Genomic DNA, 41,085 nt, shown 5'->3' on the forward strand with positions numbered 1-41,085 from the left:
CATAGATACTTCTGCCTCCTTAGAACTTTAAGTAGCATTAGTATATTATTTTTTAACGAATGAGGGCAATTAATTTGCTCTAAAATCCTTAGCTTGATGGCTATGTGACGCTACCCCTATATAGTTATGAATACATTTCAGTGCATACAGGAAAAGAGAAAAATAAAAATCATCTTTTTATTTTTCTCTTTAAATTATTAGTTAGTTTCATCCAATGCAACTAAATTGTACTTTTATTGCGTTCATTTTAATCGAAGTTTTATTTGGAAAATACTCAATAGATGATCTATATTAGTTTATTTATTTCATTAGCATACTTATCATATATTTTTTCTTGTTCTTTTACATATTTAAAACTTGTATCAATATATTTAGATTTAAACATATTCTTATACGTATAATCATAAATAAATGTCATATTAAACTTTTCTTTTATACCATAATTTTTTTGTGAAAAATTCTTAAAATCTATAGAAAAATTTTTAATTAATTGATTATAGTCCATAAAATCCTTCTCGAACTGTTGTTGATCGAAGTAACTTACTTCTGAATAAAATCCTATCGTTCCAGGCTCTCTAAAAGTAATATTTGTTTGATTTACACTCATAAAACTAACTGCTTTATCAATTTCATCTCTAAACGAGGGTAATTGATTCAAATACTTCATATCATTTGGTGCTAATGTACCTATTATATCTATGATAGTATCTAGTGATTTATCATACAATAAATTATATGTACCTTCAGCAAACAGAGGTATCTTAAAATCATTTCCTAGTTTAATTTTAGCATCTTCTATAATTTTTACATCTGTGTCTTCATTAAGTAATGATATACATATAATATCATTATCAAACTTTAATGGTCTGTAGATGTTAGATAATCCAATATCTTCTTTTGGATCAACTAAATCTTTTAAATAATTATTGACTAATTCAGGACCCCTAATAATTTTTGCTTTTTTAATATAAAGATATTTATTTACGATATAAGGATAAGTATGATTATCATAAATCACTAATATCGGATTACAAAATTCATCTTTAACTAGTACATTCCCAGTCTTTTCAATATTATCAGGCATATTATTCCTTATAAACCCTGTGAATCGCTCATCGTATAAAAATCCATAACTGATATTATTTATTTCTGGAATTCTTTGAGCAGGAACAATAATTGGATTTCTTTCAAATAGTATCTCTTTTTCTCTAAGTTGGTGTCTAGTGCTTTTATGTTTTAAGTTGAAGTGATCCATTGTTTTCTGATCGCTTGGTCTCCAAACACTGTTTATATAGGTATAAGGTTTGTTAATTTGACCATAGTTAAGGAAAAATCCTTCTACGGATACAGTATCTCCTAAATTTAACTCTTTTTTTAGTACTGAGTCAAAAAAGTCAAACACGTCTATTTCGTTAACTTTATATGATTTTATACTTTTTTTTGCTTCGCGTATTGCGATATCTGCAATAGTAAATATTGATCCCCAAAATCCAATATAGGATGAAATATTATTGTAATCGAACTTAAAGTTCATAAGTTCATTTCCCCCTTTTTTTATTAAATCATCTTCAAATTTCTATAAGATAAAATTTAATATATTAAAAATAAACCTCTATTTATTAATAGTTCCAAATTTAACTTTGATATAAATCACCTAATACTACTTCGTGTGTTTTAATCTAATTTCATGTTCATGTTTATTCCATCCTTTATTCCAATCTTTCTGAATTTGAATGGGACTAATATCAGTTCGAACCATTCCGTTAGTACTATCAGCAATTCCAATTCCCCATGTAACATCAATTAAATTAGGTATATGACAGTTATAAGCATGAGTACACCTTTCAAGCAATACTTTATCATCATCTGAACTTAATAGTTTATATGGATATGATAACGAAAGAATTTGTTCATTTTGTTTTTGAATTTCTTCATTTTCCCAAAAAAGTATTACAAATAATCCCGAATTGAATTTATAAAAATAGGATAATTTTAAACCTTTAATTTCCATTTGTTTTAAATTATCTCTTAACATAACTTGTCCTGTATCATAATTATAATTTAATATAATTGAATTTTCTAAAAAAGTAGGATTTTTAGACCACTGTATTTTTTTATTTCCAAAAACAAATTCGGGTACAGGTGAGGTATTTACACATAACCCCCCAAAAATACTAATACACTTATTTAATTTTTTTTGACTTTTATCAAGTAAAAAATTTATTGATTCTTTATCAAAAATTGATACATCATCATTATGTGATCTTAAATCATTGTATGTATATTTCATAAGAACTTTTAGAAATTCATCGTATTTATATTCAAATTCTAAAGAATCACTAGCATCATATTCATCAATGAAGTATTTACTAATAATATTTTTTGCATATTCGTCTATGTAACTTAATTTAGTATTATTACAATCAGAACAAACATCTTTAATTATAGGATCAGCTTTATAATGTTTTTTTCGAATTTCGTCATAAGTTAAATCACATTCTGGAAATAATTGTAGTACTGAATCTGAGATAATATGTTCTTTTGTTTTATCTTTTTCTTTTTTACAATATGCACAAATTATAATAATCATCTCCCCAAATTAATTATAAAAATAAAATTAATATAAACTACCGTATAACTAAGATTTTTCAATTTACCATTAATAGATATTATAGGGGTTTATAGTTTTAATTCTTAATCCAAATTATACCATAATACTTGTCTAGAATATTTTCTAAACACAAAAAAAACTTCGCATAATACTACATTATCACATAAAATATCAACTATATAACACCTTTATTTGAAAAACTTAATTTACTACCTCTAAAGAACTTCTATAAATATCTCCTTAAGATAAGATTGACTATTCATAATAGAGTTACATTCCACTTAAAGCTTTCTATAAAAATATTAGTGAATGCTTTTAGATATTTTGACTAATATAACTTAGCTTTTATCGTTTAATAATCCGTTAAGAAATTTGCGTATTTGACCTTAGGGAGTTCGTAAATTTTAGGAGTATTAATAAGATAAAAGCTTAGTTATATTCAAAATATCGTTGTATTCGCGGTATTTTTATAGACAGTTTTTTGATTACCTACAAAACAAAAAAACTAAATCTCATTTACACAAAATCTAGGTTCTTATAAGTATTTTAATGCAGTTTATTTTAATAACGTAATATTCTAAAAAGATTAAGAATATTACATAGAAACTAAGTTTTAACAAATAAGGAACTGAAATGGAGGATTAAAATGGATAAAAATATTAACTTTGTTATCGAGAAAAAAGTTGAGAGAACTATTCAAAATTTAGAAAAGAATAATATTAGTGGTTATTTTGTGCAAACTGAAGAAGAAGCTTTGAATAAAATAAAAGAATTAATAAACAAGGGAGACACTGTATCTGTAGGTGGCTCTATGACACTCTTTGAAATCAAAGCTATAGATTTATTAAGAAATGGAAAGTATAATTTCTTTGATAGATATAAAGAAAATCTAACTTCAGAAGAAATTAAAGATATAAATAGAAAAAGCTTTTTTTCTAATGCATTCTTAACAAGCAGTAATGCTATTATAGAAAATGGAGAACTTTATAATGTTGACGGTAGAGGAAGTAGAGTTGCACCTATGATTTATGGTCCTGATAAAGTTATTGTAGTAGTTGGAATTAATAAAATAGTTAGAGATTTAGATGAAGCTATTGTGAGAAATAAAGTATTAGCAGCTCCTGCTAATGCTAAAAGATTAAATAAAAATACAGCTTGTGTTAACGTAGGTCATTGTGTGGATTGTAATAATAAAAGCAGAATCTGCAATAAATATGTAGTTATAAAAAGAGAAATGGTCTTAGGAAGAACTCATGTAATTATAGTAAATAAACAATTAGGATATTAGATTAATAAAAACCTAGATCCCGTATGTACGAAATCTAGGTTTTTTTATATTTTGATTAATATATATTATAATAATTCTTGTCTTATAATAGTTTGAGTTCTCTTAGGTCCAACAGATATTATGCTAGCCTTTACTCCTGTTAAATCTTCTATTCTTTGAATATATTTCTGAGCATTAACAGGAAGTTCTTCAAATGTTGTAGCTGCAGTTATATCTTCATTCCATCCGTCTAACTCTTCGTATATAGGTTCACATTTGTCTATAAGCTCTAATGATGCTGGGAATTCTGTTATAACTCTATCTCCTAATTTATAGCCTGTACATATCTTAACTTTTTCAAACCCAGTTAATACATCTAAAAGCATTAAAGACATAGATGTAAGTCCATTAACTCTAGCTGCGTATCTAACTATTACTGAATCAAACCATCCACATCTTCTAGGTCTTCCAGTAGTCGTTCCAAATTCATTTCCATTCTTTCTTATTTGATCTCCAGTTTCATCAAATAATTCTGTTACAAATGGTCCTTTTCCAACTCTAGTAGTATAAGCTTTTACTATTCCAAGTACATCCTTTACCATGTTTGGTCCTATTCCTGAACCAACGCAGAATCCTCCTGATGTTGGATGAGAAGAAGTTACATACGGGTACGTTCCTAAGTCTAAGTCAAGTAATGTTCCTTGAGCTCCTTCAAATAATACTTTTTTTCCTTCTTTTAAAGCATTGTATAATATTACTGATGTATCATCTACATACTCTTTTATTTTTTCCATATATGATAAATTCTCTTCATATAACTTTTCAAAATCAAATTTTTCGCCACCATATATCTTTTCTATTATTTCATTCTTTTTTTCTACTTGAGCTTTTAATTTTTCTTTAAATATTTCTTTATCTAAAAGATCGCATATTCTTATACCAGATCTTTCTGTTTTATCCATATAACAAGGACCTATTCCTTTTTTAGTAGTTCCTATTTTATTATCTCCTCTTGAGTTTTCTGCTAACTCATCTATTTTTTTGTGATATTCAAATATAACGTGTGCTCTATCACTTATCTTTATATTTTTAGTATCTATATTATCTTTTTTAAGCATTTCTATTTCATCTAAGAATCCCTTAGGATCAAATACTACGCCATTTCCTATTATGTTGATAGTTTTAGGATTTAATATTCCTGAAGGAATTAAATGAAGTGCATATTTTTTGTCTTTAACTACTAATGTATGTCCTGCATTGTTTCCTCCTTGTCCTCTTACTACAACATCTGCTTTTCTTGCTAAATAATCTATTATTTTACCTTTTCCTTCATCTCCCCATTGAGATCCTACTATTGCTACACTTGACATTAAAGACCACCTCTTTATATATAATAACGAACACTTTATTATTTATTTTATCAAATATACGTATTTAAATCAATCTTTTTGATTTTTTTGATTTATATTTAATCCACAACTATTAACAACTTTTCTGTGGATAATGTGGATATGTTTGTTTATATTTTTATTTTCTTTTTTATTAACAACTATATACAGAATTATCCACGTATATTCATATTGATTGATTTTATTTACATTTATCCACAGTATAATAACTTATTATTTCTCAAATAAATATAAATTATTATATTTGTTGATAATTTATACGAAAATTAATGCAAAGCTAAAGCCAATATCTATTGTGGATTAATTCCATAAATATTGGCTTTAAGTTTCGCTTTATATAGCTTTATATATATTTATTAAGTTCTCTAAATGTCCATTTTCTTCTTCAATCAGCTGCTTTAAGTATTTTTTAGTTTGCTCATATTTCGCAACTTTTAATAGATTGCTATAGAAAAGTATTGCATCTTTTTCTGCTTGCATTCCGATTATTAAAGCATCTTTAGAGTCCTTAACATCATTTATTTTATCATTAGTTAATCCTTCAGTGTTAAATATAGCAGTATCACTTATAGCTTTTAGATAAGACGCTGTTTGTTCATCAAATATATAATCATCATCATTTAGATTTTCTTCTTTAGCATATGAATATATTTTTGAGAATAAATTAGCGTGAGATCTTTCTTCTTCTGCTAATAATCTAAATATTTTTTTTATGTCTTCATTTTGTGCATTTTCCATGGCTTGTGTATAGAATCTAAATCCCTCTTCTTCAATATTTCTAGCTACCTTCAATAATTCAAGTTCATTTAAGTATAAGTTCATAATATTACCCCCTATATTTATTATATTAAGTTTATACCCAATTTAAATTATTTTTAAACATATATGTTATGTGTTCCTAGCTAAATTATGAAATTTCTGAAACTCTCCTAGCCAAGCAAGTTCAACTGTTCCAGTTTCACCATGTCTATGCTTTGCAATTATTACTTCACCAATACTTTTCTTTTCAGAATCAGGATGATAGTATTCGTCTCTATAAAGAAACATTACTATATCTGCATCCTGCTCTATTGCTCCAGATTCTCTAAGATCGGAAAGTATAGGTCTATGATCTGCTCTTAATTCAGGTGCACGAGAAAGCTGAGATAAAGCTATTACAGGACAATTTAGCTCTTTAGCGAGAATCTTTAAAGATCTAGATATCTTAGATATCTCCTGTTGTCTACTTTCTCCTTTAGTATCACCTTCCATAAGCTGAAGATAATCTATCATGATAAAATCAAGGTTTTTTTCCATTTTAAGTCTTCTACACTTTGATCTCATCTCCATTACAGTTATGCCAGGGGTATCATCTATATATATATCTGCTTTTGACAAGGCTGCCATGGCTTCTATAAGCTTTGGCCAATCATCTTCATCTAAATTACCAGTCTTTAGCTTATTAAGCTCTACATGAGATTGAGCTGATAACATACGCTGAATCAATTGCTCCTTTGACATCTCAAGGCTAAATACAGCCGCAGATATATTATCCTTCATAGCTGCATTTTGAACTAAATTAAGAGAAAAAGCCGTCTTTCCCATAGCAGGACGGGCAGCTATTAAAACTAAATCAGTTCTTTGCAATCCATTAGTTTTTCTATCAAGATCTATAAATCCAGTTGTAATTCCAGTTATCTTTCCCTTATTTTTATAAAGATCCTCTAAGTTATCATATGCAGTCATAAGAACTTCACTTATAGATTTGAAATTATCGCCTGTTTTTTCTTGGGATATATCAAATATCTTCTTCTGAGCTATTTCAAGAGTGTTATTAACACCCTCTGAATTGTTATATCCTATATCAAGAATATCAGAAGAAGCCTTTATAAGCTTCCTAAGTATAGACTTTTCTTTAACTATATTTGCATAATTTCTAACATTTGATGTAGTTGGTACAACAGTTGATAATTGAGTTAAATAAGTTATTCCACCTGCAATATCAAGAGTATTTCTCTTTTTCATTTCCTCTGTCAATGTTATTATATCTATAGGTTCACTGTTTCTATAAAGGTTCAACACAGCTTCATAAATTTCTTTATGAGCTTCTTTATAAAAATCATCTGGTTTTATAACCTCAGAAACTGATACAACAGCATCTTTATCGAGCAATATAGACCCCAAAATAGACTGTTCAGCATCTATGCTATGAGGAGGAATCCTTCCTGCTTGATCCATTTTGACCCCTCCTAAAAATTAATTTTTTTCTTTTACATCTACTCTAATCTTAGTAACTACCTTAGGGTGTATTTTCATTTCAACAAATCTAGATCCTAAACACTTTATAGGTTCTTCTAATAATACTTTTCTCTTATCTACTTCTATTTTATGCTTTTTCTTTAATTCAGTAGCTATATCCTTTGAAGTTATAGATCCAAATAATCTGCCACCTTCTCCAGACTTAGAATATAAAGTTAAAACAAGCTCTTCCATCTTTTCTCCTAATTGCTTAGCCTCTTCGTATTCTTTGTCAGCCTTTATCTGTTTAGCTGTGTTTTGTTCATTTAGGACCTTCATATTTCCTGTAGTTGCTTCTTTAGCTAATTTTCTTGGGAATAAGTAATTTCTTGCATATCCATCACTAGCATTAATTACTTCTCCTTTTTTACCTGTACCTTTTATATCCTTTAATAAAATAACCTTCATATTTACTCCTCCTTTAAATATTCTAATATTAATTCTTTTAATATTTTAACTGTATCTTCAATAGAAATATCCTTAAGCTGAGCTCCTGCAACATCTATATGTCCGCCTCCACCTAATTTTTCCATGAATATATGTACATTTATATCACCTAATGATCTTGCACTTATGAATACTGTATCATCCTTACCTTTTCCCAATACGAAAGAAGCTCTTATTCCTTTTATATTCAAAAGTTCATCTGCACCCTGAGCTGATACTAATTTAGAATTTTCAATACCATCTTCACAAACAGAAATAGCTATAATATCATCTATTATATAAGCATTTTTTATTATTTGAGCCTTAGCTACGAAATTATCCAAATCTCCTTGAAACAATTTCTTTACAGATATTGTATCTGCTCCTAGCTTTCTAAGCATAGCAGCCGCTTCAAATGTTCTAACTCCAGTCTTAAAAGTAAAATTCTTAGTATCTAAAGTTATTCCAGCAAGCAAAGCATCTGCTCCTAGATTATCTATACTCATTTTACTATCTATATACTGTATAAGCTCTGTAACCATCTCGCATGTAGATGATGCATACGTTTCATGATACATTAAAACAGCATTATCTATAAACTCTACACCTCTTCTATGATGATCTACAACAGCTATTTTTTCAGATATCTTAAGTAGTTCTTCACATTCAGTAAAATTAGGTCTATGAGTATCAACAACTACAACCAAGCTATTTCTTTTACAGTTCTTTATAGCATCCTCTCTTGATATGAATACACCATTGTAATTATCATCTTCCTTAAGCCTTTCCATAAATAAATCTATAGAAGAATTAGATGATTGAATAACTATATTTGCATCTTTATTTAACAATTTACATATATTATATATACCAATACCAGCCCCTATAGCATCGAGATCCGGATATTTATGACCCATAATGTATATATCATCTGCTTCAAGTATCAATTCCTTTAAAGCATAAGCTATAAGTCTTGCTCTAACCTTATTCTTTTTTTCTACAGCCTTTGATTTTCCACCGTAGAATATAGACTTATCTTTTCTTTTTATAACAGCCTGATCTCCACCTCTCCCAAGTGCTAAATCAAGAGCACTAATGGCATACTTAAGATTTTGTTCATGAGTATCACCCATAGAACCTATACCTATACTAAGAGTTAGAGGTAGCGTGTTTCCATAATCTATATCCCTTATTTCATCTAATATAGTGAACTTATCTTGTTCTAACTCTCTAAGTTGCTTAGAATCTATTATCAAAGTATATTTATCTTTGCTGTTTCTTCTTAAAGCTCCATTTAAGCTTATAGCCCAAGTATTTAACTTTCTCTCTAATTCAGCATTAATAAGAGGTCTAACATCTAAATTTGCACTTTCTAAAACCTCATCATATCCATCTATTTGAACTAATGCTATAACTGATTTTTCATCTTCATATTTATTAAATAGTTTAACATATTCGGTTTTATCTAACCAATACATAACTATCACATATTTAATCTCTTTATTTTTTTTAATCTTCACTATATTATACACCACAGTGTATTTTTTATTATTAAAATCAACTTCAGTATAAAGTTCTTTTGTTTCATTTAATTTTTTTCTCAAGCTTAAATTAGGCATAATCTCTTTTATATTTTTATGAAATATATTTTCTTTATTTACTATATTATAAAATTTCTTATTATACCAACTTATACTTTCATCAAATTCCAGAACACATACAGGAATAGGTAATTTAAGTATAGTTTGCTTTATTGTATCATCAATTTCAAGAGATAATTCCTCCATAGTTTGAATCCATTCTCTCTTCTTTTTATATTTAAGAGTAAAATTGTAATATATTAAATAAATCAATAATATAAAAGAAATTCCTCCTAAGTAAAAATTATAATAAAGTATTATAAAGCTCATCAAAAATATACTTATTATGTTTATATTAAATTCTTGAGATTTAAATTTCAAATATAGCTTATCTTTCATAAGCCCCTCCCAATTACCTTCTTATCTTTCTAAAATTCATTACCGAATCCAACATACCTATTATAGTTATAATAAAAACTATAGGTCTTATAATAAAAGATATTATTAGCAAAAATCCTTTAGCTCCCTTTTTTATATTTATTTTATCTAAGAAATAGCTATAAACACAAGCTCCCTGAATCAAAAATAAAGTAAGTATAACCATTTCTAAATTCATAACTATAGACTCATAGTATATTCCGTCTATATATTTTATGAGCAAAGTAGCTACATATATGAAAACTATTCCAAGAGGTATATTTCCCGGCAAAGAAAAATCTTTTGTTTCAGGTAATAAATATTCATCTTTTTTTATTCTTCTCAATATACATATTGATACATAATAATTAATAAATGAAATAACTATAGATGGTATAACAACTAACATACTAGGAAGATATATAGAAAAATATTCTAATAAATTATTTACTTCTTTTTCATCCATTTTAATACCCAAAGTGTTTATCATATCTTTTTGAACATTCATAGATTTAATCAATATATCATTAAAATCCTTGACTATATCTATATTAAACATAATTATAGACACCTTAATATATAACATCATCATAAATATAAAAAATAAGCTTCCAAGGGCTATATTTTGAAAAGAATTCTCATTTTTATAAATGTTATATCCTATAACTATAGACGGAATAAATACCAAAGCAAATACAAGTGCAGATATAGGATTAGTAGTCATCATCAAAATTATTAACGATATGAACGAACTCATAATCGAATATCTTATTCCACACCTAGCTGCTATTATCGTATATGGTATTCCATTAAACATAAAAAACATACTAAAAAACGGAATATACGTAGATGCTAAAGCAAATATGATTCCTATACATGACAGTATAGAGGCTTCCGTCAATTTTTTACTATTATTAATTTGCATAAAAAACTATCACTCCCTAAGCTTTACATGTTCTTTAAGGTTGCTCAAATCGCCATACCACTTTTCAACCTTATGATCATCATTTATAGCTCTTACTATTTTTTCTTTTATTTTTTTATCTATATTCGAAAAGCTAAAGCCTAACCTTTTTCCAAGTAAATAAGTAACCATTATTATATTAGCTAGAATATCTTGAATAGTTTCATCTGTATAACTAGCTCCTTTTAGCATAATTTCATATAAAGCTGATACGCTACTTAAAATCTCTGTTTTTAACCATTCTATTATCTTTATATTTTTAGTTACGTCAAGATCTCTATCTATTTTCAAGTATATCCCCCCTTAATATACAATTATATCATATATATTAAAACTTAATTCATATATAAATTAAAAAAACGAGCCATAAGGCTCGTCTCTTATTAATCTATTGTGTATGGTAAAAGTGCTATATTTCTAGCTCTTTTAATAGCTACAGTTAATTCTCTTTGATGCTTAGCACAGATTCCAGAAATTCTTCTTGGTAATATTTTACCTCTTTCTGTAACGTACTTGCTTAATTTTCCTGTATTTTTGTAATCTATTTTAACGTTTTTGTCAGCGCAGAAAGAACAAACCTTTTTTCTACGACGTCTTTTTTTATTCATCATAATAGTTTCCCTCCTTCTCTCTAGAATGGAATATCATCATCATCTAATGCCTGGAATCCTCCTGTATCTAGACCTACAGGTTCAAAACTTTTTTCAAATCCAGTATTTGAAGGAGCTTGATTTTCAGATCTACCTTTAGATTCTAAAAACTCTACTCTTTCTGCGACAACTTCTGTCACATACCTTCTGTCTCCATTTTGAGTTTCATAAGATCTAGTTTGAAGTGAACCTTTAATTGAAACTAATCTTCCTTTAGCAAGATAGTTTGCACAGTTCTCTCCTGGTTTTCCCCAGACTACGATATTGAAGAAATCAGCTTCCCTTTTTCCTTCTTTATTTACATAAGATCTATTTACAGCTATCGAAAAGGTGGCAACAGGCTTACCTGTTCCTGCAATGTACCTAAGTTCGGGGTCTTTAGTCAACCTACCCACCAATACAACACAATTCATAAAAACACCACCTTATATTAATTACTAAGCTTCCATATTTACGATCATGTGTCTTATTGCATCTTCGCTAATCTTTAAGTTTCTTTCGATTTCCTTTGGAACATCAATTCCAGCAGTGAAGTTAACTAATACATAGTATCCTTCAGTAAGCTTTTGTATAGGGTATGCTAATTTCTTATTACCCCAAACATCTACCTTATCTACTTGTCCGTTCTCAGATTCAATTATGTTATTAATTTTATCTTGTATCTTTTGCTTAGCCTCATCTTCTATGTTAGACTTTAATACATAAATTAATTCATATTTTTTCATTACAATTCACCTCCCTTTGGACTTAGACGGCTCTAATTCTTATTAGAGCAGAGAAATGAGATTAATCTCACATCTTTCAAATTCTATCATCTTTTTTTATAAAAGTCAACTACCTGTACAAAAAAAGTCTTTATTTAACATGTTTAAATGTAGAATTTTTGAAATTCATAACGGTATCCCTTGCTCAAAAACAGTTGATCCTGTATTTTTAATTTCGACGTATATTAATACTAGTTTATGTCAATTATATTAGTAAATAACCCCACAATTTAATATTTTTCATCCCAATCTCCCCCCTTATGAAGTGCATTTATTGCACAAAAAAGAGTGGCTAATTAGCCACTCTTTTCAATATTATACGAATTCTCTTAATACTTTTCCAAGTCTCTTTATTCCATCAACTATTCTTTCATCTGTCATGTTAGAGTAGTTTAATCTAAATGTATTTTCTTTTCCTCCATTAGGGAAGAAAGATCCTCCTGGAACGAAAGCTACATTGTTCTCTAAACATTTAGCCATTACATCTTTAGCATCTATTTCTTTTGGAAGCTCTACCCAAGTAAATAATCCACCCTCTGGGTAAGTGAACTTTAATACTTCTGGGAATTCAGCTTTCATAGTATTTAACATTAAATCTCTACGAACTCTGTAAACATCTTTAATTTTTTCTACGTGAGCATCTAAATCATATAATTCCATAAATTTAGCAACTTCTCTTTGTCCTATTGTAGAAGTTTGTAAGTCTGCACTTTGTTTTATCATTATGTATTTTTCTAATATTTCCTTTTCAGCACATACCCAACCAATTCTGAATCCTGGACAGAATATCTTAGAGAAACTTCCAAGGAATATTATTAATCCTTTTTCATCCATAGACTTTAATGAAGGTAATATTTCTCCTTCAAATCTTAATTCTCCATATGGGTTATCTTCTAATACTGGTATTTCGAATTTATTTACTATTTCCATGAACTTTTTACGTCTTTCTAAAGGCCAAGTTCTACCTGTTGGGTTTTGGAAATCTGGAATTACATACATCATTTTAATATTTTCAGTTGTTTCAAGTATCTTTTCAAGCTCTTCCATTATCATTCCATTTTCATCAGTTGGAACTTCTATGAATTTAGGTCCATATGCTTTAAATGCATTTAATGCTCCTAAGTAAGAAGGACTTTCACATAAAACAACATCATCTTCATTTAAGAATATCTTTCCTGAGAAATCTAATCCTTGTTGAGAACCACTTGTTATTAATATTTCATCAGCACTAACTTTAGTATTGAATTTTTCATTCATTCTATTTGCAATTACTTCTCTTAATGGTCCGAATCCTTCTGTCGCAGCATATTGTAACGCTTGTTGTCCACCTTCTTCAAGAACTTTAACAGCAACATTTTTCATTTCTTCAACTGGGAATAATTCTGGTGCTGGAAGTCCTCCTGCAAAAGATATTATTTCTGGTTTTTCTGTTAACTTTAATAATTCACGAATTTCAGAAGCTTTAAGATTATCCATACGATCAGCAAATTTTACAGCCATTTAAAAAACACCTCCAAAGATTATAAATACAGAGGAAAACTTTTTCCTGTATTTACTTGAAATTAATTATATCATCTTTATAATTGTTTGCCTACTTATAAAGAAAATGGCAGAATATTCAAACCCATTATATTTGTTAATTTTTTTTCTATATTTCGTCAGATTCTTTTATCAATTTCTTTATTCTTCTTTCAAGTTCTGCTCGTTCTATCCACAATTGTTTATTGCATTTTTCGCACTTTATCCTAAAATCCATTCCGCATCTCATTATTTCAAATATATTTCCTCCACAAGGATGATTTTTTTTAAGTACTACTTTATCTCCTATTTCTATTTTTATAGGCATTAAAACTCCCCCCTAATATAACTTAGTTAATTCCTTGTTACCGCCTTCTATTTTTTTTATATTAAATACCCCGTAGTAGTCTATTCTCATATCATCTATGTTGTTTTTAATAATATCTATTTTATCTTTTGAAAACATTATAGATAGTCCACAGCTAGAAGTTATTTCTCTTGGCGTAGGTATTGTTTTTATATTTAATTCTAATTCTTTTAATCTTTTTTCAAATCTTATAGCATGATGAGTTGAATTAAAGCTTATTATATATATATCGTGCATTTTATTTCTCCTTTTGCTCTTTTATTATGTTTTATACTATATAGATATAGTATTACTAGACTTTCTAAGTCTCTCTACAATGTCATACATGTTAGAAATTTGTCCAACTTTTAACATGTTTTTTAGATTTAAATAATCTAAGCATGTCCCACAAGACAATATTTCTACCCCTTCTTCTTCTAATAATTTTAAATTATCTATAGTATTTTCATTTTGTGTAGTTAATTTAACCGCCGAATTAACAAATATTATCGATTTTGGATACGGAGTTGTCTGTGATAATGTATATATAAAACCATTAATAAGAATTTCTCCTAATTCATCCGATCCTCTTCCCATTACATTTGATGATATAAATACAACTGTACTATCATCCACTTCTTGCTTTTGAATAATTTCTTCTTGTATTGATTGTATTTCTTCAAGCTCACCCTTTGTAATTTCTATATAATAAATATTTTCTTTTTGATTTATTTTCGATTCACATTTCATCGAATTCACTAGTTTTAATACATTTTCTTTTGCTATTTCATTGTCTACTATAGTAACTACTATTCCGTCCTTAATATTATCTAATTCTTTTTTAGTTTTTATAACTGGAAGCGGACAATTAAGCCCTCTTGCATCTACTTCTATTCTCATAAATACCTCCTATATAAATCAGTTTTAGTAACTATTATAACATACTCCATCCCTTGTAATTATTGAATATTTCAATAAAATCATTGAAATATTTAAACAAAAAGTTATACATATACAAGTATTTAAGCAAGAATGAATTATTCAAATCTGCTATAACCTGTTGTTTTTCAAATATAATTAGAAATGGATGGATTAAAGTAAGTATTATTAATAAAATCAAGAATCCTTTTAATCCTCCAAATAGAAAACCTATGCTTTTATTTAAAATATTAAGTGCTGGGAATTTGAATATACTATCTATAAAACTTATTCCAATCTCTAGCACTGCATTAATTATAGCAAACATGATAATAATGACTATTACTTGTATTAATATCTTACTTGTTGATTGAACTAAAGCATCATTTTTCATTATATTAATTAGTATCTTATTTATAACTGTGCTTAAAGACCTATATATATTCTCATTATGAATTATATAATCCATTACAGTTGGGTACCACATTTTGCATATAAATATTGATATAAAATATTTCACTAGATTGAATAATGATTTTATAAATCCCAAATGAAATCCTTTCACAGCGAATAAACCTATAAATATTATTATTATAAAGTCTATGTAATTCAAATTCATGAACTCACCACCTTAATCTATATTTAAGAATTTAATATATCCTCTAAAAATGACTATAACACTGTTGTCATATATTGTAAACATATCGAGTATGTCTTTTGTAAAGTCCTTTTTTTCTTTATTTTCAGGAAGATATATACTTCTATCAGAATATAATATATTTTGATTTCCTATATTTTTAATTCCTTTTATATTTTTTATATCATACTGTTTGTTTTTTTCTTTTCCATACTTATCAATATATGTGATATTTTTATTAGAATCTATAACTACTATTTCATCATCTATAATATTTATGTATTGTATTTCTTCATCTAAATTTATTTTTTTAGCTTTTTCATCACTCAAGTTTTTAATTTCTATATACTTTGGATCAACTAAAATCAGTTTGTCGTCTAAGAACATAGTTTTTACAAACACTTTATTTTCTATATTATAAGAAAAAATCAATTCTCCTTTTTTATTATAGTAAAATATATTGTTATAAAGTCTATCATCTTTGATGCTAATTCCACTTATTACAAAGTTGCTAGTGTTTTTATCTACTTCTACTAAATTTATTGTTATTTGAGGTATCGATATATCTTGAATCTCTTCTCCTTTATAATTATAAAGTTTAGCACCTTCAACATCTACATCAGTTGTATAGTGAATTAAAAAATCGTTATTATATAGAGCTTTCACCATTAAAGCATTTTCTTTTAGATTTAATTTTTTGGTCAAAGATCCTTTTTTATCTATTATATACACTTCTTTCTTTATTTTATCCAATAAGTATATATTTGAATTATTAGTATCTATACTATAACTTTCTATTCTTATATTTAAATCGAATTCTTTTTGAGCTTCATTATCTATATATTTTAAAGATTTCCCATCATACATTAAAAATCCATCTCTATATTTTATAAATGAAGTATCACTTGAATATCCATATGGTATTTCTTTTATTTCCTCTATACTAACTTTAGAGTTATTTATTTTGTTTTCAATAATATTTATGGTTTTTGGATTTAAAAATATTATTATTAATATAATTGAAATTATTATAATCTTATTCTTCTTCATATAAATCATTCCTTCTAAGTTTCTTTTGTACCTAATATAATAATACAAAAAATAGACTCTTTGCAAAAGAGTCTATTTTTCTATTATATCTAATTCTTTATATATATTTATACCCTTTGTATAATATTCTAATTCTCTTTCTTTAGATATATTAGAATATGTTTGAGCAAGCTCTATATATAAATCAGCTAATTCTTTTTTGCTTCCTATTTCTTCTATTATATATGAACATTTCTTTAAATGTTCTATAGCTATATTTAAATCACCTTGTTTTTTATATATTTTTGCATAATATTTTAAAGCTCTATATTCTAATTTTTTATTTTTCATTTTTATAGCTATGGATAATGATTTTTTAGAATATTTTTTAGCATTTTCGAAATCATTAATTTCTATTAATACTTTTATATATTCAAACAATATTTTCATCAGTTCTTTATCTTCATACTCTCTTTTTGTTATGTAAGCTTTTTTTACACATTCAAGAGCATCTTCATATTTGCCTATTTTTCTATATATTCTAGACATAGTTATTTGTATTTTTGCATATTCATTCTTCTTGTCTTCTTCTTCATATATCTGTAATGCCTTATTTAAGTAAACTTTAGATTCATCCCATCTTCCCATATCTAAAAGATTACTTCCTATTAAAAATAGGCTATTTGCTTTTTGCTTTATATTTTTTTCTTTTTCTTCTATCTCATGTATCTTTTTAGCGTATAATAAAGATTTTTCATTGTTCTCAAGTCTTATATAGCAAAATGACTTATGTGTGTATATTTCCTTTTGTAGTTCATTATTATCTATATCATGCTCTAGAAAAAGGTTTTCCCCTTGTATGAATTTGTCTAATGCTACCTTTATAAATCCTTCCTCTAGATATATTTTTCCTAATTGTATATAACATTGTACAACTTTTTCATAATTAGCAGTTTTAACATTTAATACTAAACTTCTCTCAAAGTTGTCTATAGCTAATTCATATTGCTTTTCATCAAAATAAACTACACCTAATAAATATTTTGCCTTACCATAAGTATCATATAATTTATATTCCTTAGATATATCTATTACATTACATATTTCTTTTTTAGCAGTTTCTATATCCTGAGATTTTATATATATCTCACTCTTTGTCAATAAGTTGTTGCTTATTTTTTTAGCCTGCATATCTTTGCTTTCTAATAAATAATCTATACTCACGTCTAACTTCTCTACAAAATATTCTAAAAGATCTTGACTCGGGTATGACTTATCCCTCTCTATATGACTTATCTGAGCAGCAGTTATTCTATTTCCTGCTAATTCTTTAAGTGTTAAGTTCTTCTCTTTCCTAAGCTTTTTAATTTTTTCTCCTAAGCTAAGTATTTCCATATATATTCCTCCACAACAAATTATTATGATAACTTACAATTTTAATACTCCTTATTCTCTATAGGATAATACCAATTGTATAGTATTCCATTTTTGTGTAATCTTATCTCAATTCAATTATAACTTAATATTTGATTAAAATATAGTGTTTTATAATTATATTTAATAATATTTTAAAATTTACCTTATTTTATTATATACTTTATTTAAAAAACAATCTTAATAGTATATATTAAAAAAAATAAAGGTTATTAAAATACTTAACGCATACGTAGTATTTTAATAACCTTTATTTTGGATTAAATAAATGGATTTTACTGTTTTACTTTATTTCATCAACTATACTTTTTAAAGCCTTAACAGCCTTATCTATATCTTCTTTAGTATTGAAGTATCCTATGCTAAATCTAACTGTTCCTTGTTCTAATGTGTTCATTGTTTTATGAGCTAATGGAGCACAGTGAAGTCCTGATCTTGTAGCTATATCAAACACAGAATCTAATATAAAACTCACCTCAGATGAATCTTGATTGCCTATATTTATAGATATTACAGATGCTTGTTTCTTTGCATCTTTAGTTCCATATACTTTTATTATAGGTATTAAGCTAAGTTCATTTAAAAAATACTGAGTTAATTCTTCCTCATGCTTTCTTATATTATCAATTCCCTCTTCTAATATAAATTCTATTCCTGCATTAAGTCCAGCTATACCTGGAGTATTAGGAGTTCCTGATTCATACTTATCTGGAACTATATTAGGCTGAGTTAACTCCTCTGATTTACTTCCAGTTCCGCCCTCTTTTAACTGATTAAGATTTATTCCTTCTCTTATATATAACATACCTGTTCCTTGAGGTCCTAATAATCCTTTATGTCCAGGTAGTGCAAGCATATCTATATTCATATTTTTAACATCTATATTGTAAACTCCTGCTGTTTGAGAAGCATCTACAAGATATGCTATATTCATTTCCCTGGCAATTTTGCCTACTTCTTGTATGTCTATTAATGTTCCACATACATTAGATGCATGTGTTGTTACTATAAGCTTTGTATTTTCTTTTATAGCCTTTTTTATATCATTTACATCTAATTCTCCATACTCATTGCAATTTACAATAGTATTAGTAACTCCTATTTTTTCTAAAGTCTTTATAGGTCTTATTACGGAATTATGCTCCATACTTGTTGTTACTATATGATCTCCTTCATTTACTAATCCTTTTATTGCAAGATTTAGTGAATCTGTTGCATTATTTGTAAATACTATGTTCATAGGATTATCTATATTAAACAACTTACATATATTTTCTCTTGTCTCGTATATTGTTCTGCCCGCTTCTAAAGCTAGTTTATGTCCTGCTCTTCCAGGATTTGCTCCATAATTTTTCATACAGTTTAAAACTTCTTCATATACTTTATCTGGTTTTGGAAAAGTTGTTGCAGCATTATCTAAATATATCATATGAGACCTCCTAATGTTGGCTTTATCAGAAAGCTAAAAATTCAGTTGTAGTAAAAACTACATCTGAATTAAGTTTCGCTTTATAATATTTGTTCTAATATTGATTCAAGTTCTTCATCACTATAATACTCTATTTCTATTTTTCCTTTTTTCTTCCCTTTTAATATGTTAACCTTTGTTCCAAATATATTTCTCAATTTATCCTCTATATTTACTATAAAAGGATCTTTATTGATTTTTTTATTTCTTATTTCTTTTTTATCTGTCATATTCTTAGATAGATTTTCGACTTCTCTAACAGATAAGGTTTCCTTTATTATTCTAAGTGCTATTTCATATTGAATATTTTTATTTTCTATTCTAAGAAGAGCCTTTCCATGACCTGGAGTTATCTGCCCTTCTTCTATTAAATTGATAACTCTATCATCTAAGTTCAAAAGCCTTAAAGTATTAGTTATATGAGGTCTACTTTTACCTACTGCCTCTGATATTTCTTCTTGAGTTACCTTATAATTCTCTATAAGACTTTTATATGCTATAGCTTCTTCTATTGCATTTAAATCTTCTCTTTGCAAGTTTTCTATTAAAGCTATTTCCATTATATCTTTAATCGGCAAGTCCTTTACAACTGCTGGCATTTCTTTTAAATTTGCCATCTTCGCAGCTCTAAATCTTCTCTCACCTGCTATTATCATATATCCATCTTCTTCTTTTTTTACTACGATGGGCTGAAGTATTCCATAGTTTTTTATGGATTCAGATAATACACTTAGTTTTTCCTGATCGAATATCTTTCTAGGTTGTTCTTTATTAGGATAAATTTCATTTATCCTTAAATTTATTATTTCTTTGTCAGATGAAACTGTATTATTATTTGGTATCAATGCACTTAGTCCTTTTCCTAATCTATTTTTAGCCATCTATATCACATCCTCTTCTAAGTCTATAAATTCTTCAGCAAGTTCTATATATGCTAAAGAACCTTTACACTTTGAATCATAATATACAACTGGCTTTCCGTGGCTCGGTGCTTCAGCTAGTCTAACATTTCTTGGAACAATAGTTGTATAAACACTTCCCTTAAAGAATTTTTTAACTTCCTCAACTACTTGAATAGATAGATTAGCTCTTCCATCAAACATACTTAGAACTACTCCTTGAATTTCAAGATTTGGATTTAGATTTTCTTTAACCAAAGATATCGTCTGCATTAATTGGCTAACGCCCTCTAGTGCATAATATTCACATTGTATAGGTATTAATACACTATCTACTGCTACAAGAGAATTTATTGTCAACATTCCAAGAGAAGGCGGACAATCTACGAATATATAATCGTAATTATCTCTAACTGAATCTAGCACATTTTTTAATATAAACTCTCTGTTTTCTATTCCTGTAAGCTCTATTTCAGCTCCAGCAAGTTCTGTTGAAGATGATAATATACTTATATTATCAAATTCTGTATCTATTATAGTATCTTTTATATCTTTCTCTCCTAATAAAACATCATATATAGTAAAATCAAGCTCATTTTTATCTATTCCAAATCCACTAGTTGTATTTCCTTGAGGGTCTAAATCTATTACCAGTGTTTTTTTTCCTAACTTTCCTATACATGCGCTTAGATTTACATTTGTGGTTGTCTTACCCACTCCCCCTTTTTGATTAAACACAGCAATTATCTTCCCCACTGTAATTCCCCCTTTAATCCCTTGCAAGTTTGAAAAAAAAGATTACCGTATAACAGTAATCTTAAGCTTTAGGAATTTTAACTACAATTTCGATATGATCTCCCTTATCATTTTCTTTATACTTAGCCTTTATTCCTGTATCCACGATGGCATTATACGCATTCTTTAATGTATTTAAGTATATCTTAAAATTAAGAGCTGATTTTATAGTCTGTCTTTTTTCTGGTTCTTTAGGTGTAGCAAGATCCTCTAGTATATCTTTTATTAGTTTCTCTGCCTTCTTAACAGTTAACTCATTCTTAATTATTGTATCTAAAACTCGATTTTTATAATCATCATCTGGCAGTTTAAGAAGAGCTCTAGCATGTCTTTCAGTCAATCCATTTTCAATAAGCTTTGTCTTTATATCATCAGATAATCTAAGTATTCTAAGCTTATTAGCAATAGTTGATTGATTTTTTCCAACACTTTGTGCCAGCTCTTGCTGAGTAAAGTTATGATCTTTTATAAGGTTTTCATATCCCAAAGCTTCTTCTATGAAATTTAAATCTTCTCTTTGTAAATTTTCAATAAGTGCAAGTACTGCAGAAGATTGATCCGATAAATTATTTATTATAGCTGGCATATACTTAAGTCCTGCTTTTTTAGAAGCTCTAAGTCTTCTCTCTCCTGCTACTAATTCGTACATACTATCACTTATTTTTCTAACTGTAATAGGTTGAAGTATTCCAAAACTCTTTATAGATTCACTTAATTCATTCAATGCAGCCTCTGAAAAAACTCTTCTTGGCTGATATGGATTTGGAATTATAGTATCTATAGGTATTTCCATAACTTTTTTATCTTCCATAATATCCCTCTCTCTAGAAGAAATATGATAAAATTTGTTTAAAATTTTATTTATCCAAGTAATACTTTCTCCAAAAATATTCATATCCCTTCTATATTCTTAATATTTTTATATTACAACTTCCTTTATTTCTCGGGAAATATGAGTCTTTTTTGACACCCTTTTCGTTACTTTATTGGGCTTTTTGATGGTTTACCCGCTTTTCGTGGATATTTTGTTGGAGTATTTTTTATTTTTTTCAAAATCACTATATTGTGTTTTATGTCTGTAAAAGGAAGATCAACATCTATTTTCTCCACAAATTCAAGTCCCAAAACGTCGATTGCTTTTTCAGCTTCTTTTAATTCTTCATTAAGATAAGGTCCTTTTAAGCACACAAAATATCCTCCAACTTTTATAAAAGGTGTACAATACTCTAAAAGAACAGGTAAAGATGCAACTGCTCTTGCTGTTGCTATATCATATTGTTCTCTATAGTCTTCATCTTTTCCAAAGTCTTCTGCCCTTCCATGTACAAACTCTACATTATCAAGCTCTAAATTATTACAAACTTCTTTTAAAAAGTTGATTCTTTTATTAAGAGAATCAAGTAATGTCAAATTTAAGCTTTCCATGCATACTCTTAAAGGTATACCGGGAAATCCTGCTCCGGTTCCAACATCTATTATTTTATCATTTTCTTTTATATATCCTGAATTAATGCAAGCTAAAGAATCTATAAAATGTTTTATATAAATCTCTTTCTCATCTTCAATTGCTGTAAGATTTATATTTTGATTCCACTCAAGAAGTATATCTTTATATTTTTCAAATTTATCTATATTTGTTTCACTTATATCTATGTTAAGTTGATTAAGTCCATCTTTTATAATATTTCTATTACTCATTATTATCACCTCTACCTCTTCTAACTTGTTCAAGGTGTATTAATAAAACAGATATATCTGCAGGGGAAACTCCAGATATACGAGATGCCTGTCCTATTGATATAGGCTTTATATTATCTAGTTTTTGTCTAGCCTCAAGTCTTAATCCACTTATTTTAGAATAATCTATATCTTTATTTAATTTTTTATTTTCTAGTTTTTTAAATTGATCTATTTGTCTTAACTGTTTTCCTATATAACCTTCATACTTAGATTTTATTTGGCACTGCTCTTTTATAGCTTTAGATAATTCTTCATCAGATTTTTTTCCTAGTTTTTCTAATAGTTCATAGTCAAATTCCGGTCTTTTTAAGAACTCATATAAGCTCATCCCTGTATTTATACCAGGAAGGTTCATTTCTTCTAATTGTTTGTTTACTTGACTTGGAGTGATTCTTTCTTCATTTAATCTCTCTATTTCTTTTTCTAACTTAGCTTTTTTCTGTATGAATTTATCATATCTATCATCCTTAACAAGACCTATGTCACGACCTATTTCAGTAAGTCTTAAATCTGCATTATCTTGTCTTAGATAAAGTCTATATTCACATCTTGATGTCATCATTCTATAAGGTTCATTAGTTCCTTTAGTAACTAAATCATCTATTAAAACTCCTATATAAGCTTGAGATCTATCTAATATCAAAGGCTCTTTTCCTTGTATTTTTAAAACTGCATTTACTCCAGATATAAGTCCCTGTGCCGCAGCTTCTTCATATCCAGATGTTCCATTAAACTGTCCTGCACTAAATAAATTCTCAACGCCCTTTATCTCAAGAGAAGGATTAAGTTGTGTAGGATCTATACAATCATACTCTATTGCATAAGCTGGTCTCATTATTTTACAATTTTCAAGACCTGTTATTGTTCTATACATATCTATTTGAACCTCATAAGGAAGACTTGTAGATATACCTTGTATATACATCTCTTTAGTATTCATTCCCTCTGGCTCTATAAATGTTTGATGTGATAATTTATCGTGAAACCTTACAACTTTATCTTCTATAGAAGGACAGTATCTAGGTCCAACACTATCAATTTCTCCACTATACATTGCAGATCTTTTAATATTATCATTTATAACCTTATGAGTTTGCTCCGTAGTTCTAGTCAGATAACATGACTCTTGCTTTAATTCTAATTCATCGTTCATAAATGAGAAAGGAGTTACAATCTCATCTCCTTTTTGCTCGTCCATTTTACTAAAATCAACAGTATCTCTATGAACTCTAGCTGGTGTTCCTGTCTTAAATCTTCTCATTCTAAGGCCTAGTTTTTCAAGACTTTCAGTCAAATGCTTAGAATATCCAAGTCCATTAGGCCCTTCATAGAAATTAACCTCTCCTATATATATTTTAGAGTTTAAATATACTCCCGTTGATAAAATTACAGCTTTACAGTCGTAAATAGCTCCAAGCTTAGTAGCAATTCCTTTTATAACATTATCTTCGGCTATTACATCTACAACCTCATCCATTACAACTTCTAAATTTTCTTGGTCCTCTAGTTGTTTTTTCATTTCTTTATGATATTCATATTTATCAGCTTGAGCTCTTAAAGAGTGTACCGCTGGTCCTTTAGCAGTATTAAGCATTTTACTTTGTATATAAGTCTTATCTATATTTATACCCATTTGACCACCAAGGGCATCTATTTCTCTAACCAAATGTCCTTTTCCCGTTCCTCCAATAGATGGATTACAAGGCATTAAAGCTATAGAATCTAAAGACATTGTTATTATTAATGTCTTACATCCCATTCTAGAAGATGCTAAAGCAGCTTCACAACCAGCATGTCCAGCCCCAACTACTATAACATCGTATTTTCCTCCGTTAAACTTCATGTTCATCCTCCTAATGTTTCTCATATAATGTTTCACGTTAAACATTATACTACAAATATTATTTTATATATCTATATTTCGACTTATTAATATCTATTTTCCTATACAAAAATCTCTAAATATAGTATCTAATAAATCCTCAGATACGGTATCTCCGCTAACTTCGCCAAGGTAATCCCAAATATTTTTAAGATCTACCTCTATAAAATCAAGAGCCATATTATCTTCAATAGCATTTATAGCATCATTTATAGATTTTATAGCTCTTTCCAGTGAATCTTTATGTCTAACATTAGTTATCATAACACTATCACCTTGTGAAACATTGCCCTTGTATACCATATCGGCAATTTCATTTTCTAATTTATCTATTCCTTTTCTCTCTAAAGCAGATATCTTAATTATTCTTTTTTCGTCTACATATTCTTTTATCTTATCTTCATCTATTTTATTTTCAAGGTCAGTTTTATTTATCAAAACTATAGTATTCTTGTTTTTAACATTTTCAAGTATATCTATATCTTCTACTGATAAGCATCTTGATGCATCAAGAACTAGTATAGCAAGGTCAGCTGATTCAAATGATTCTCTTGATTTTTGAACTCCTATTTTTTCTACAATATCTTCTGTCTCTCTAATACCTGCTGTATCTATTATTCTAAGAGGTATTCCATTTATATTTACAAATTCCTCTATTACATCTCTAGTAGTTCCCGGTATATCTGTAACTATAGCACGAGATTCTTTAAGTATTGCATTTAATAAAGATGATTTACCGACATTTGGTTTACCTACTATAACAGTTTTAAGACCATCTCTTATTATTTTTCCAGTTTCAGATGTTTCATAAAGGTTTGTTATTTCTTTTCTCAACTCTTTTGATTTGTTGTATAAATTTTCATAAGTTATATGTTCTACATCTTCATCTGGAAAATCTATCGCAACTTCAACATGAGCAAGAAGTTCAGTTACTTTATTTCTAAGTTCTTTTATTTTAAATGAAAGACTTCCTTCTAATTGACTTTGAGCTACATTATAGCTAAGATCTGTCTTCGCATTTATTATATCCATAACAGCCTCTGCTTGAGATAGATCTATTCTTCCATTTAAAAACGCTCTTTTTGTAAATTCTCCACCTTCTGCTAATCTAGCTCCTTTTTTAAGAACTAATTCTAATATTTTTTTTACAGATATAAATCCGCCATGGCAGTTTATCTCTATAACATCTTCTTTAGTATAAGTATGAGGTCCTTTCATATAAGCAAGCAATACCTCATCTATAATCTTTCCATCTTCAATTATATTTCCATATATCAAAGTTCTTGGATTATAATCTTTTATACTTTTTTTATTAACCGACTCAAATACACTCTCAGCTATATCAAGAGCTTTTTCCCCACTTATTCTAACTATTCCTATTCCACCTTCTCCAGGAGCTGTAGCAATAGCTGCAATAGTATCATCTATATACAAATAAATCACCTCTTTATTCTTATTCTCTATATCAGAACTCTTAGCTTTAGGATAACCTTAATTTATTAATTATATAGAAAAAATAAGCAAAAATAAACCCCCTTAAATACTAGGAGGTTTTTTATTCTTACTTATTTTTAACCGATATAACAACTTTTCTGTTAGGATCTATTCCCTCGCTGTAAGTGTTAACATATCTATCATTTTGAAGTGCTGAATGTACAATCCTTCTTTCATAAGGATTCATAGACTCAAGCTTTATAGTCTTTCTAGTTTTAGCACATTGCTTTGCTAATTTTCTAGAATATCTTATCAAAGATTTTTCTCTTTTTTCTCTATAATTTTGGATGTCTATTAAAACTCTCATTCTAGTATTAGAGCTTTTATTTATAACTAGTCCAGTTAAAAATTGAAGCGAGTCTAGAGTATATCCTCTTTTTCCTATCAAAGAAGTAGCATCTTCTCCTGTTAGATTTATACTTATTTCGTTATTGTTCTGAGTTATTTCTATTTCACTATCTATATCCATACAATCTAATATATCTTGAATAAATTTTCTTGCTAAATCTTTAGGATTATCCTTTAAAGTTACTTTTATTTTAGCTAATTTATTTCCTATAAGTCCTAAGAATCCCCTACTTGGCTGATCTATAACCTCTATATCTACATCTTCTTTAGTAACATTTAACTCTCTCAAAGCTTTATCTAAAGCCTCTTCTATTGTTTTCCCTGTTACCTCTAAGAATCTCATCCTCTTACTCCTCCTTGGCTTTAGCAGGTTTAATAATAAACTGCTGTTGAATAATTTGGAATATATTACTTACTACCCAGTATAATGTAAGTCCACCTGGGAAACTTTTACCCCACCATAATATCATCAATGGGAAAAAATAAAGCATCATAGTTTGAGTTGAATCCTTTTTGCCTCCTTTTGGTGTCATCATAGCAGATGATATATAAGTAGTAAGAGCTGCTATAATCGGTAATATCCAAGGTACACCGAATCCACCTACCATTATTACATCTGGATTTGATAAATTAGGAAGCCATAAAAAACTTGTATCTATAGCATTATAAGCTGCTTGTGATCCAAATACATATTTAGCTGGATTTCTTAAAGCTGAAAAAAGTCCTATTAGTATAGGCATTTGAACTAATAAAGGAAGACATCCTGCTACAGGATTTACTTTATGTTCTTTATAAAGAGCCATCACTTTTTCGTTCATCTTTTGTTGATCTTCTTTATATTTTTCTTGTATTTCTTTTATCTTAGGTTGTATATCCTGCATTGCCTTCATCGATTTTGTTTGAGATAAAGTAAGTGGAAGCAATGCTCCTTTAATTAATATCGTAAATATAACTATAGACCATCCATAGTCTCCTACTATATTAAATACGATTTTTAATAGTGCACCTAGAGAGTTTGCAAACAAAATTAAAACCTCCTAAATTTACATGTATTAATTATTTGACAGGGTCATATCCTCCCTCATGAAAAGGATGACATTTTAAAATTCTCCTTATAGACAAATAAGACCCCTTTAAAAATCCATACTTTTCCAAAGCGTCTATAGCATATTGAGAGCAAGTAGGATAAAATCTACAGGTCTTACCTTTAATTGGAGATATACATTTCTGATAAAATCTTATAATTAACTTTAAAAGATAAATTATATATTTACTCATTATATTCCCCTTATCGTTTTACAATATTTCCTTTTTTAAATAAATTTATCATTGATTTTTGAATTGATATAAAATCAGATTCACTAATTTTCATTCTAGCTATAAATACAAAGTCATATCCTGATTTAAGCTTATCATCATTAGAACATAGTCTAAAGCTCTCTCTCATTCTTCTCTTAACTTTGTTTCTAACTACAGCTTTTCCAATTTTTTTAGAAACTGAAAAACCAACTCTATTTATATCTAAGTTGTTTTTTACAACATACATAACCAGTAACCTGTTTGCAAATGAATTTCCGCTTTTATAAACTTGTCTAAAATCAGAGTCCTTTTTTATTCCATTAGCATTCACAAAATCCATATTTTAATTTCCTCCAGCCTGTAAATTGCACAAAAGGACCACATCTAGCGGCCCCTAATAAACTAAGCTGTTAATCTTTTTCTTCCTCTGTCTCTTCTCTTCTTAAGAATTCTTCTTCCACTTGTAGTCTTCATTCTCTTTCTGAATCCATGTTCTTTCTTTCTTTGTCTCTTTTTTGGTTGATAAGTTCTTTTCATCCAAAACACCGCCTTCCATTGTATATTCTTCTATTTTAAATTTTTAAATTAGATCACCTTATTTGAAAGTGAGCATACTACCTATAAAATTATATAATTATTGCTTTTTATTGTCAACGAATTTTTGTATTAATCTTAATTTATATAATGGTAAAAAAACTAATTTTTGAAATAATAAAAAATACATATCAATTATTTATAATAACCAGCAAGATTTAAATTATTCATTTACTTACTTATAACATCAATTCTAACTACTATAATTTTAATTTTTTTACTATAGAACTATTAACTATTTTGTTAGTTAATAGTTTTCCACAAAATTAACTTATGCTCATGCATCCAGCGAATTTTTTATCTAATAATAGTTAGTTTAAAAGTTTTAAGTTATTTTAATAACCATAATTTTTTGATTAAATTCTAACATATTCTTATACAAATATCACTTTTCTATATAAAATTCCTGTTTTTAGATATATTTTATCTAATTTAAGTCAATATTTAAATTAGTATTAAGAATTAATATAAGAGAGTTCTTCTATTTTACGCTCTTTTTAACTGTGTATATATATAGTTTTACAAAATAGGTCAACAAAATAAAATAATTATCTGCATAATATTATCCACATAGGGTTAATAATGTGGATAAATTGTATTTATTGTATTGAAGTTTATAACAATATTTGATATTATAATTTTACCTGTTGATAATGTTAATAAATTAATAGAAATTATTATAGTTATACACATTCTGTGGATAAACCTGTGTATAATATTATATTCTAAACTTTATTCTCACTTATATACATAAAAAACAAATTGTTGATACTTGTAATAACTTTATCAACAATTTTTATTATTGCTCAAATTTATATATAAACATATTTCTTTATACATGTTTATCCACAAAAATAATTCAAATATCCTCAATAAGATATATTTTGTTTTATTATTTGACATATATTATTTTAAACTAAATTATTGTTAATAACTTTGTGGAAATTATTAAATAAACCTAGGAGGTAATTAATATGGATTTGCTTTCCTTATGGGAAAATTCTCTTAAATTAATAAAAACAGAATTAACTCCTGCGAGTTTTAATGCTTTTTTTAGCCCTATCGAACCTCTACAAATAACAGGCAATACTATATTATTATCTGTTCCTAATGATTTTACTAAAGGAATTTTAGAGGCTAGATATATGAATTTAATAGAAAGTTCTATAAACCAAATATCTTCTTCAAAATATAAAATAAAATTTATATTAGATGAAGAAGAATTAAGGAATTTTGAAAATGAAAATGCATCTAAAATAGAGATTCCAAGCTATTCAAATCTAAATCCAAAATATACTTTTGATACATTTGTTATAGGAAATAGTAATAGATTTGCACATGCTGCATGTGTTGCTGTTGCAGAAGCTCCAGCTAGAGCTTACAATCCTCTTTTCTTATATGGAGGTGTAGGACTTGGAAAAACCCACTTAATGCAAGCTATTGGACATCATATTTTATCTCATACAAAAAATGCAAAGGTAGTTTATGTATCATCTGAAAAGTTTACAAATGAGCTTATAAACTCTATAAAAGATGATAGAAACGAAGAATTTAGAAACAAATATAGAAATGTAGATGTTTTATTAGTTGATGATATTCAATTTATCGCTGGTAAAGAAAGAACTCAAGAAGAATTCTTCCATACATTTAATACTCTACACGAAGCTAATAAGCAAATTATAATATCTAGTGATAGACCTCCCAAAGAAATTCCTACTTTAGAAGATAGATTAAGATCTAGATTCGAGATGGGACTTATAACTGATATTCAAGCTCCTGACTTTGAAACAAGAATTGCGATTCTTAGAAAAAAAGCTCAAACTGAGAATATAACTGTACCAAATGAAGTTATGTCTTATATAGCTAAATATATAAAATCGAATATAAGAGAACTTGAAGGTGCATTAACTAGAGTTGTAGCTTATTCATCTCTTACAAATAAAGAAATTTCATTTGAACTTTCTATTGAAGCTTTAAAAGATATTATTTCTTCATCTAAACCACAGGAACTGAATGTAAATCTTATAAAAGAGAAGGTTTCTGAATATTTTAATATAAAAATGGATGATTTTAGTTCTAAAAAAAGAACTAGAGCTATTGCGTATCCAAGACAAATAGCGATGTATTTAACTAGAGAACTTACAGAGTTATCTTTACCTAAGATCGGAGAAGAATTTGGAGGTAGAGATCATACCACTGTAATTCATGCACATGATAAGATAGTTAATGATATAAAAAATAACTCAGATATAAAAGATAGAATAAATAAAATAATCAGCGATTTAAAAGAGTAGTTATTCACAAATGGCAGTTGATAATATCTTAATAGATTGTGAATAATTTTTTTGATGTGTAATAATGTTAATAAAATGTACAAAGTAATCAACATTCTATTAACACGTCAATAACACTTATTTAAATGCTTAAAGCGACTTATCCACAAATCAACAGCCCCTATTACTATTACTACTATCTTTTTTGTTATATTTAGATTCTATTTATTCAAAGGAGGTTATCCACATTGAAAATAATTTGTAACCAAAAAATCTTAGCTAATAAAGTGAGTACTGTTCAAAAAGGAGTTTCAAATAAAACAACGATGCCTATTTTAAAGGGAATTTTTATTGAAACTCTTGATAATAAAATAAAATTGATTGGTAATGATTTAGACCTGGGGATAGAAACTTTCTTAGATGCAGATATAATAGAAGACGGTTCTATAGTTATTGATTCTAGATTATTTGGAGATATTATTAGAAAATTACCAGATTCACTTGTTGAAATAACTACTGATTTAGACAATAATATATGCATTAAATGTGAAAGCTCTGAGTTCAAAATAAAAGGACATGACCCAAGTGAATATCCAAAACCTGAAGAAGTAGATGAAGATAGATTTTATGAACTTCCTGAGGAATTATTCAAAAATATGATAAAGCAAACTGTTTTTGCTATATCTCAAGATGAGAGTAAACCTATACTTATGGGAGAACTTTTAGAGGTACATGATAACGATATAAATTTAGTTGCATTAGATGGATATAGATTAGCTATTAGAAGTTCTAATATAGAAAATAACGTTGGAAATAGTAAAGTTATAATACCTGGAAAGGCTTTGAATGAAGTTAATAGAATTTTATCTGAAGAAGAAGGAACTTTTAAAATAGCTTTTACAGATAAGCATTGTGTTTTCTTAATTAAAGATACAAAGATAATAACTAGACTTTTAGAAGGTGAATTTATAAATTATAACCAACTAATACCAAGAGAATATAATCTGAGAGTAAAAGTTGATACTAAAAAATTGCTAAATAGTATAGAAAGAGCATCTCTTCTGGCTAAAGAAGGTAAAAATAATTTGGTTAAGTTGTCTATAAGAGATGATAATATGACTATAACTTCTAACTCTGAAATAGGGAATGTTCATGAAGAAATTCCTATTGTATTAGAAGGTGAAGATTTAGATATTGCTTTTAATTCAAGATATTTTATAGAGGCTTTAAAAATTTTAGATTGTGATGAATTATATTTAGAACTTACAACTAATGTAAGCCCATGTATTTTAAAACCTGTAAGTGGGGATAAATATATATATTTATTACTACCAGTAAGAATTTCTGCTAATTCATAAAGTTAAACTGAAATTTTAGTTTTTTGATAAACCCAACTATTGAGTTGGGTTTATTTTATTTGTAAATAAATTCTTTGATTTTATATAGCATTTTTTATAAGAATAGGGAATCATATTCCTATTTAAATTGTGGATAAGTATAATTTATGTTACGAATTTCAAAAAAATCTGCATCTAAAATATTTCAAAGAAAGACTTTTTTATTTTATATTATGATATAATAGAGAAATGCATTAAATATGTAGGAGGAGTTTTTTATGAAGCAAATTAAAATAGATTCAGAGTTTATAAAACTAGACCAGCTTATGAAATTAGCTGATATGGTGGGATCTGGTGGCCATGCTAAGAGCATGATACAAGATGGTGAAGTTAAAGTTAACGGAAAAGTTGAATATCAAAGAGGAAAAAAAATAAGATCAAATGATGTTGTAGAAGTTGAAGGAATGAAGATACAGGTACTATAGGATAGGAGTGCTTTTTGTGTACTTGAAAAGTATCAAGCTTATTAATTATAGAAACTACGATCAATTATATTTAGATTTCGATAAAAGAATAAACTTATTGTTAGGAAAAAACGGACAAGGCAAGACTAATATACTGGAAGCTATATACTTAATGAGTATAGGAAAATCCTTTAGAACTAACAAAGATAAAGAATTAATAAGATTTAATAGTGAAAATACTTACATTGGTGGAATATTTTCCAAAAGAAACGATGATAATATAATAGAGCTAGTTATTGGAAATAACATAAAAAAAGGTGTAAAGGTAAACAAAGTTTCAATAGATAAGATTATGCAATTATTAGGAAATTTAAATGTTGTTATATTTTCGCCAGAAGATTTAAAGCTTGTAAAAGATGGTCCAAAAGAAAGGCGCAAATTTATAGATAGAGAAATAAGTCAAATAATTCCCTTGTATTATAATTACATTTCTAATTATAACAAAATACTAATTCAACGAAATAAACTCTTAAAATCTAATTACTTAGATGAAAGTTTACTTGATATATATGACGAAAAATTAAGTGAGAATGCTAGATATATATATCTGTATAGAAGAGATTTTATAAAGAAAATAGAGTTGTTATCTAAAAAAATTCATAAAAACCTAACGAGCGATTTAGAAGAATTAAAAATAGAATATGTAAATCAAATTCAGGTAAGTGGTGATGATGATTTAGAGACTTTAAAAAATAAGTTTTTGAAAAAAATAAGATCTAGTCGAAATTTAGATAAACAATACAGGACTACCAAAATTGGACCTCATAGAGATGATATTAGTATTTTTATAAATTCATTAGATGTTAGATTATATGGATCTCAAGGACAGCAAAGAACAGCTTCTATATCGTTGAAATTATCAGAAATAGAACTTATAAAAGAAGAAACATCAGAATATCCAATACTTCTATTAGATGATATATTTAGTGAGTTAGATCAAAGACGGCAGAGATTATTGATTGAAGAATTTGAGGATATTCAAATTTTTATAACTAGTGCTGAGGAGAATCATAAACTGATTTTTGAAGATAAAAAAGATGTAAATATAATTTATATTGAAAAAGGAAGGGCTAGCCAGTAGGAGGATTTTATTATGTTTTTGCACTTAGGAGGAGATTGTAACATTTTGATTAGTGACATTATATTTATACTTGATTCAAAGTGTTCTTATGATTTTAAAAAATCAAGTGAAGGAATATATGAAATGATTAATTTAACAGACCAAAATCCTAAAACTATTATAGTTACGAATTGCGATAATAAGTTTTATGTATACTATTCACCTATTTCATCGATAACCCTTTTAAAAAGAGCTGGAACAAGTAATCCTGCTTTCTTGGAAACGGAGGTAATATAATGAACAAAGAATATGGAGCAAGTCAAATTCAAGTATTAGAAGGATTAGAACCTGTAAGAAAAAGACCAGGTATGTATATAGGGTCTACTGGTCCAAGAGGACTTCATCATTTAGTTTATGAAGTAGTTGATAACAGTATAGATGAGGCATTAGCTGGATACTGTAACCAAATATACGTTTCTCTAGAAAATGATGGAAGCGTATGTGTTATAGATAATGGTCGTGGAATACCTGTAGAAAAACATCCACAAACAGGAAAGTCTACTGTAGAAACAGTTCTAACTGTACTTCATGCAGGAGGAAAGTTTGGAGAAGGTGGATACAAGGTTTCAGGAGGTCTTCACGGAGTAGGAGTATCTGTAGTAAATGCACTATCTGAATGGATTGAAGTAAATGTTAGAAGAGACGGAAAAATTCATTCGCAAAGATATGAAAGAGGAAATCCAACGTCTGATTTAAGTGTAGTTGGAACTACAGATGAGACAGGTACTACTATAAAATTTAAACCAGATGATACAATATTTGAAGAAGTTATATTTAAATATGAAACATTAGAGCACAGACTTAGAGAGTTAGCTTTTTTAAATAAAGGCATTAAGATAGTATTAGAAGATAAAAGAGCGGATAAGGAAAAGAAAAAAGAATTCCACTATGACGGTGGAATCATTGAGTTTGTAAATCATTTAAACAAGACTAGAACAGTTCTTCATGAAGAAGTTATTTATTTTGAAAGAAAAGTAGAAGATTATATAGTTGAAATATCTATGCAATATACAGATACGTATACTGAAAATATACACGCTTTTGCTAATAATATAAATACCTATGAAGGTGGAAGTCATTTAAGTGGATTTAAGAGTGCATTAACTAGAATTGTAAATGACTATTCTAGAAGAAATAGTTTCTTAAAAGACAAAGATACAAATTTATTAGGTGAAGACATAAGAGAAGGTCTTACTGCTATTATTTCTATAAAGCTTCCTGAACCTCAGTTTGAGGGACAAACTAAGACTAAGCTTGGAAATCCTGAGATTAGAAGTATAGTAGAAGGGGTTACTGTTGAAGCTTTTGGAGCTTTCTTAGAAGAAAATCCAGCAAGTTCTAGAATTATAGTAGACAAATCACTAAGATCGCAAAGAGCTAGAGCAGCTGCTAAAAAAGCAAGAGAACTTACGAGAAGAAAGAGTATTCTTGGAAGTACATCTCTTCCAGGAAAGCTTGCTGATTGTTCAGAAAAGGATCCAGCTAAGAGTGAGATTTACTTAGTCGAAGGGGATTCAGCTGGAGGTTCTGCTAAGCAAGGTAGAGACAGAGAGACTCAAGCTATACTTCCTCTTAAGGGTAAGATATTGAATGTTGAGAAATCAAGATTGGATAAAATATTAAATTCAGAAGAAATAAGAAATATGATAACAGCATTTGGTTGTGGAATTTCAAATGAATTCGATAGTGAAAAGCTAAGATACCACAAAATTGTAATAATGACCGATGCCGACGTCGATGGAGCACATATAAGAACGCTTCTTCTTACGTTGTTATTTAGATATATGAGACCTTTATTAGATAATGGATATGTTTATATAGCTCAACCTCCGTTATATAAAATAAAGAAGGGTAAGACAGAAGTTTATGCTTATTCAGATAAAGAAATGAATTCTATTTTAGATGAAATAGGAAGAAAAGGTATAACTATTCAAAGATATAAGGGTCTTGGAGAGATGAATGCTGAACAATTATGGGATACTACTATGAATCCAGATACAAGAACATTGCTTCAAGTTTCTATTCAAGATGCTTCTATGGCAGATGAAGTATTCTCTACGTTAATGGGGGATAAGGTTGAGCCTAGAAGAAACTTTATACAAGAAAATGCAAAATATGTAGATAATTTAGATGTATAAGAAGGAGAGGGGATATTTAAATGAGTGAATATAAGGATAGGATAGTCCCTGTTGAAATAGAAGATGAAATGAAAAAATCGTATATTGATTATGCGATGAGTGTAATAGTTGGACGTGCACTTCCTGATGTAAGAGATGGATTGAAGCCAGTTCATAGAAGAATTCTTTATGCTATGAATGAACTTAATTTAACTCCTGATAAAGCATATAGAAAATCGGCCCGTATTGTCGGGGACGTATTAGGTAAGTATCACCCACATGGAGATAGTGCTGTATATCTTGCTATGGTTAGAATGGCTCAAGAATTCTCTACTAGATATACATTGGTTAACGGTCATGGTAACTTTGGATCAATAGATGGAGATTCACCTGCTGCAATGCGTTATACTGAAGCTAAAATGCAAAAGCTTACAATGGAACTTTTAAGAGATATAGATAAAGAGACTGTAGATTATACAGCTAACTTTGATGATACATTAAAGGAACCTTCAGTTCTTCCGTCTAGATTCCCTAATTTATTAGTTAATGGATCTAATGGTATAGCTGTTGGTATGGCAACGTCTATTCCTCCTCACAATTTAAGAGAGGTTATAGATGGTGTTATTCATTTAATTGATAACCCAGATTGTGATGTAGATGACCTTACTGAGTTTATAAAGGGTCCAGATTTCCCAACTGGATCTACAATAATGGGTAGAGAAAGTGTTATGAAGGCCTACAGAACTGGTAGAGGAAAAGCAAGAGTAAGAGCTAAGGCTCAAATAGAAGAAACAGCAAAAGGTAGAGAGCAAATAGTAATAACAGAGATTCCTTATCTTGTTAATAAAGCTAAGCTTGTTGAAAAAATAGCTGATCTTGTTAAAGAGAAGAAGGTAGAAGGAATATCAGACCTTAGAGATGAAAGTAATAGAAAAGGTATGAGAGTTGTTATAGAAATCAAAAGAGATGCTAATGCAAATATAGTTCTTAACAAGCTTTATAAGCATTCTCAACTTGAAGATACTTTCAGTATAATAATGTTATCTCTTGTACATGGAGAGCCTAAGGTTCTTAATTTAAAGCAGATGCTATACTATTATTTAGAGCATCAAAAAGAGGTTGTAACTAGAAGAACTCAATATGAGTTAAGAAAAGCAGAGGAAAGAGCTCATATATTAGAAGGATTAAAGATAGCTCTTGATAATATTGATGAAGTTATTAGTATTATAAAGGCTTCTAAAAATGGACAAGAAGCTAAACTAAGTCTTATTGATAGATTTGATTTTAGTGAAATTCAATCACAAGCTATATTAGATATGAGACTTCAAAAACTTACTGGTCTTGAAATAGAAAAGATTCAAGATGAGTACGAAGAATTACTAAAGACTGTAAATAGATTGAAAGAGATATTAGCAGATGAGAGAATACTTTTAAATCTTATAAAGGATGAAATTACGTTTATAAGAGATAAATATGGTGATGATAGAAAGACTGAGATACAAGCAGTTGCAGGAGAAATAGATATTAAGGATTTAATTGAGGATGAAGAAATAGCTGTAACTTTAACTCATTTTGGATACATAAAGAGACTTCCATCTGATACTTATAAGAGTCAAAAAAGAGGTGGAAAGGGAATATCAGCTTTAACTACTAGAGAAGAAGATTTTGTAGAGCATCTAATAACTACAACTACTCATAGTAAACTTATTTGTTTTACTAACAAAGGTAGAGTTTATAGAATAAATGCTTATGAAATACCTGAAGGTAAGAGACAAGCTAAGGGAACTGCTATGGTAAACTTAATACCTCTTGATAAGGAAGAAAAGATAACAGCTTTAATTCCAATGGTAGAGTCTCAAGATGAAAAGTATCTTGTTCTTTGTACTAAGAACGGTATAATCAAAAAGACTGCTTTAAGTGAATTTAGAAAGAGCAATAGAAATGGATTAATAGCTATTAGCTTAAGAGAAGATGATGAGCTTATAGGAGTTAAGATAACTAACGGAGATCAAGAGATTATGTTAGTTAGTAAAGATGGTATGGCTATTAAATTCAGTGAAAAAGATGTTAGAGAAATGGGAAGAAGTGCCATGGGAGTTAAAGGTATAAGTCTTAATAAAGACAATATAGTAGTTGCCATGGAACTTGTAGATGAAGGCAGTGAACTTCTAGTTGTAAGTGAAAATGGTTATGGAAAGAGAAGTTCTGTAGATGAATATAGAATACAAAACAGAGGTGGAAAAGGCCTTAAAACGTATAACATAAATGAAAAGACAGGAATTGTAATAGGAGCTAAGGTAGTAAATGAAGAAGATGAGCTTATGATGATTAACTCTGATGGTGTATTAATCAGAATTGATGTAGCACAAATATCTAAGCTTAGCAGAGTAACTAGTGGTGTTAAACTGATGAGAACAGATGAGGAATGCTATGTAGTATCTATGGCTAAAATAGTTGGAGAAGAATAGGGGTTAAATCCTATTCTTTTTTCATATAAAATCTGATAAAATAATTTTAAAATTAATAACTTGATTTGTGTAAAAGGGGGCTTTAATGTGAGCAAAAAGAGTGGATATTTTATATTTGGAGGTATGATAGGGGCTATAATAGCTTTGTTATTTGCACCGAAGAGTGGTAGAGAATGTAGAGAAGATGTAGTGAATGTAACTAAGGATATGGTAAATGAGCCTGAAGAGTTTAAAACAAAGTTTAAGAGTTACATGAAACATATATTAGATAAATTAAGTGAAGATGAAATTATTCAAACTCAAGATGAAATAGTCATAAGTAAGACTTTTGATGAGGAGGAAGAATAAAATATGGAAATTAGTGTATGGCAATTAGGTATATTGATAATGGCTATAGGATTTGTATTTGTTTGCATAAACTTAGGAAATGCAATAAAATCATCTAGTAAAATAATAGTAAATGTAAATAAAATGATAGAAGAAAATGAAAAAAAAGTAGGTAACATAGTTACAAATTTAGATAGTATAACTGGAGATGTTGAAAAGGTAATTTCACTTGGAAGTAATATATCAGGAGTTATAGAGAGTGTAAAATTTGTAAACAAAATATTTTTCAAAAAAAAGTAAGAAGGAGCGTTGAATATGTCAATTATAATAAATAAGAGTTTTGATGATAATAAGGATGCATGGAATATAGATATACATGGAGAAATTGATATATATACGGCTAATGAGCTAAAAGATATTTTAATAGAGTGTATATCTTCAAAACCAAAAGATTTAATTTTAAATGCTTCTAATTTAGAATATATAGATTCTACAGGATTAGGAGTATTAATTGGAATATTAAAAAGATTAAAAACAGATGAAAAGGATATATATATAATTAATGCAAAGCAAAGTGTAAAGAAGCTTTTCAATATAACTGGTTTAGATAAAATATTTAAATTGGAGGGATAGAGTTGACACCAGTAATTAATAAAGAAGATAAGGAAGATAATATAATAGATACAATAGAGATGAATATGCCAAGTAAACCTGAATATGTAGGGGTTATAAGGTTAACTGTTTCTGCAATAGCGAACAGAATGGGATTTGACATAGAGGAAATAGAAGATATAAAGGTTGCTGTAGCTGAAGGATGCACTAATGCTATAAAGCATGGATTAGATAAAAATTTCTATATTAATTTTTTAGTATCTCCTAATAGTTTATCTATATTAATAAAGGATGAGGGAAAAGGATGCAACCCATCTGAGATAGAAGTACCAGATTTATTAAATCCTAAAGAAGGTGGACTAGGTCTTTTTATTATTAAAAGCCTTATGGATGAAGTGGAATTTACATCTGAAGAAGGGTCTGGCTCAATAATAAAAATGACTAAGTATTTAGGAGCTGATATTTAATGAAGAATGTAGCAAAAGCTACAAATAACAATGATAGAGTAATAGATACTAAAGAATTATTCAGAGAATATAGAGAAACAAAAGATATAGATATAAGAAATAGATTAATTGAAAATTATATGTATATTGTAGATATATTATCTAGAAAATTTATTAATAAAGGAATTGAATATGAAGATATTTATCAAGTTGGATCATTAGGTCTTATATATGCTATTGATAGATTTGATATAGAAAAAGGGTACGAATTTTCGAGTTTTGCAACTCCCACAATAGTTGGAGAAATAAAGAAGTACTTTAGAGATAAAGGTTGGGCTGTAAGGGTTCCAAGAAGAATACAGGAATTATCAAAAAAAGTAAATAAAGCTAGAATTGAGCTTCAGCAGAAAAATCAGAAGCCACCTAAGGTTATAGATATAGCTACTTATTTAGGGTGCTCTGAGGAAGAAGTTTTAGAGGCCATGGAAGCATCTCAAGGATACAATACTACATCATTAGATATAACTTATGATAATGACGGAGATGATAAGCAGGTTAAATTAATAGATTTAATGGGAAATGAAGATAAAAACTTTTCTAAAATAGATAATGAAGATTTTTTTAATAAGTTTATGAAAACTCTTGATGAAGTCCAAATCAAAATCATGAAAGATAGATTCTTTGATAATAAAACACAAAGTGAATTAGCAAAAGAATTAAATGTATCTCAAATGACAATATCTAGGATAGAAAAAAAGATAGTTATGAAATTAAGGCAAGAATATGAAAAAATATAACTAATTACTTAGGTTGAACAATTTATTTTGTGCAACTTAAGTAATTATAGTTCTATATTTAATAAGATTATATTATTTACATAAAACATTATGAATTTGGATTTAAATATATATTTAAGAAAAATGTAGAAAACTGTTGACGTATGCAATAATAAGTGATATATTATTACTTGTAGGCGACACGGTCGCAAACAATAAATGAACTTTGAAAATTAAACAGTAGGTTATAAATAAATCACAAACAGTGATTTTCGGAAACAACACATAAAGTCAGTTACTGAGTACTGACAAACTTTTA

General features: G+C 28.1%; 44 protein-coding genes. 13 read left to right on the plus strand and 31 right to left on the minus strand.

The genetic code is table 11. The annotated features are described in order from the left end of the window. Nucleotides 1-286: 286 nt before the first annotated feature. Nucleotides 287-1,534: a hypothetical protein gene (locus WJW32_RS14020; protein WP_340259419.1), complete on the minus strand. Its 1,248-nt coding sequence runs from the start codon at nucleotides 1,532-1,534 to the stop codon at nucleotides 287-289. A 126-nt stretch (nucleotides 1,535-1,660) separates the two neighbouring features. Then, nucleotides 1,661-2,590, minus strand: a complete 930-nt coding sequence (locus WJW32_RS14025) for a hypothetical protein (protein ID WP_340259421.1) — start codon at nucleotides 2,588-2,590, stop codon at nucleotides 1,661-1,663. 667 nt (nucleotides 2,591-3,257) lie between these two features. Between WJW32_RS14025 and WJW32_RS14030 the strand changes: the two genes are divergently transcribed. Beyond that, nucleotides 3,258-3,899, plus strand: coding sequence for a lactate utilization protein (locus WJW32_RS14030; protein WP_340259423.1), 642 nt, complete (start codon nucleotides 3,258-3,260; stop codon nucleotides 3,897-3,899). Between the two features lie 65 nt (nucleotides 3,900-3,964). Here the strand turns inward: WJW32_RS14030 and WJW32_RS14035 are convergent, their stop codons facing one another. The 29 genes from WJW32_RS14035 to rpmH all read right to left on the minus strand — a co-directional run bounded on the left by WJW32_RS14035 (nucleotide 3,965) and on the right by rpmH (nucleotide 28,709). After that, nucleotides 3,965-5,248, minus strand: coding sequence for an adenylosuccinate synthase (locus tag WJW32_RS14035; protein ID WP_340259425.1), 1,284 nt, complete (start codon nucleotides 5,246-5,248; stop codon nucleotides 3,965-3,967). Nucleotides 5,249-5,620: 372 nt separating this feature from the next. Beyond that, a complete protein-coding gene (locus tag WJW32_RS14040) occupies nucleotides 5,621-6,109 on the minus strand; it encodes a ferritin-like domain-containing protein (RefSeq protein WP_340259427.1) in 489 nt (162 codons plus the stop codon). A gap of 66 nt (nucleotides 6,110-6,175) precedes the next feature. Next, a complete protein-coding gene (gene dnaB, locus WJW32_RS14045; RefSeq protein WP_340259429.1) occupies nucleotides 6,176-7,504 on the minus strand; it encodes a replicative DNA helicase in 1,329 nt (442 codons plus the stop codon). 18 nt (nucleotides 7,505-7,522) lie between these two features. Next, on the minus strand, nucleotides 7,523-7,972 hold the full coding sequence (gene rplI / locus WJW32_RS14050) for a 50S ribosomal protein L9 (protein WP_340259431.1): 450 nt from the start codon (nucleotides 7,970-7,972) through the stop codon (nucleotides 7,523-7,525). A gap of 2 nt (nucleotides 7,973-7,974) precedes the next feature. Beyond that, nucleotides 7,975-9,969, minus strand: coding sequence for a DHH family phosphoesterase (locus WJW32_RS14055; RefSeq protein ID WP_340259433.1), 1,995 nt, complete (start codon nucleotides 9,967-9,969; stop codon nucleotides 7,975-7,977). Nucleotides 9,970-9,982: 13 nt separating this feature from the next. Further along, the gene (locus WJW32_RS14060; RefSeq protein WP_340259435.1) at nucleotides 9,983-10,912 is read right to left on the minus strand and encodes a YybS family protein; all 930 of its coding nucleotides are present in this window, start codon (nucleotides 10,910-10,912) and stop codon (nucleotides 9,983-9,985) included. Between the two features lie 9 nt (nucleotides 10,913-10,921). After that, nucleotides 10,922-11,242 (minus strand): MazG-like family protein, encoded by a 321-nt coding sequence (locus WJW32_RS14065; RefSeq protein ID WP_340259437.1) that lies wholly within the window; start codon nucleotides 11,240-11,242, stop codon nucleotides 10,922-10,924. Between the two features lie 92 nt (nucleotides 11,243-11,334). Next, nucleotides 11,335-11,562, minus strand: a complete 228-nt coding sequence (rpsR, locus tag WJW32_RS14070) for a 30S ribosomal protein S18 (protein ID WP_277732244.1) — start codon at nucleotides 11,560-11,562, stop codon at nucleotides 11,335-11,337. A 20-nt stretch (nucleotides 11,563-11,582) separates the two neighbouring features. Next, a complete protein-coding gene (locus tag WJW32_RS14075) occupies nucleotides 11,583-12,014 on the minus strand; it encodes a single-stranded DNA-binding protein (RefSeq protein ID WP_340259440.1) in 432 nt (143 codons plus the stop codon). 24 nt (nucleotides 12,015-12,038) lie between these two features. Then, on the minus strand, nucleotides 12,039-12,326 hold the full coding sequence (gene rpsF, locus WJW32_RS14080; RefSeq protein ID WP_340259442.1) for a 30S ribosomal protein S6: 288 nt from the start codon (nucleotides 12,324-12,326) through the stop codon (nucleotides 12,039-12,041). Nucleotides 12,327-12,680: 354 nt separating this feature from the next. Next, complete coding sequence (locus WJW32_RS14085; protein ID WP_340259444.1) at nucleotides 12,681-13,865, minus strand: aminotransferase-like domain-containing protein; 1,185 nt, start codon at nucleotides 13,863-13,865, stop codon at nucleotides 12,681-12,683. Nucleotides 13,866-14,013: 148 nt separating this feature from the next. Continuing rightward, a complete protein-coding gene (locus WJW32_RS14090) occupies nucleotides 14,014-14,211 on the minus strand; it encodes a DUF951 domain-containing protein (protein ID WP_340259446.1) in 198 nt (65 codons plus the stop codon). A gap of 12 nt (nucleotides 14,212-14,223) precedes the next feature. Next, nucleotides 14,224-14,487: a DUF3343 domain-containing protein gene (locus tag WJW32_RS14095; RefSeq protein ID WP_340259448.1), complete on the minus strand. Its 264-nt coding sequence runs from the start codon at nucleotides 14,485-14,487 to the stop codon at nucleotides 14,224-14,226. 36 nt (nucleotides 14,488-14,523) lie between these two features. Next, complete coding sequence (gene yedF, locus WJW32_RS14100) at nucleotides 14,524-15,129, minus strand: sulfurtransferase-like selenium metabolism protein YedF (protein ID WP_340259450.1); 606 nt, start codon at nucleotides 15,127-15,129, stop codon at nucleotides 14,524-14,526. 34 nt (nucleotides 15,130-15,163) lie between these two features. Next, complete coding sequence (locus WJW32_RS14105; protein ID WP_340259452.1) at nucleotides 15,164-15,766, minus strand: CvpA family protein; 603 nt, start codon at nucleotides 15,764-15,766, stop codon at nucleotides 15,164-15,166. A gap of 12 nt (nucleotides 15,767-15,778) precedes the next feature. Then, nucleotides 15,779-16,834 carry a DUF5711 family protein gene (locus WJW32_RS14110; RefSeq protein ID WP_340259454.1) on the minus strand — a complete coding sequence of 352 codons (1,056 nt, stop codon included), beginning with the start codon at nucleotides 16,832-16,834 and terminating at the stop codon, nucleotides 15,779-15,781. Between the two features lie 72 nt (nucleotides 16,835-16,906). Further along, nucleotides 16,907-18,208: a helix-turn-helix domain-containing protein gene (locus tag WJW32_RS14115; protein ID WP_340259456.1), complete on the minus strand. Its 1,302-nt coding sequence runs from the start codon at nucleotides 18,206-18,208 to the stop codon at nucleotides 16,907-16,909. A 322-nt stretch (nucleotides 18,209-18,530) separates the two neighbouring features. Then, the gene (locus tag WJW32_RS14120) at nucleotides 18,531-19,676 is read right to left on the minus strand and encodes an aminotransferase class V-fold PLP-dependent enzyme (protein ID WP_340259458.1); all 1,146 of its coding nucleotides are present in this window, start codon (nucleotides 19,674-19,676) and stop codon (nucleotides 18,531-18,533) included. Between the two features lie 80 nt (nucleotides 19,677-19,756). After that, complete coding sequence (locus WJW32_RS14125) at nucleotides 19,757-20,596, minus strand: ParB/RepB/Spo0J family partition protein (RefSeq protein ID WP_340259460.1); 840 nt, start codon at nucleotides 20,594-20,596, stop codon at nucleotides 19,757-19,759. Next, on the minus strand, nucleotides 20,597-21,370 hold the full coding sequence (locus tag WJW32_RS14130) for a ParA family protein (protein ID WP_340259462.1): 774 nt from the start codon (nucleotides 21,368-21,370) through the stop codon (nucleotides 20,597-20,599). A 61-nt stretch (nucleotides 21,371-21,431) separates the two neighbouring features. Next, on the minus strand, nucleotides 21,432-22,220 hold the full coding sequence (noc, locus tag WJW32_RS14135; protein ID WP_340259464.1) for a nucleoid occlusion protein: 789 nt from the start codon (nucleotides 22,218-22,220) through the stop codon (nucleotides 21,432-21,434). Nucleotides 22,221-22,387: 167 nt separating this feature from the next. Continuing rightward, nucleotides 22,388-23,107 (minus strand): 16S rRNA (guanine(527)-N(7))-methyltransferase RsmG, encoded by a 720-nt coding sequence (gene rsmG, locus WJW32_RS14140; protein WP_340259466.1) that lies wholly within the window; start codon nucleotides 23,105-23,107, stop codon nucleotides 22,388-22,390. Continuing rightward, nucleotides 23,100-24,992: a tRNA uridine-5-carboxymethylaminomethyl(34) synthesis enzyme MnmG gene (mnmG, locus tag WJW32_RS14145; RefSeq protein WP_340259468.1), complete on the minus strand. Its 1,893-nt coding sequence runs from the start codon at nucleotides 24,990-24,992 to the stop codon at nucleotides 23,100-23,102. The genes rsmG and mnmG overlap by 8 nt, the downstream gene beginning before the upstream one ends. A 93-nt stretch (nucleotides 24,993-25,085) precedes the next feature. Further along, the gene (gene mnmE, locus WJW32_RS14150) at nucleotides 25,086-26,465 is read right to left on the minus strand and encodes a tRNA uridine-5-carboxymethylaminomethyl(34) synthesis GTPase MnmE (protein WP_340259470.1); all 1,380 of its coding nucleotides are present in this window, start codon (nucleotides 26,463-26,465) and stop codon (nucleotides 25,086-25,088) included. Between the two features lie 127 nt (nucleotides 26,466-26,592). Next, nucleotides 26,593-27,216, minus strand: coding sequence for an RNA-binding cell elongation regulator Jag/EloR (jag, locus tag WJW32_RS14155; RefSeq protein ID WP_340259472.1), 624 nt, complete (start codon nucleotides 27,214-27,216; stop codon nucleotides 26,593-26,595). 4 nt (nucleotides 27,217-27,220) lie between these two features. Beyond that, the gene (locus WJW32_RS14160) at nucleotides 27,221-27,898 is read right to left on the minus strand and encodes a YidC/Oxa1 family membrane protein insertase (RefSeq protein WP_340259474.1); all 678 of its coding nucleotides are present in this window, start codon (nucleotides 27,896-27,898) and stop codon (nucleotides 27,221-27,223) included. Between the two features lie 31 nt (nucleotides 27,899-27,929). Then, entirely contained in the window at nucleotides 27,930-28,151 is a 222-nt protein-coding gene (gene yidD, locus WJW32_RS14165; RefSeq protein WP_340259476.1) for a membrane protein insertion efficiency factor YidD, read from the minus strand. Nucleotides 28,152-28,161: 10 nt separating this feature from the next. Further along, nucleotides 28,162-28,512, minus strand: coding sequence for a ribonuclease P protein component (gene rnpA, locus WJW32_RS14170; RefSeq protein WP_340259478.1), 351 nt, complete (start codon nucleotides 28,510-28,512; stop codon nucleotides 28,162-28,164). A 62-nt stretch (nucleotides 28,513-28,574) separates the two neighbouring features. Continuing rightward, nucleotides 28,575-28,709 carry a 50S ribosomal protein L34 gene (gene rpmH, locus WJW32_RS14175; protein ID WP_099189744.1) on the minus strand — a complete coding sequence of 45 codons (135 nt, stop codon included), beginning with the start codon at nucleotides 28,707-28,709 and terminating at the stop codon, nucleotides 28,575-28,577. A gap of 1,031 nt (nucleotides 28,710-29,740) precedes the next feature. Between rpmH and dnaA the strand changes: the two genes are divergently transcribed. From dnaA to WJW32_RS14235, 12 genes are all read left to right on the plus strand, one after another. After that, the gene (gene dnaA, locus WJW32_RS14180; protein WP_340259507.1) at nucleotides 29,741-31,060 is read left to right on the plus strand and encodes a chromosomal replication initiator protein DnaA; all 1,320 of its coding nucleotides are present in this window, start codon (nucleotides 29,741-29,743) and stop codon (nucleotides 31,058-31,060) included. Nucleotides 31,061-31,287: 227 nt separating this feature from the next. Then, a complete protein-coding gene (gene dnaN, locus WJW32_RS14185; RefSeq protein WP_340259509.1) occupies nucleotides 31,288-32,397 on the plus strand; it encodes a DNA polymerase III subunit beta in 1,110 nt (369 codons plus the stop codon). A gap of 257 nt (nucleotides 32,398-32,654) precedes the next feature. Further along, complete coding sequence (yaaA, locus tag WJW32_RS14190; RefSeq protein ID WP_340259511.1) at nucleotides 32,655-32,861, plus strand: S4 domain-containing protein YaaA; 207 nt, start codon at nucleotides 32,655-32,657, stop codon at nucleotides 32,859-32,861. Between the two features lie 16 nt (nucleotides 32,862-32,877). Further along, complete coding sequence (recF, locus tag WJW32_RS14195) at nucleotides 32,878-33,981, plus strand: DNA replication/repair protein RecF (RefSeq protein ID WP_340259513.1); 1,104 nt, start codon at nucleotides 32,878-32,880, stop codon at nucleotides 33,979-33,981. A gap of 12 nt (nucleotides 33,982-33,993) precedes the next feature. Continuing rightward, complete coding sequence (gene remB / locus WJW32_RS14200; protein ID WP_340259515.1) at nucleotides 33,994-34,257, plus strand: extracellular matrix regulator RemB; 264 nt, start codon at nucleotides 33,994-33,996, stop codon at nucleotides 34,255-34,257. After that, nucleotides 34,257-36,158 carry a DNA topoisomerase (ATP-hydrolyzing) subunit B gene (gene gyrB / locus WJW32_RS14205; protein ID WP_340259517.1) on the plus strand — a complete coding sequence of 634 codons (1,902 nt, stop codon included), beginning with the start codon at nucleotides 34,257-34,259 and terminating at the stop codon, nucleotides 36,156-36,158. Before remB ends, gyrB begins: the two co-directional genes overlap by 1 nt. Nucleotides 36,159-36,178: 20 nt before the next feature. Beyond that, nucleotides 36,179-38,605 (plus strand): DNA gyrase subunit A, encoded by a 2,427-nt coding sequence (gene gyrA / locus WJW32_RS14210; protein WP_340259519.1) that lies wholly within the window; start codon nucleotides 36,179-36,181, stop codon nucleotides 38,603-38,605. Between the two features lie 87 nt (nucleotides 38,606-38,692). After that, nucleotides 38,693-38,953: a YtxH domain-containing protein gene (locus tag WJW32_RS14215; protein ID WP_340259521.1), complete on the plus strand. Its 261-nt coding sequence runs from the start codon at nucleotides 38,693-38,695 to the stop codon at nucleotides 38,951-38,953. 3 nt (nucleotides 38,954-38,956) lie between these two features. Further along, a complete protein-coding gene (locus WJW32_RS14220; RefSeq protein ID WP_277732273.1) occupies nucleotides 38,957-39,232 on the plus strand; it encodes a hypothetical protein in 276 nt (91 codons plus the stop codon). A 15-nt stretch (nucleotides 39,233-39,247) separates the two neighbouring features. Beyond that, entirely contained in the window at nucleotides 39,248-39,565 is a 318-nt protein-coding gene (locus WJW32_RS14225; RefSeq protein ID WP_340259525.1) for an STAS domain-containing protein, read from the plus strand. Between the two features lie 59 nt (nucleotides 39,566-39,624). Further along, complete coding sequence (locus WJW32_RS14230) at nucleotides 39,625-40,011, plus strand: ATP-binding protein (protein WP_340259529.1); 387 nt, start codon at nucleotides 39,625-39,627, stop codon at nucleotides 40,009-40,011. Beyond that, nucleotides 40,011-40,787 carry a SigB/SigF/SigG family RNA polymerase sigma factor gene (locus tag WJW32_RS14235; protein WP_340259527.1) on the plus strand — a complete coding sequence of 259 codons (777 nt, stop codon included), beginning with the start codon at nucleotides 40,011-40,013 and terminating at the stop codon, nucleotides 40,785-40,787. Before WJW32_RS14230 ends, WJW32_RS14235 begins: the two co-directional genes overlap by 1 nt. Nucleotides 40,788-41,085: the final 298 nt, after the last annotated feature.

The organism is Tepidibacter sp. Z1-5 (assembly GCF_037844525.1).
GTDB lineage: Bacteria > Bacillota > Clostridia > Peptostreptococcales > Peptostreptococcaceae > Tepidibacter_A.

What these genes read in the sequence shown, in the direction of transcription:
- rpsF (WP_340259442.1), bottom strand. Translation starts at nt 12,326, where the DNA reads ATGAAAAAATATGAATTAATTTATGTATTAAAGTCTAACATAGAAGAT.
- rplI (WP_340259431.1), bottom strand. Translation starts at nt 7,972, where the DNA reads ATGAAGGTTATTTTATTAAAGGATATAAAAGGTACAGGTAAAAAAGGA.
- WJW32_RS14060 (WP_340259435.1), bottom strand. Translation starts at nt 10,912, where the DNA reads ATGCAAATTAATAATAGTAAAAAATTGACGGAAGCCTCTATACTGTCA.
- dnaB (WP_340259429.1), bottom strand. Translation starts at nt 7,504, where the DNA reads ATGGATCAAGCAGGAAGGATTCCTCCTCATAGCATAGATGCTGAACAG.
- WJW32_RS14095 (WP_340259448.1), bottom strand. Translation starts at nt 14,487, where the DNA reads ATGCACGATATATATATAATAAGCTTTAATTCAACTCATCATGCTATA.
- rnpA (WP_340259478.1), bottom strand. Translation starts at nt 28,512, where the DNA reads ATGGATTTTGTGAATGCTAATGGAATAAAAAAGGACTCTGATTTTAGA.
- dnaA (WP_340259507.1), top strand. Translation starts at nt 29,741, where the DNA reads ATGGATTTGCTTTCCTTATGGGAAAATTCTCTTAAATTAATAAAAACA.
- WJW32_RS14105 (WP_340259452.1), bottom strand. Translation starts at nt 15,766, where the DNA reads ATGAATTTGAATTACATAGACTTTATAATAATAATATTTATAGGTTTA.
- WJW32_RS14225 (WP_340259525.1), top strand. Translation starts at nt 39,248, where the DNA reads ATGTCAATTATAATAAATAAGAGTTTTGATGATAATAAGGATGCATGG.
- WJW32_RS14125 (WP_340259460.1), bottom strand. Translation starts at nt 20,596, where the DNA reads ATGGCTAAAAATAGATTAGGAAAAGGACTAAGTGCATTGATACCAAAT.
- WJW32_RS14040 (WP_340259427.1), bottom strand. Translation starts at nt 6,109, where the DNA reads ATGAACTTATACTTAAATGAACTTGAATTATTGAAGGTAGCTAGAAAT.
- WJW32_RS14030 (WP_340259423.1), top strand. Translation starts at nt 3,258, where the DNA reads ATGGATAAAAATATTAACTTTGTTATCGAGAAAAAAGTTGAGAGAACT.
- noc (WP_340259464.1), bottom strand. Translation starts at nt 22,220, where the DNA reads ATGGAAGATAAAAAAGTTATGGAAATACCTATAGATACTATAATTCCA.
- yedF (WP_340259450.1), bottom strand. Translation starts at nt 15,129, where the DNA reads ATGAGAATAGAAGTAGATGCAAGAGGGCTTAATTGTCCGCTTCCAGTT.
- jag (WP_340259472.1), bottom strand. Translation starts at nt 27,216, where the DNA reads ATGAGATTCTTAGAGGTAACAGGGAAAACAATAGAAGAGGCTTTAGAT.
- WJW32_RS14085 (WP_340259444.1), bottom strand. Translation starts at nt 13,865, where the DNA reads ATGGCTGTAAAATTTGCTGATCGTATGGATAATCTTAAAGCTTCTGAA.
- WJW32_RS14090 (WP_340259446.1), bottom strand. Translation starts at nt 14,211, where the DNA reads ATGCCTATAAAAATAGAAATAGGAGATAAAGTAGTACTTAAAAAAAAT.
- WJW32_RS14115 (WP_340259456.1), bottom strand. Translation starts at nt 18,208, where the DNA reads ATGGAAATACTTAGCTTAGGAGAAAAAATTAAAAAGCTTAGGAAAGAG.
- WJW32_RS14055 (WP_340259433.1), bottom strand. Translation starts at nt 9,969, where the DNA reads ATGAAAGATAAGCTATATTTGAAATTTAAATCTCAAGAATTTAATATA.
- WJW32_RS14230 (WP_340259529.1), top strand. Translation starts at nt 39,625, where the DNA reads ATGAATATGCCAAGTAAACCTGAATATGTAGGGGTTATAAGGTTAACT.
- WJW32_RS14035 (WP_340259425.1), bottom strand. Translation starts at nt 5,248, where the DNA reads ATGTCAAGTGTAGCAATAGTAGGATCTCAATGGGGAGATGAAGGAAAA.
- WJW32_RS14235 (WP_340259527.1), top strand. Translation starts at nt 40,011, where the DNA reads ATGAAGAATGTAGCAAAAGCTACAAATAACAATGATAGAGTAATAGAT.
- remB (WP_340259515.1), top strand. Translation starts at nt 33,994, where the DNA reads ATGTTTTTGCACTTAGGAGGAGATTGTAACATTTTGATTAGTGACATT.
- gyrA (WP_340259519.1), top strand. Translation starts at nt 36,179, where the DNA reads ATGAGTGAATATAAGGATAGGATAGTCCCTGTTGAAATAGAAGATGAA.
- WJW32_RS14025 (WP_340259421.1), bottom strand. Translation starts at nt 2,590, where the DNA reads ATGATTATTATAATTTGTGCATATTGTAAAAAAGAAAAAGATAAAACA.
- rpsR (WP_277732244.1), bottom strand. Translation starts at nt 11,562, where the DNA reads ATGATGAATAAAAAAAGACGTCGTAGAAAAAAGGTTTGTTCTTTCTGC.
- rpmH (WP_099189744.1), bottom strand. Translation starts at nt 28,709, where the DNA reads ATGAAAAGAACTTATCAACCAAAAAAGAGACAAAGAAAGAAAGAACAT.
- yidD (WP_340259476.1), bottom strand. Translation starts at nt 28,151, where the DNA reads ATGAGTAAATATATAATTTATCTTTTAAAGTTAATTATAAGATTTTAT.
- WJW32_RS14075 (WP_340259440.1), bottom strand. Translation starts at nt 12,014, where the DNA reads ATGAATTGTGTTGTATTGGTGGGTAGGTTGACTAAAGACCCCGAACTT.
- WJW32_RS14120 (WP_340259458.1), bottom strand. Translation starts at nt 19,676, where the DNA reads ATGATATATTTAGATAATGCTGCAACAACTTTTCCAAAACCAGATAAA.
- yaaA (WP_340259511.1), top strand. Translation starts at nt 32,655, where the DNA reads ATGAAGCAAATTAAAATAGATTCAGAGTTTATAAAACTAGACCAGCTT.
- WJW32_RS14220 (WP_277732273.1), top strand. Translation starts at nt 38,957, where the DNA reads ATGGAAATTAGTGTATGGCAATTAGGTATATTGATAATGGCTATAGGA.
- WJW32_RS14020 (WP_340259419.1), bottom strand. Translation starts at nt 1,534, where the DNA reads ATGAACTTTAAGTTCGATTACAATAATATTTCATCCTATATTGGATTT.
- gyrB (WP_340259517.1), top strand. Translation starts at nt 34,257, where the DNA reads ATGAACAAAGAATATGGAGCAAGTCAAATTCAAGTATTAGAAGGATTA.
- rsmG (WP_340259466.1), bottom strand. Translation starts at nt 23,107, where the DNA reads ATGAGTAATAGAAATATTATAAAAGATGGACTTAATCAACTTAACATA.
- WJW32_RS14110 (WP_340259454.1), bottom strand. Translation starts at nt 16,834, where the DNA reads ATGAAGAAGAATAAGATTATAATAATTTCAATTATATTAATAATAATA.
- mnmG (WP_340259468.1), bottom strand. Translation starts at nt 24,992, where the DNA reads ATGAAGTTTAACGGAGGAAAATACGATGTTATAGTAGTTGGGGCTGGA.